50 protein-coding genes and 1 tRNA gene (1 of these 51 only partly in view) are annotated in these 47,300 nt (G+C 65.0%); 37 read left to right on the forward strand and 14 right to left on the reverse strand.

All coding sequences use genetic code 11. The features are described from left to right. Both trpD and JJ918_RS08405 read right to left on the reverse strand, forming a co-directional pair. Positions 1 to 906, reverse strand: the 5' portion of a protein-coding gene (gene trpD, locus JJ918_RS08400; protein WP_291885768.1) for an anthranilate phosphoribosyltransferase. It extends 114 nt beyond the left edge of the window; only the first 906 of its 1,020 coding nucleotides appear in the window; its start codon is at positions 904 to 906; its stop codon lies off the left edge, out of view. A 270-nt stretch (positions 907 to 1,176) separates the two neighbouring features. Further along, on the reverse strand, positions 1,177 to 1,767 hold the full coding sequence (locus JJ918_RS08405) for an aminodeoxychorismate/anthranilate synthase component II (protein WP_291885771.1): 591 nt from the start codon (positions 1,765 to 1,767) through the stop codon (positions 1,177 to 1,179). Between the two features lie 100 nt (positions 1,768 to 1,867). On the opposite strand from JJ918_RS08405, the gene JJ918_RS08410 reads away from it, so the two are divergent. Beyond that, positions 1,868 to 2,881, forward strand: coding sequence for a divergent polysaccharide deacetylase family protein (locus JJ918_RS08410; RefSeq protein ID WP_291885774.1), 1,014 nt, complete (start codon positions 1,868 to 1,870; stop codon positions 2,879 to 2,881). Here JJ918_RS08410 and trpE read toward each other — a convergent pair. Both trpE and JJ918_RS08420 read right to left on the reverse strand, forming a co-directional pair. Further along, the gene (gene trpE / locus JJ918_RS08415) at positions 2,867 to 4,363 is read right to left on the reverse strand and encodes an anthranilate synthase component I (protein WP_291885775.1); all 1,497 of its coding nucleotides are present in this window, start codon (positions 4,361 to 4,363) and stop codon (positions 2,867 to 2,869) included. The two genes, JJ918_RS08410 and trpE, sit on opposite strands and share 15 nt — an antisense overlap. Next, complete coding sequence (locus tag JJ918_RS08420; protein ID WP_291885777.1) at positions 4,360 to 6,297, reverse strand: peptidylprolyl isomerase; 1,938 nt, start codon at positions 6,295 to 6,297, stop codon at positions 4,360 to 4,362. Before JJ918_RS08420 ends, trpE begins: the two co-directional genes overlap by 4 nt. Before the next feature lie 189 nt (positions 6,298 to 6,486). Between JJ918_RS08420 and tpiA the strand changes: the two genes are divergently transcribed. The 5 genes from tpiA to JJ918_RS08445 all read left to right on the forward strand — a co-directional run bounded on the left by tpiA (position 6,487) and on the right by JJ918_RS08445 (position 11,245). Beyond that, entirely contained in the window at positions 6,487 to 7,236 is a 750-nt protein-coding gene (gene tpiA, locus JJ918_RS08425; RefSeq protein ID WP_291885780.1) for a triose-phosphate isomerase, read from the forward strand. A 75-nt stretch (positions 7,237 to 7,311) separates the two neighbouring features. Continuing rightward, positions 7,312 to 8,379 (forward strand): response regulator receiver protein, encoded by a 1,068-nt coding sequence (locus tag JJ918_RS08430; RefSeq protein WP_291885784.1) that lies wholly within the window; start codon positions 7,312 to 7,314, stop codon positions 8,377 to 8,379. 116 nt (positions 8,380 to 8,495) lie between these two features. Further along, positions 8,496 to 8,822: a preprotein translocase subunit SecG gene (gene secG / locus JJ918_RS08435; protein ID WP_291885786.1), complete on the forward strand. Its 327-nt coding sequence runs from the start codon at positions 8,496 to 8,498 to the stop codon at positions 8,820 to 8,822. An 81-nt stretch (positions 8,823 to 8,903) separates the two neighbouring features. Next, entirely contained in the window at positions 8,904 to 10,532 is a 1,629-nt protein-coding gene (locus JJ918_RS08440; protein ID WP_291885788.1) for a CTP synthase, read from the forward strand. Between the two features lie 71 nt (positions 10,533 to 10,603). After that, positions 10,604 to 11,245 (forward strand): glutathione S-transferase family protein, encoded by a 642-nt coding sequence (locus JJ918_RS08445; RefSeq protein WP_291885791.1) that lies wholly within the window; start codon positions 10,604 to 10,606, stop codon positions 11,243 to 11,245. A gap of 173 nt (positions 11,246 to 11,418) precedes the next feature. Here JJ918_RS08445 and JJ918_RS08450 read toward each other — a convergent pair whose 3' ends face one another. Continuing rightward, positions 11,419 to 12,822, reverse strand: coding sequence for an aspartate aminotransferase family protein (locus JJ918_RS08450; protein ID WP_367277680.1), 1,404 nt, complete (start codon positions 12,820 to 12,822; stop codon positions 11,419 to 11,421). A 142-nt stretch (positions 12,823 to 12,964) separates the two neighbouring features. On the opposite strand from JJ918_RS08450, the gene JJ918_RS08455 reads away from it, so the two are divergent. The 8 genes from JJ918_RS08455 to JJ918_RS08490 all read left to right on the forward strand — a co-directional run bounded on the left by JJ918_RS08455 (position 12,965) and on the right by JJ918_RS08490 (position 20,556). Next, positions 12,965 to 13,600 carry a head GIN domain-containing protein gene (locus JJ918_RS08455; protein WP_291885796.1) on the forward strand — a complete coding sequence of 212 codons (636 nt, stop codon included), beginning with the start codon at positions 12,965 to 12,967 and terminating at the stop codon, positions 13,598 to 13,600. A gap of 141 nt (positions 13,601 to 13,741) precedes the next feature. Next, entirely contained in the window at positions 13,742 to 13,924 is a 183-nt protein-coding gene (rpmF, locus tag JJ918_RS08460) for a 50S ribosomal protein L32 (RefSeq protein ID WP_271186700.1), read from the forward strand. Positions 13,925 to 14,036: 112 nt separating this feature from the next. Then, complete coding sequence (locus tag JJ918_RS08465) at positions 14,037 to 15,707, forward strand: formate--tetrahydrofolate ligase (protein WP_291885801.1); 1,671 nt, start codon at positions 14,037 to 14,039, stop codon at positions 15,705 to 15,707. A gap of 125 nt (positions 15,708 to 15,832) precedes the next feature. Further along, on the forward strand, positions 15,833 to 17,104 hold the full coding sequence (eno, locus tag JJ918_RS08470; RefSeq protein WP_291885803.1) for a phosphopyruvate hydratase: 1,272 nt from the start codon (positions 15,833 to 15,835) through the stop codon (positions 17,102 to 17,104). Between the two features lie 199 nt (positions 17,105 to 17,303). Further along, complete coding sequence (locus JJ918_RS08475; RefSeq protein WP_291885806.1) at positions 17,304 to 17,759, forward strand: hypothetical protein; 456 nt, start codon at positions 17,304 to 17,306, stop codon at positions 17,757 to 17,759. Positions 17,760 to 17,862: 103 nt separating this feature from the next. Then, on the forward strand, positions 17,863 to 19,488 hold the full coding sequence (locus JJ918_RS08480) for a sensor histidine kinase KdpD (RefSeq protein ID WP_291885808.1): 1,626 nt from the start codon (positions 17,863 to 17,865) through the stop codon (positions 19,486 to 19,488). A 9-nt stretch (positions 19,489 to 19,497) separates the two neighbouring features. Continuing rightward, positions 19,498 to 20,103, forward strand: coding sequence for a response regulator transcription factor (locus JJ918_RS08485; protein WP_291885810.1), 606 nt, complete (start codon positions 19,498 to 19,500; stop codon positions 20,101 to 20,103). 102 nt (positions 20,104 to 20,205) lie between these two features. Then, positions 20,206 to 20,556, forward strand: coding sequence for a hypothetical protein (locus JJ918_RS08490; RefSeq protein ID WP_271186695.1), 351 nt, complete (start codon positions 20,206 to 20,208; stop codon positions 20,554 to 20,556). Positions 20,557 to 20,567: 11 nt separating this feature from the next. On the opposite strand, the gene nhaC is transcribed toward JJ918_RS08490, so the two are convergent. Both nhaC and JJ918_RS08500 read right to left on the reverse strand, forming a co-directional pair. Beyond that, positions 20,568 to 22,013 carry a Na+/H+ antiporter NhaC gene (nhaC, locus tag JJ918_RS08495; RefSeq protein ID WP_291885815.1) on the reverse strand — a complete coding sequence of 482 codons (1,446 nt, stop codon included), beginning with the start codon at positions 22,011 to 22,013 and terminating at the stop codon, positions 20,568 to 20,570. Then, positions 22,010 to 23,173, reverse strand: coding sequence for an aminotransferase class V-fold PLP-dependent enzyme (locus tag JJ918_RS08500; protein ID WP_291885818.1), 1,164 nt, complete (start codon positions 23,171 to 23,173; stop codon positions 22,010 to 22,012). The genes nhaC and JJ918_RS08500 overlap by 4 nt, the downstream gene beginning before the upstream one ends. A 196-nt stretch (positions 23,174 to 23,369) precedes the next feature. Between JJ918_RS08500 and JJ918_RS08505 the strand changes: the two genes are divergently transcribed. From JJ918_RS08505 to JJ918_RS08565, 13 genes are all read left to right on the forward strand, one after another. After that, positions 23,370 to 23,675: a septum formation initiator family protein gene (locus JJ918_RS08505; protein ID WP_291885821.1), complete on the forward strand. Its 306-nt coding sequence runs from the start codon at positions 23,370 to 23,372 to the stop codon at positions 23,673 to 23,675. Positions 23,676 to 24,010: 335 nt separating this feature from the next. Beyond that, positions 24,011 to 25,027 (forward strand): pyruvate dehydrogenase (acetyl-transferring) E1 component subunit alpha, encoded by a 1,017-nt coding sequence (gene pdhA / locus JJ918_RS08510; protein ID WP_291885823.1) that lies wholly within the window; start codon positions 24,011 to 24,013, stop codon positions 25,025 to 25,027. 5 nt (positions 25,028 to 25,032) lie between these two features. Next, entirely contained in the window at positions 25,033 to 25,350 is a 318-nt protein-coding gene (locus JJ918_RS08515) for a hypothetical protein (RefSeq protein ID WP_291885826.1), read from the forward strand. Between the two features lie 16 nt (positions 25,351 to 25,366). After that, positions 25,367 to 25,777 (forward strand): hypothetical protein, encoded by a 411-nt coding sequence (locus JJ918_RS08520; protein ID WP_271186690.1) that lies wholly within the window; start codon positions 25,367 to 25,369, stop codon positions 25,775 to 25,777. Next, on the forward strand, positions 25,770 to 26,891 hold the full coding sequence (locus JJ918_RS08525) for a serine hydrolase (RefSeq protein WP_291885829.1): 1,122 nt from the start codon (positions 25,770 to 25,772) through the stop codon (positions 26,889 to 26,891). The genes JJ918_RS08520 and JJ918_RS08525 overlap by 8 nt, the downstream gene beginning before the upstream one ends. 8 nt (positions 26,892 to 26,899) lie before the next feature. Then, positions 26,900 to 27,349, forward strand: a complete 450-nt coding sequence (locus JJ918_RS08530; protein WP_291885833.1) for a hypothetical protein — start codon at positions 26,900 to 26,902, stop codon at positions 27,347 to 27,349. Positions 27,350 to 27,361: 12 nt separating this feature from the next. Beyond that, positions 27,362 to 28,774 carry a pyruvate dehydrogenase complex E1 component subunit beta gene (locus JJ918_RS08535; protein ID WP_291885835.1) on the forward strand — a complete coding sequence of 471 codons (1,413 nt, stop codon included), beginning with the start codon at positions 27,362 to 27,364 and terminating at the stop codon, positions 28,772 to 28,774. A gap of 4 nt (positions 28,775 to 28,778) precedes the next feature. Next, on the forward strand, positions 28,779 to 29,186 hold the full coding sequence (locus tag JJ918_RS08540) for a hypothetical protein (RefSeq protein ID WP_291885838.1): 408 nt from the start codon (positions 28,779 to 28,781) through the stop codon (positions 29,184 to 29,186). Further along, the gene (locus JJ918_RS08545) at positions 29,186 to 29,590 is read left to right on the forward strand and encodes a GFA family protein (protein ID WP_291885841.1); all 405 of its coding nucleotides are present in this window, start codon (positions 29,186 to 29,188) and stop codon (positions 29,588 to 29,590) included. Before JJ918_RS08540 ends, JJ918_RS08545 begins: the two co-directional genes overlap by 1 nt. 22 nt (positions 29,591 to 29,612) lie before the next feature. Beyond that, complete coding sequence (locus JJ918_RS08550; RefSeq protein WP_291885844.1) at positions 29,613 to 30,971, forward strand: pyruvate dehydrogenase complex dihydrolipoamide acetyltransferase; 1,359 nt, start codon at positions 29,613 to 29,615, stop codon at positions 30,969 to 30,971. A gap of 196 nt (positions 30,972 to 31,167) precedes the next feature. After that, positions 31,168 to 31,650, forward strand: coding sequence for a hypothetical protein (locus tag JJ918_RS08555; RefSeq protein WP_291885848.1), 483 nt, complete (start codon positions 31,168 to 31,170; stop codon positions 31,648 to 31,650). A 141-nt stretch (positions 31,651 to 31,791) separates the two neighbouring features. Continuing rightward, entirely contained in the window at positions 31,792 to 33,237 is a 1,446-nt protein-coding gene (locus tag JJ918_RS08560; protein WP_291885850.1) for an alpha/beta hydrolase, read from the forward strand. A gap of 86 nt (positions 33,238 to 33,323) precedes the next feature. Further along, positions 33,324 to 34,112 (forward strand): hotdog domain-containing protein, encoded by a 789-nt coding sequence (locus JJ918_RS08565; protein ID WP_291885853.1) that lies wholly within the window; start codon positions 33,324 to 33,326, stop codon positions 34,110 to 34,112. A 109-nt stretch (positions 34,113 to 34,221) separates the two neighbouring features. On the opposite strand, the gene JJ918_RS08570 is transcribed toward JJ918_RS08565, so the two are convergent. Then, a complete protein-coding gene (locus JJ918_RS08570; protein WP_291885855.1) occupies positions 34,222 to 34,716 on the reverse strand; it encodes an outer membrane protein assembly factor BamE in 495 nt (164 codons plus the stop codon). A gap of 118 nt (positions 34,717 to 34,834) precedes the next feature. On the opposite strand from JJ918_RS08570, the gene JJ918_RS08575 reads away from it, so the two are divergent. The 6 genes from JJ918_RS08575 (at position 34,835) to JJ918_RS08600 (ending at position 38,568) form a co-directional block, all read left to right on the forward strand. Continuing rightward, positions 34,835 to 35,371, forward strand: a complete 537-nt coding sequence (locus tag JJ918_RS08575) for a ubiquinol-cytochrome C chaperone family protein (protein ID WP_291885858.1) — start codon at positions 34,835 to 34,837, stop codon at positions 35,369 to 35,371. Between the two features lie 96 nt (positions 35,372 to 35,467). Then, complete coding sequence (gene plsX / locus JJ918_RS08580) at positions 35,468 to 36,523, forward strand: phosphate acyltransferase PlsX (RefSeq protein WP_291885861.1); 1,056 nt, start codon at positions 35,468 to 35,470, stop codon at positions 36,521 to 36,523. Then, a complete protein-coding gene (locus JJ918_RS08585; RefSeq protein WP_291885864.1) occupies positions 36,520 to 37,497 on the forward strand; it encodes a beta-ketoacyl-ACP synthase III in 978 nt (325 codons plus the stop codon). Before plsX ends, JJ918_RS08585 begins: the two co-directional genes overlap by 4 nt. 97 nt (positions 37,498 to 37,594) lie before the next feature. Then, the gene (locus JJ918_RS08590; RefSeq protein ID WP_271186676.1) at positions 37,595 to 37,900 is read left to right on the forward strand and encodes an integration host factor subunit alpha; all 306 of its coding nucleotides are present in this window, start codon (positions 37,595 to 37,597) and stop codon (positions 37,898 to 37,900) included. 36 nt (positions 37,901 to 37,936) lie between these two features. Further along, the gene (locus tag JJ918_RS08595) at positions 37,937 to 38,383 is read left to right on the forward strand and encodes a MerR family transcriptional regulator (RefSeq protein WP_291885867.1); all 447 of its coding nucleotides are present in this window, start codon (positions 37,937 to 37,939) and stop codon (positions 38,381 to 38,383) included. A 107-nt stretch (positions 38,384 to 38,490) separates the two neighbouring features. Continuing rightward, positions 38,491 to 38,568, forward strand: a tRNA-Pro gene (locus JJ918_RS08600). A gap of 6 nt (positions 38,569 to 38,574) precedes the next feature. Here JJ918_RS08600 and JJ918_RS08605 read toward each other — a convergent pair. The 3 genes from JJ918_RS08605 to JJ918_RS08615 form a co-directional block, all read right to left on the reverse strand. After that, positions 38,575 to 38,976 carry a type II toxin-antitoxin system HicB family antitoxin gene (locus JJ918_RS08605; protein WP_291885869.1) on the reverse strand — a complete coding sequence of 134 codons (402 nt, stop codon included), beginning with the start codon at positions 38,974 to 38,976 and terminating at the stop codon, positions 38,575 to 38,577. A gap of 2 nt (positions 38,977 to 38,978) precedes the next feature. Further along, the gene (locus tag JJ918_RS08610; protein WP_291885872.1) at positions 38,979 to 39,191 is read right to left on the reverse strand and encodes a type II toxin-antitoxin system HicA family toxin; all 213 of its coding nucleotides are present in this window, start codon (positions 39,189 to 39,191) and stop codon (positions 38,979 to 38,981) included. Positions 39,192 to 39,260: 69 nt separating this feature from the next. After that, on the reverse strand, positions 39,261 to 40,505 hold the full coding sequence (locus JJ918_RS08615) for an FAD-dependent oxidoreductase (RefSeq protein WP_291885874.1): 1,245 nt from the start codon (positions 40,503 to 40,505) through the stop codon (positions 39,261 to 39,263). Between the two features lie 164 nt (positions 40,506 to 40,669). Here JJ918_RS08615 and JJ918_RS08620 point away from each other — a divergent pair, with 164 nt between their 5' ends. Continuing rightward, positions 40,670 to 41,695, forward strand: a complete 1,026-nt coding sequence (locus tag JJ918_RS08620; RefSeq protein ID WP_291885876.1) for a COX15/CtaA family protein — start codon at positions 40,670 to 40,672, stop codon at positions 41,693 to 41,695. Here the strand turns inward: JJ918_RS08620 and JJ918_RS08625 are convergent. Further along, positions 41,692 to 42,816, reverse strand: coding sequence for a hypothetical protein (locus JJ918_RS08625; RefSeq protein WP_291885878.1), 1,125 nt, complete (start codon positions 42,814 to 42,816; stop codon positions 41,692 to 41,694). The genes JJ918_RS08620 and JJ918_RS08625 overlap by 4 nt on opposite strands. Next, entirely contained in the window at positions 42,717 to 44,132 is a 1,416-nt protein-coding gene (locus tag JJ918_RS08630) for an alkaline phosphatase PhoX (protein WP_291885880.1), read from the reverse strand. The genes JJ918_RS08625 and JJ918_RS08630 overlap by 100 nt, the downstream gene beginning before the upstream one ends. Positions 44,133 to 44,356: 224 nt before the next feature. Between JJ918_RS08630 and rplM the strand changes: the two genes are divergently transcribed. Together rplM and rpsI are read left to right on the forward strand one after the other, a co-directional pair. Then, entirely contained in the window at positions 44,357 to 44,821 is a 465-nt protein-coding gene (gene rplM / locus JJ918_RS08635) for a 50S ribosomal protein L13 (protein ID WP_291885882.1), read from the forward strand. Position 44,822: 1 nt separating this feature from the next. Further along, positions 44,823 to 45,320: a 30S ribosomal protein S9 gene (rpsI, locus tag JJ918_RS08640; RefSeq protein ID WP_367277675.1), complete on the forward strand. Its 498-nt coding sequence runs from the start codon at positions 44,823 to 44,825 to the stop codon at positions 45,318 to 45,320. A gap of 71 nt (positions 45,321 to 45,391) precedes the next feature. On the opposite strand, the gene JJ918_RS08645 is transcribed toward rpsI, so the two are convergent. Next, positions 45,392 to 46,288 (reverse strand): LysR family transcriptional regulator, encoded by an 897-nt coding sequence (locus JJ918_RS08645; protein ID WP_291885884.1) that lies wholly within the window; start codon positions 46,286 to 46,288, stop codon positions 45,392 to 45,394. A 91-nt stretch (positions 46,289 to 46,379) separates the two neighbouring features. Here JJ918_RS08645 and JJ918_RS08650 point away from each other — a divergent pair, with 91 nt between their 5' ends. Beyond that, complete coding sequence (locus JJ918_RS08650; protein ID WP_291885886.1) at positions 46,380 to 47,003, forward strand: class I SAM-dependent methyltransferase; 624 nt, start codon at positions 46,380 to 46,382, stop codon at positions 47,001 to 47,003. Positions 47,004 to 47,300: the final 297 nt, after the last annotated feature.

The raw sequence follows: 47,300 nt of genomic DNA on the forward strand, positions 1-47,300 counted from the left end.
CGCCACCAGAAGGGCGGCGCCGGCATTGAGCATGACGATATCGCGGAACGGCCCGGTCTCGCCGTCGAGCAGGCGGTTGATGGCGGCCGCATTATAGGCCGGGTCGCCGCCGCGCAGGTCCTCCTCGGATGCCAGCGCAATGCCGGCTTCGCCCGGGTGGAAATCGAACGTGTCGATCCGGCCCTGGCGCAGTTCGGCGATATGGGTGGATGCGGTCGTGGTGATCTCGTCCATCCCGTCGGCGCCGCAGATGACCAGCGCGTGTTCGCAGCCCAGATCGCGCAGCGCCTCGGCCATGGGGACCAGCCAGCGCCGGTGATAGACGCCCAGCAATTGCCGCTTCACGCCGGCCGGGTTGGAGAGCGGTCCCAGCAGGTTGAACACCGTGCGCACGCCCAGGGCCTGCCGGGCCGGGCCGACATGGCGGACGGCGGAATGGTGCGCCGGAGCGAAGAGGAAGCCGGCGCCGGCCTCGTTCAGCGAGCGCTCGACGCGTTCCGTGCCGCAATCCAGATCGAACCCGAGGGCGGCCAGCACGTCGGAGGAGCCGGATTTGGAGGAGGCGGCACGGTTGCCATGCTTGGCGACAATGGCGCCGGCACCGGCGGCCACGATCGCGGCGGCGGTGGAGATATTATAGGCGCCCTTGCCATCGCCGCCCGTGCCGCAGGTATCGATGGCGCCCTCCGGCGCTGTGATACGGGTCATCCGGGCGCGCATGACCCGGGCCCCGGCCGCGATATCGGCGGGGGTTTCGCCCTGGGCCGCCAGGCCGATCAGGAAGCCGGCAATCGCCGGATCGGAGGCTTCGCCATCCATCAGCTCGGCAAAGGCGCCGGCAATGGCGTCATGGGACGGGCGTTCGGCCCGGCTGAAGGCCTGGAGGCAGGTCGACAGAAAACGCATGGTGAACAGGGTCCGGTTCGGAAGGTCTCGGGGCAGGGCGGGCAGTCGGTCAGGCCGATGTGCGCCAGCATCCCGTTGCGGCCGCCACGTATCGAACGCGCGCTCCGCACATCCACGCGCCGTTCACCGCGCGGGCGGCGGTGCAGACAGGGGCGGAGGATGTGGAACAGATCGGCATACGTGTCTGAAGACCGGTGATGAACTTCGCGAACCCGTTGCGAATAGCGTGCACAGGCGGGCGAGGCAATCGCCAGCCGCGCCGGAGCACACCTAGGCTGCAGCCGCGTGCGGTTTGCGCGTCATGGCCAGGAAGTTGGCCAGCAGGTCGTGACCGTGTTCCGAGGCGATGGATTCCGGGTGGAACTGCACGCCGTGAACCGGCCGCTCGCGGTGGGCCAGACCCATGATCTCGCCATCGCCGGTGCGCGCCGTTACGCGCAGCACGTCCGGCACGCTGTCGGGCTTCACGGCGAGGGAATGATAGCGTGTCGCGGTGAAGGGATTGGCGAGGCCGGCGAAGACGCCGGTTCCGTCATGCTCGATCGGGCTGGTCTTGCCATGCATGATTTCCATCGCCGAGACGACCTTGCCGCCGAACACCTGGCCGATGGATTGGTGGCCCAGGCAGACCCCCAGGATCGGCAGGTCGGCCGGTGCTTTCTCGATCAGCCCCAGGCAGATGCCGGCGCGGTCGGGGTCGCAGGGGCCGGGCGACAGCACGATCCCGTCCGGGGCCAGCGCGAGGGCTTCCTCCACGGACATTGCGTCATTGCGAATGACACGAGTCGTGGCACCCAGTTCCTGGAAGTAGTGCACCAGGTTGAAGGTGAAGCTGTCATAATTGTCGACGATCAGAAGCATGGCTCTCTCCGGTTGGCGGAAATCTAGGCGGTCCGGCCCGTTGCGCCAATCCCGCGGGCTGTTTAACGCCGGTTTAAGCCCTTTGGAGCGTGGTTAACGCATGAAACCCGATCAGCGCCCCCTGATTCGCAGCGCGAGCTCTGCCGTGCCGGCCTTTGCCGGTGCGCTGGTCGCGTCTGCCTATCTCGTTGGTGCTGTAGTGTTTTCCCTCGCCAGCCAGGCCGGTGAAGCGGATGCGGGCGTGGTGGAGCCGGCCGTTGCCGTTGCCGTTGCGGACGCGGCTGTCGTGATTCGCGAGCCCGCCCACGCGCAAGGCGGTGCCAAGTCGGTTCGCACGTCCGAAACCGCGCGGACCCGCATGGCCCCGGCGGCCAGCGATATCGATGCCGTCGACGCTTTCCTGCCGGCCGGGCCGCGCCTTGCCATCGTGATCGACGATGTGGGGCTGGACCTGGCGGCCGCGCGACGCGTCATCGCGCTGGATGCCGGCGTCAGTATCGCCGTTCTGCCCTATGCCGAGGCTGCCGCGACCGTGTCCTCAGAGGCTTCGGCTGCAGGCCATGATGTCCTGCTGCATATGCCGATGGAGCCCGTGGGACTGGCCGATCCGGGACCGAACGCCCTGCGTCTGGGCATGAGCGACAGCGATCTTGAGGCCCGGATCCGCTGGGCGATGAGCCGCGTGCCGGAGGCCGTGGGGCTGAACAATCACATGGGCAGCCGCTTTACCGCCGATCCGCGGGCGATGCGTGTGGCGCTGTCTGCGGTCGCCGACCGCCAGCCGCTGTTTCTCGATTCCCTGACGACGGGCGAGAGCCGCGGCCAGGCTGTGGCGGCGGGGCTGGGACTGGACGCGCTGCAGCGAGATATTTTCCTCGATCACGTCCAGACGCCGGCCGAGGTCACCGCCCGGCTCGACGAAGCCGAGGCGCTGGCCCGTTCGCGCGGCTGGGCGATTGCCATCGGCCATCCGCACGACACGACGCTGGATGTGCTGGAAGCCTGGATCGCGGATGCGCGCGAGCGCGGCGTGGAATTCGTCACCGTGACGACCCTGTCCGACCAGATCGCCCGCACCGCCACACCGACGGCCGACGCCTCAGCCCTGCAGTGAGTCCTCGGCGGCGCGGAACAGCGCGGCGGCCTTGTTGACCGTTTCCACCCGTTCCGATTCCGGATCGCTGTCGAGCACGACGCCGGCTCCGGCCTGGACGTGGATCCGTCCGTCCTTCACCACCGCCGTGCGCAGCGCGATACACGTATCCATGCCGCCATCGGCCGAGAAATAGCCCACCGCGCCGGAATAGATGCCGCGGCGATGCGGCTCCAGCTCGTCGATGATCTCCATCGCCCGCACTTTCGGCGCGCCGGACACGGTGCCCGCCGGGAAGCCGGCAAAGAGGGCCGAGACGGCGTCCTCGCCCTCGGCCAGATCGCCTTCGACATTCGAGACGATGTGCATGACGTGGCTGTAGCGCTCGACGATTTCGCGCGAAGTGATGCGCACCGAACCGGGCTTGGCGACACGGCCGACATCGTTGCGGCCCAGATCGAGCAGCATGAGGTGTTCGGCGCGTTCCTTCGGATCGGCCAGCAGATCGGCCTCAAAGGCGTCGTCCTCGGCCGGTGTCTTGCCGCGCGGACGCGTGCCGGCGATCGGGCGCACCGTCACCGTACCGTCGCGCAACCGGACCAGGATTTCCGGGCTGGAGCCGACAATCTCGAAACCGTCAAAGCGGAAGAAGAACAGGAAGGGCGAGGGGTTCAGGCGCCGCAGCGAGCGGTAGAGCCAGAAGGGGTCGGCCGGATAATCGGCCGAGAAACGCTGGCTTGGCACGACCTGGAAGGCGTCGCCGGCACGGATATAGCCGCGCGCACGGTCAACGGCCTCACGATAGGTCGCATCGTCCTGGTTCGAGCTGCGCGGGCCGAGCTCGCCGTCCGGCGTCGCCATGTCTGGCGTTCCGCCGGCGAGCGCATCGAGCGCCATCTGCATGCGTTCCACTGCGGCATCATAGGCTTCGCGGGCTGAATACTCGCCGGGACGAACCGGGCTATAGACCTGGATTTCCTGCTTCAGCGCATCGAACACGACCATGACACGCGGCCGCAGCAGACAGCTTTCGGGCACGTCCAGCGGGTCCGGTGCGGCATGTTCCGGCAGGCGTTCCAGATAGCGCACCATGTCGTAACCGACATAGCCGAACAGGCCGGAGGCCAGAGGCGGTGCGCCGTCGGGCAGGGGGCAGCGGGCATCCTCGATCACGCGCCGCAGCGCCTGCATGGGCGGTTCGTCGACGGGCGTGAATTCGCGGCGGGCCACGGCGAGCCCGCGGGCTTCGGACACTTGTCCGTTGCGGCACTGCCAGATCAGGTCGGGATCGAGACCGATTGCCGAATAGCGGCCGCGCCAGGCGCCACCTTCCACCGATTCCAGCAGGAAAGTGTCGGCCCGGTTGCGGGCAAGTTTGAGATAGGCGGCGACCGGCGTCAGCAGATCGTCCACACGCCGGGCCTGGAGTACCGCGGTTTCGCCGCGTTCGAACGCAGCGGCGACGGTTTCGAAGTCCGGCGAGACCGTCGCGCGTACGGTCATGGCTGGGTCGTCTGGTCTTGGCCGAGGGCGCGAGCAAAGAGCTGGCGATCGACGGCACCGTCATTCAGCCCGTATTCCTGCTGCAGGGCCTGTTGCAGCGCGATCAGCACGTCTTCGCCCATCTCGTTGGCGAGCTCTTCCTGCATCGTGGCCATCTCGCTTTCGGAGATCGCGCTCGTATCGGCCGGAATGATCTCGTCCACGCGGACCAGCGCATAGCTGCCCGTGCCCGTCTGGACACTGTCCCAGACGCCCGGATCCAGGCTGAAGGCGCGGCTGACGACATTGCGGCCGAAATTCGGAGCCGTGGCGCTGCGCGTCGTGGTCGTGCTTTCGGTGCGGCCACCGGTCGTCAGGGCGACCACGTCGAGCGGTTCGCCGGCCTGCAGCTGTTCCAGCGCCTCGTCGGCGCGGGCGGACAATTGCGTGTCGACCTGGATCTCGCGCCAGCGCGCCTCAGCGACATCGCGGACATCGTCCAGCGCACGCGGAGCCGACGGGATGATCTCGTCGACGCGAACGGTGAAATAGTCGGTCTCGTTGTATTGCTCGAGATCGATGGCAAAGCCCTGGGATTGCTGGAACGCCGTCGCCAGGATGTCGGGACCCAGCTCGGTATAGCGCTGCATGTCGATTTCCAGGCTCTCATCGCGGCCATACTGGTCGAGCGGGCCGTAGACCTCGATCGGGGTGCCGGACTGGGCGGCGGCCTGTTCCAGCGTCGAGCCGCTGGCGCGCGCTTCCTCGAAGGCGGCGATCTGGTCGTAGAGCGCGTCCAGCGCGTCGGCGCGGGCGGCATCCTCGCGCAGCTGCGGCAGCTGCTCCTCGAAGGTCGGCAATTGCTCGTCTTCCGACATCGTCACCAGAACGGCATTCCAGCCGAACCGGCCCTCGACAGCGGCCGTTGCGCCTTCGCTCATGGCGAACACGGCTTCGCCGACCTGGCTGTCGGGCACTTCATAAGCCTCGACTTCTTCCAGCTCGACCGGTTCACCCAGGCCCATATCGGCGGCGATGGCTGTGGCGGTCTCGCCGGCTTCGAGGCGCGATGCGACGGTTTGCGCGGTGGCTTCGTCGGCAGCCGTCAGCTGCACGAAGGAACGGCGGGCCGGCGTGCCCAGCTGTCCGGTCTCGACCTGGTAGTCATAGGTTTCGCGCAGCATCGTCTCGTCGATCTCGATATCGCGCAGGAAGTCGGCGAGGCGGAAGCGAACCAGGGTGATGGCGCGGAATTCCGGTGCCGTGAAGACCGGCAGGCCGTTGCGGTCGGTCATGTCCTGATTGTTGGCGATGAAGCTTTCCAGCTGTTCCTCGGTGGGATCCTCGATCTCGTCGGCGGTCGAGGCATCCAGCAGCAGCGCCGTGATCTGGCGGCGCTCGCGGCGGACGTCGTAACGCGTCTCGGCGAGGAATTCCGGAGCCGGGACGGATCCGGCCAAGGCAAAGATCAATTGCTGGCGCAGAAGATCGCCCTCCAGCTCGGAGCGGAATTGCGCTTCGGTCATGCCGTTGTTCTGCAGCACGCTGATCATGGTGTTGTAGTCGAACCGGTCGGTGACCGGATTGCGAAAGGCCGTCTGGCGCGCCGCTTCGTCGACCAGCGCATCCGGCGAGATGGCGAGACCCAGCTCGCTCGCTTTCGCTTCCAGCGCCGCGAAGGTCGTCAGGCGCTGCAGCACCTGCTCGCCCAGACCGAATTCCAGGGCCTGTTCGCGGGTGATGTCGGGATTTTCCGTCTGCACGCGCTGCAATTCGCGTTCAAAGGCCTGTGCGACCTGGCGCACCGAAACCTGCTGATTGCCTGCGACCACGACGGCGGTCCCGCTGCCGGTGAAGATGCCGCCCACGCCTGTAAATGCAAAGGCGAGCACGATGAGAAGGATGATCACCAGGGCAAACGGCGATTTGGCGAAGGACCGGAATAGGGTCAGCATGGTCAGCAGGGCCTCAGATCAATGTCGCGCGGAAGGTAACGGGGCGGATTCAGGGTCGCAAGCGCCAGTCGCGGTTGCAGGGCTTGCAGCGCAGCCATCGGGCGCAGGCGCGGTTATTGCCCCGGACGCCGGAGCCGACTAATCCTCGGCAGGCTCGGGGCGGAGCTAGAGACAGGCATGGGAGGGGTTATGCCGAGACGGAAACTGATCGCCGGCAACTGGAAAATGAACGGTCTGGCGGCCGATCTGGAATTTCTCGACGCAATCGGACCGGCCGCAGCGGCAGCGGATGCCGAGGTTCTGATCTGCCCGCCGGCGACACTTTTGGCAGAGGCCGCGCGCCGGGCCGGTGTGCACGGCATCAAGGTGGGCGGGCAGGATTGCCATGCCGCCGTGTCGGGTGCCCATACCGGCGACATTTCCGCCGCCATGCTGCGCGATGCCGGTGCCAGTCATGCGATTGTCGGTCATTCGGAGCGCCGTAGCGATCACGGCGAAAGCGACAGCACCGTGCGCGACAAGGCCGTCGCGGCGCTCGAGGCCGGCCTGGTGCCCGTGATCTGCGTCGGTGAAACCCAGGCCGAGCGTGAAGCCGGCCGCGAAGAGACCGTGATCGCGGCACAGCTCGCCGGATCCCTGCCGGAAAACCCGGATCAGCGGGAATTGGTCATAGCTTATGAGCCGGTCTGGGCGATCGGCACCGGGCTGACGGCGGAGCCGGAGGACGTCCAGGCCATGCACGCCTTCATCCGCAGCCGGCTGCCCGACCCTGTCAACACACGGATTTTGTACGGGGGATCGGTGAAGCCGGACAATGTATCGACGCTGCTCGAATTGCCGGATGTCGATGGGGCCCTGGTGGGCGGTGCATCCCTGAAAGCTGATGATTTTATACCGATTATCCAGGCCGCCTGTCGCGAATCACAACTATTCCGGTAAGCGGATCGAAACTTCTTTCTGCGCAGTGTTCCGGTTCGACGATACCTGTCCGCCGAACCGGGAGCTTCTCAGCGCATGGCCGAAACCGACTACGCCCGAGCGTCCGTCCTGCTTTTCGACCCGGTTCACGTGAACCAGCGGACGACGCGCTATGCCCTGTTCGAAATCGGCTTCCGGCAGATCGAGTGCGTCTCGTCTCTGCGGGAGTTCAAGTCGACGCTGGCGGAGACGGCGCCCGCGCTCGTGGTGGCCGAAACCAGCGCGACCGATACGGACATCTTCAACCTTGTGCGCTCGGTGCGCCGCGGCGATCTGGGCAATAACCCGTTCTCCGTCATGCTGCTGACCACCTGGAGCCGCGACACCTCGCATATCCGCAAGGCCATCGAGTGCGGCGCCGACGACGTGATCGTGCGGCCATTCTCCACCATGTTTGCGGAAGAGCGGGTCAAGACGCTGATCAAGAACCGCAAGGAATTCATCGTCACCAGCGACTATATCGGCCCTGACCGCCGCAAGGACAGCGAGCGTTCGTCGGACGCGCCGCCGCTGAAAGTGCCTAACTTCCTGCAGGCAACGGTCGAGAATGACTATGAGGCGCTGAACAACGCCAATCAGTGGATCCGCGAAGCGCGCGAGACCGTGACGGCCGAGCGCCTGCGCCGTCTGGCGATGCGGATCGTGATCACGGTCGAGCTGCAGATGTCCAAGGCGAGTGGTGGCGACAATCCGCCGGTCCGGCTGGATGTGGCGGATCTCGGCCGCTCGGCCCGCGAGCTGAAAGCCCAGCTGATCAAGGCCAATCGCCGCGAGGCCGCCGAGGTTGCCGAGGCCCTGATCGACCAGATCCGCGCCATGGGTGACGGTTCCAGCGTGCCGGCGAGCTCGCTCCGGCTGATCAAGGAATTGTCGATGGGCGCCTATGCCGCCTTTGCCAATGGCGAGACGCTGGAACGTTCGAAGGACGAAATCGGCCGGACCGTTACCAATCTGCGCAAACGGCTGCAGGCCAAGGCCGATCTGGCCCAGCGCCGGGCCGAACTGGCCGCCGAGCAGGCGGCGGCATCCGGCGAGGGTGGAGACGTAACCGCAGACGATGCTGGCCAAGACCAGAACGCTGGTATAAAACGCGCCGCGATGTAGCCGGGCTTGGGTTCGCCGATGTGCGGACCCATATGCATTCCGGGCGATATGCATGTGTGTGTCGAGCACATGTGTGTGGAGCCAGACCGGCAGGTTCCGAAACGACGGCGGTATTCATGACGACAGTCCTCCTGATCATCCAGCTCCTGGTTGCGGCCGGTCTTGTGGGCGTGATCCTGATGCAGCGTTCCGAAGGCGGAGCCCTCGGGATCGGTGGCGGCGGTGGTGGCATGATGTCCAGCCGCGGTGCCGCCAATGTGCTGACGCGCACGACGATGCTGCTCGGCGCGGTGTTCATCGCCAATTCCATCCTGCTGGCCGTCGTTGCCAGCGTCGATGCGGATGGCCGCAGCGTGTTCGACCGCACGGTCGACCAGAACCCGGCGATCGGTGTTCTCGACGAGGAAGAAGAGCCGGGCACGGGTGTTCCCACCGACGGCTAGACCCCGGCTTCCACGCTTTTCACATCAAATCTTGCAGTCGCGTCTTTCGGGGCGTCCGAATCTCGGATAATCAGACGGCCCATGCCGCGATATATTTTCATCACCGGCGGCGTGGTCTCCTCCCTTGGAAAAGGCCTCGCTTCAGCCGCTATCGGAGCTTTGCTCCAGGCGCGTGGATACAAGGTCCGCCTGCGCAAGCTCGATCCCTATCTCAATGTCGACCCGGGCACGATGTCGCCCTACCAGCACGGCGAATGCTACGTCACCGATGACGGGGCAGAGACCGATCTGGATCTGGGCCATTACGAGCGCTTCACCGGCGTTCCGGCGAGCCAGGCCGACAATATCACCACGGGCCGGATCTATTCCCGCATCATCGAGCGCGAGCGCCGCGGCGATTATCTCGGCGCGACGGTGCAGGTGATTCCGCACGTCACCGACCAGATCAAGCAATTCGTCCTCTCCGACGCCGGCGATGTCGATTTCGTGCTGTGCGAGATCGGCGGCACGGTCGGCGATATTGAAGGCCTGCCCTTCTTCGAGGCGATCCGCCAGCTCGGCCAGGAGCTGGGCGAGGGCAATGCGGTCTTCCTGCACGTCACCCTGCTGCCTTTCATCAAGGTGGCCGGCGAGATGAAGACCAAGCCGACCCAGCACTCGGTGAAGGAGCTGCGCTCGATCGGTATCCAGCCGGATATCCTTCTGTGCCGCTGCGAGATTCCGATCCCGCCGGGCGACAAGCGCAAGATCGCGCTGTTCTGCAATGTCCGCGAAAGCGCCGTGATCGAGGGGCGCGACGCCGCCTCGCTGTACGACGTACCGATGGAATACCATCGCCAGGGCCTGGATACGGAAATCCTGCACTGCTTCGGCATCGACGATGCGCCGGAGCCCGACCTGTCGCGCTGGCAGCAAATCTCCGACACGATCCACAATCCCGATGGCGAGGTTACGATCGGTGTCGTGGGCAAGTATGTCGGCCTGCTGGACGCCTATAAATCTCTGATCGAGGCCCTCAATCATGGCGGGATCGCCAATGGTGTGAAGGTTCGCCTGAAATGGCTCGATAGCGAGCAGTTCGAGAAGGACGATCCGTTCGAACCGCTGGAAGACGTGCACGGTGTGCTCGTGCCGGGCGGCTTCGGCGAACGGGGCGTGGAAGGCAAGATCGCGGCGGCGAAATTTGCCCGGGAACGCAAGGTACCGTTCTTCGGCATCTGCTACGGCATGCAGATGGCGGTGCTGGAAGCGGCGCGCAATCTGGCGGGTGTGCCCGATGCGGTCTCCTCGGAATTCTCCAGCGACGGCGAGCCGGTTGTCGGTCTGCTCACCGAATGGACGCGCGGCAATGAGGTCGAGACCCGCTCGGCCGAGGGCGATATGGGCGGCACGATGCGTCTGGGCGCCTATCCGGCCGTCCTCAAGGAAGGCAGCCGCGTCCGCGAGATCTATGGCGCGGCCCATATCGAGGAACGCCACCGGCACCGCTACGAGGTGAATGTGGCCTGGAAGGAAAAGCTGGAAGCCTGCGGCCTGACCTTCTCCGGCCTGTCGCCGGACGGCATCCTGCCCGAGATCGTCGAGATCGAGGACCATCCCTGGTTCGTCGGCGTGCAATTCCACCCGGAACTGAAATCCCGCCCCTTCGAACCGCACCCGCTGTTCGCCAGCTTTATCGCGGCGGCGCTGCACCAGAGCCGCATGGTCTGAACTTACGTTCCATCCTTCCCCATGATGGGGAAGGATGAGACAACGTCTCCTCAGCCATTGCGGAGACATTCATGTCCGATCTCGTCCTGACGACCTATGACTGGGTGCCGGAAACGCCGCGCGGGCATGTGCGCGACTTGCGAATCCGCTGGGCGCTGGAGGAGGCGGGGTTGGCCTATCGGGTCGAGAGCACGCCGTTCCACGACAGGGGCGAGGGTCACTACGCCAACCAGCCTTTCGGCCAGGTGCCTTGGCTGACCGATGGCGGGGCTCCGATTTTCGAGAGCGGAGCGATTCTGCTCTATCTCGCCGAGCGCAGCGAGACGTTGATGCCCGCCGACCCCGACGGGCGGACCGAGACGATCGAATGGCTGATCGCAGGGCTCAACTCGATCGAGATGGCCAGCGTACCCTGGTCGATCTTCAAATTCATGGGCGATACCGAAGAGACGCCGGGCCGGCAGGCGCTGGATGCGTGGGTCGCATCCCGGATGGAACATCTCGAGCGCGTTCTGAAAGGCCGGGAATGGCTGGCTGCCGGGCGTTTCACTGTCGCCGACATCCTGATGGTGGACGCGCTGCGCCTGGTCGACCGGTTCGGCGCGCTGGCCGATCACCCGGCCTGCCGGGCCTATATCGCCCGTGCGACGACCCGTCCGGCCTTCATCAAGGCCCATGCCGACCAGATGGCCCATTTCGCCAGGGCGGATTGATTCTCACTAATCTCACTTTCCCCGGCCTTGTGCCGGGGCCTGGCATGAAGACCCAGGTTTTCGTGTGCCAATGAGAGCGTAATCGCGGATTTTCCTGGGCCCCGGCACAAGGCCGGGGAAATCACGAGAGAGACGGGAAACCAATAAGACGTTGGGCAATCAAGGGCGCAGTATCAGACCTCCTCAGCCAGCTCCCCGATCACCTTCACGGCGGTCATCACATCCTCCCGCGTGCAGTCGAATTGTCCGACCTGGAAACGGATGACGTACTGGCCCTCATGCCGCGTCTGGGTGAGATAGGTGCGGCCGTCGGCATTGATACGCTCCAGCAGCGCGGCTGTCGGAGCGTCCGCATCCTCGCCGGCTGGCTCGAAGCGGAAGGTGAACAGGCTGAACCGGCCTTCCGTCACGATGCGGAAACCGGGCAGGGCGGCAATGGCCGCCTCGGCCTCGCGCGACCAGGCGATGTGATTGCGGATGCGCTGGCGCAGACCGTCCAGCCCGTAGGCGCGGATCAGGAACCAGAGTTTCAGCGCCCGGAAACGCCGCCCCAGCGGAATGGTCCATTCTGAGTAGTTCACCACTTCATCAAAGCCTGGCGTCTCCAGATAATCGGGGCGCAGGGTGAGGGATTTGAGCTGGTCGGCCGGATTTTTCAGAAACTGGATCGAACAATCGAACTGGGCGCCGAGCCATTTGTGCGGATTGAAGACGATGGAGTCGGCATGCTCCGCGCCTGACCAGCTTTCTCTTAACTCCTTGCAAATCATGGCAGAACCGGCCCACGCTGCATCGATATGAGTATATAAACCCTCTTTTTCTGCCACGGCCACGATTTCCGCCACGGGGTCGCAGGCGCCGATTGAGGTGCCGCCAACACAGATCACGATGCCCGCAGGCCGGTGTCCGGCGGCCCGGTCGGCGGCGATGGCGGCGCGCAGGGCGTCCGGATCCATGCCGTGGTCCGCGCGGGTGGGGATTTTGACCAGATTGTCCTGACCGATGCCGGCAACCCAGCACGCCTTGTCGACCGAGGAATGCGTCTGCGCCGAGGCATAGATGCGCGGTGCGGCCTCGCCGGCCAGACCCGAACGGATGCCGCGCCATTCGAGCGCGCGTTCGCGCATGGTCATGACGGCCGACAGCGTTGCCGAGGAGGCGCTGTCCTGGATCACCCCGCGCCAGCCTTCAGGCAATCCGATGGCCTGGCGCATCCAGTCGATCATCCGCGTTTCCATCTCGGTCGCGGCCGGTGAGGTCTGCCAGAGCATGCATTGCGCTGCCATCGTGTTGGCGAGCTGCTCGGCGAGCATGGAGGCGGGCGCGGCATTGGCCGGGAAATAGGCGAAAAAGCGCGGATGCTGCCAGTGGGTCATGGCGTCGGGCACGATGGCCTCGAAGTCCGCGAAGATTCGCGCCATCGGCTCGGCATTTTCAGGCGGCGAGACGGGCAGGGCGGCGATCACCTCGCCCGGCGCCGTGCGCGGCCGGACCGGCCGGTCCCGCAAGGAGCGCAGATAGTCGGCCGACCAGTCGGCAATACGTTTCGACCAGGTCGTGAATTCCGCCAGATCCATTGTGACACCCTCCATGCGGCGCTGCCCGGTAATTTCAGGCAGCTGGGACGCATCCAATAGCCTTCCCGCGTGCATCTCGTACACATCCCGGTATCATGTCGATGCTTCATGACGCCGGGGGGCGAAACGGGAGTAACGGGATATGACGAAATACATTCTGGCAGCCCTGGGTGGTGCCGCAATACTGGCCGGCTCCGGCTGGGCACAGGACAGCCGCGATATCGAGGTGGGCGCGTTCGACCGGGTCGAGGCCCGCGGCGGCCTGCGGATCGAGATCGTGCGCGGAGACAATCCGGGCGTGCGGCTGGAAGGCAATGGCAGCGATTTCGACGATATCGAGGTCGCGGTGCAGGGCGACGAGCTGCGGATCCGCCAGGACACCGGCTGGTTCATGCGCAATCGCCAGCTCGACGTTGTCGTGCACGTTACCATGAGCGAATTCGAATCGCTCGATTTCAGCCGCGGCATTTCGGCCCGCGTGTCGGATATCCAGGCCGGGCATCTCGATGTCGACATCAATACCGGCGCCGCCGCGCGCCTGTCCGGTACGTGCGAGACGCTTGTCATCGGTCTGTCGACCGGCGTGTCGCTGAATGCGCGGGATCTGGTGTGCGAAGACGTGGAACTGGAAGCGTCGACGGGCGCCGATGCCAGTGTCCATGCGACATCGCGGATCGAGGCCCGGGCCTCCATGGGCGCGGATATCGATGTGTATGGCTCGCCGGGCCAGCGCGATGTCAGCGCGTCGATGGGCGGCGACATCTCCTTCCGGAACTGATCCGGCGCTTCGGCAGGCCGCGGGGCCTGCCGATAACGGAAGCCCGCGCTTGCGCCGTGTGCATGGAACCTGTATACGGCGCGGCTCGAACGGATGGCGTGGGCCGTCCGGAGCATGATTCAAAGAATTGCGGAGAGCCCGATGGCCGTCCCTAAGAGAAAAACCACGCCGAGCAAGCGCGGCATGCGCCGGGCCCACGACAAGCTGGCCAGCCCGGTCTACATCGAAGACAAGGACAGCGGTGAACTGCGCCGTCCGCACCATGTCGACCTGAAGTCGGGCATGTATCGCGGCCGCCAGATCCTGGAACCGAAGGACGACTGATCCGTCCTGACGGTATTGCCGTTTCCAAAGCGCGCCTGGTGAAAACCGGGCGCGTTTTCGTTGGGGATGCCGGTACTGCGCGCCTGCAGGTCCGGCGAGAAGGGGACCGTTCATGGCCAGTGATATCGAGATTGCCCGTGCCGCCACGCTCAAGCCGATGCCGGAGATCGCTGCGGCGCTGGATATCCCGGCCGATGCGCTGGAACCCTATGGCAAGACCAAGGCGAAATTGTCCGGCGATTACATCGCCACGCTGAAGGACCGTCCGCGCGGCAAGCTGATCCTCGTCACTGCGATCAGCCCGACACCGGCCGGCGAGGGCAAGACCACCACGACAGTGGGGCTGGGCGACGGTCTGGCGCGGATCGGCCGCAAGGTCGCGATCTGCCTGCGTGAACCCTCCCTGGGCCCCTGTTTCGGCATGAAGGGCGGCGCCGCCGGCGGCGGTCGCGCCCAGGCCGTGCCGATGGACGATATCAATCTCCACTTCACCGGCGATTTCCACGCCATCACGGCGGCGCACAACCTGCTTGCCGCCATGCTCGACAATCATATCCACTGGGGCAATGAGCTGCGCATCGATACGCGCCGCATTGCCCTGCGCCGGGTGCTGGACGTCAATGACCGCTCCCTGCGTGCGGTCGTGACCGGGCTGGGCGGGCCGGCCAACGGCACGCCGCGCGAGGCCGGGTTCGACATCACGGTCGCCTCCGAGGTGATGGCCATCCTGTGCCTGGCCAGCGATCTGGACGACCTGCAGCGGCGCCTGGGCAATATCGTGGTCGGTGAGCGGGTTGATCGCTCCCTGGTCACCGCGCGCGAACTGGGCGCCGACGGGGCGATGACCGTGCTGCTGAAGGATGCCTTCCAGCCCAATCTCGTGCAGACGCTGGAACACACGCCGGCCTTCATCCATGGCGGCCCCTTCGCGAATATCGCTCATGGCTGCAACTCGCTGGTCGCCACCGACACGGCCCTGCGCCTGGCCGACTATGTCGTAACGGAAGCCGGGTTCGGCGCCGATCTGGGCGCCGAGAAATTCTTCGACATCAAGTGCCGCAAGGGCGGTCTTTCCCCCTCGGCAGCCGTTCTGGTCGCGACCGTGCGGGCACTGAAGATGAATGGCGGTGTCGAGAAGGGCGATCTGGGCGCGGAGAATGTCGGGGCCGTCGAGCGGGGCTGCGCCAATCTCGGCCGCCATATCGACAATCTCAAACAATTCGGCGTGCCGCTGGTCGTCGCGATCAATCATTTCACCGCCGACACCGAGGCCGAGCTGGCCGCGGTGAAGGATTTCTGCGCCGAGCGCGGTGTCGAGGCGGTCCTGGCGACGCATTGGGCCGATGGCGGGGCCGGCACGGAAGCGCTGGCGCGCAGTGTGGCCGCGCTGGCCGACAGCGGTGAGGCCGCGTTCGCGCCGCTCTATGGCGACGATCTTTCCCTCGTGGAAAAGATCGAGACGGTCGCGCGCAAAATCTACCGCGCCGGCGAGGTCGATATCGACAAGACCGCGCGAGTGCAGCTGGAGCGCTGGCAGGAAGCCGGCCATGGCCGCCTGCCGGTGTGCATGGCCAAGACCCAGTATTCCTTCTCCTCGGACCCGGATCAGCTGGGCGCGCCGGAGGGTCATGTGCTCAAGGTGCGCGAGGTTCGCCTGTCGGCCGGGGCCGGCTTCGTCGTGGCGATCTGCGGCAGCATCATGACCATGCCGGGCCTGCCCCGGCATCCGGCGGCGCTGGACATCCGTCTCAATGAGGATGGCGAGATCGAAGGCCTGTTCTAGGCCGGATTTTCGCCTTCGCAGCGCTTGTTCGCGGTAACACGGGGCTTCCCGGCAGCCACAGGCTTGCGTCGCCGCGCGCCTTGGTTATGAAGCGCGCAACACGCCTTTTGCCGAAGAGAGTCGCCATGACCGCCATTATCGACATTGTCGCCCGTGAAATCCTCGACAGCCGCGGCAATCCGACCGTCGAGGTCGATGTGCTGCTGGAGGACGGCTCGCTGGGCCGCGCCGCCGTGCCGTCGGGGGCGTCCACCGGCGCTCACGAGGCGGTCGAGATGCGCGATGGCGACGAACGCTATGGCGGCAAGGGGGTCCACAAGGCCTGCGCGGCCGTCGAGGGTGAGATCTTCGAGGCGATCGCCGGCATGGATGCCGAGGATCAGCGCCGCATTGACGAAGCCATGATCGAGCTGGACGGCACCGCCAACAAATCGCGTCTGGGCGCCAATGCCATGCTGGGCGTGTCGCTCGCCGTGGCCAAGGCCGCAGCCGACGTTCAGGGCCAGCCGCTCTTCCGCTATGTCGGCGGCATGAATGCCCGCGTCCTGCCGGCCCCGATGATGAATATCATCAATGGCGGTGCCCATGCCGATAATCCGATCGACTTCCAGGAATTCATGATCATGCCGGTCGGCCTGCCGACGTTCTCCGAAGCCCTGCGCTGCGGCGCCGAGGTGTTCCATGCGCTCAAATCGCGCCTCAAGGCGGACGGGCTGAACACCAATGTCGGCGATGAGGGCGGTTTTGCCCCCGATCTGAATTCTGCCGAACAGGCGCTCGACGTGATCATGGCGGCCATCGAGGCGGCCGGTTACAAGCCGGGCGAGGACGTCGCCCTGGCGCTCGACGTGGCGTCGACCGAATTCTTCAAGGACGGCAAGTATGTGATGGCCGGTGCCGGCGTCACGCACGACTCCGCCGGTTTTGCGCAATATCTGGAAGAACTGGTCGGCAAGTATCCGATCGTCTCCATCGAAGACGGCATGGCCGAGGATGACTGGGATGGCTGGAAACAGCTGACCGAACGCGTCGGCGAGCGTTGTCAGCTGGTCGGCGACGATCTCTTCGTCACCAATCCGGAACGCCTGGTGCACGGTATCGAGACCGGTGCCGCCAACGCCATCCTGGTGAAGGTCAACCAGATCGGCACGCTGTCGGAAACGCTCGACGCCGTCGATATCGCCCTGCGCTCGGGCTATGGCGCGGTGATGTCGCACCGTTCCGGCGAGACCGAGGATGCGACGATTGCCGACCTGGCCGTCGCCACCAATTGCGGGCAGATCAAGACCGGCTCCCTGGCCCGCTCTGACCGGACCGCCAAGTACAACCAGCTGCTGCGCATCGAAAGCCTGCTGGGCGACACGGCGATCTATGCCGGCGACAGCGGCCTGGCTTGAGGGCCTTGCCGCTGCGCCCGCGCAGATCGACCGGCATAATATTCCCGGGCGGTGGTTTTTGCCGGTTCAGCCGGCAGTATTTTCCGGCAAAGGGCCGACGATTCGGTGCATCCGCCGCGAATCGTCAGGCTGGTCAAGTCATATCCAATTGGCATGCGTGTTGCGCAAGGTTCTAGGCCTGAACGCGTGGAGCCTTGCGATGACAATGATTGCTGCGACAACACAAACGCCGACCTTCCAGTACCAGCGGCTGGCGGACCGGTCCCCCTCGAACACCGAGTTCGCTCCCCAGACGGATGAGGCGTCTGCGTCCGGCGGCACGACGACCTCGGACCGGCTGAAGAACTTGCTGGCCCGGCTCGAGGAACTCAAGGCCCGCCAGGCGAACATGTCCAATCATGACTATGCGATGGAGAACTTCGCGCTGAAGGAGAAGATCTCGACGGAACGCCTGAACCTGGGCGAGACGCTGGACACGTTCGCGGTCGAGTTCCGCGGGAGGGTTTTCAACCTCGCGGGACATGTATCGGGGCCGGGTGCGCTGGAGTTCGCGAAACTCTCCGATGCGGACGGCTTCGAACTCGCACAGCTTCGCGGCGGATCGGATGCCGCGAGCCCCGAGCAACGGCTGGTCGGCGTCGATATAAAGGTCTGACGCAAAGACAGTGCGTGCATCCCGGCCTGCTACATTTGTAGGCGTGCCGCGCCGGCTGTTTCTCCGCTAAGCTTCCGGTGGAAGCGGGGGGCGCAACGGATACATGCCGACGCGGGACACATGGTCTGACGGGCTGTCGCCCGATGAAATCCTGGTGCGTGCGGGCCGTATCGGCTGGCTGGTCCATGCCGTCGTGGTCGGGCTCGCCGCGCTCGGCCTCAACGCCCTGGACATGCCGCGGGTCGCCCTCGGCCTGGCGGCAACCGGCATCCCGCTCAGCCTTGTCATCGCGGCGATCATGTTCCGTGGTTTCAATCTGCGCGCCTATTTCGTCCTGACCGGGCTGGCCGGTGTGATGTGGGGCGCGCTGGCGCTGTCCGTCGCGCCGTCGGGCCTGGGCGAGGCAACGCTCTTCGTCACTCTGGTGATCGGCGGCACGGCCGCTGCAGCGATCGCCATCCAGTTTCCGCGACCCTGGCTGGTGGCCACGTCACTGGCGCCGGCGCTGAGCGGTCTGACGATCGCCCATCTCCTGCCGGGCACGCCCCTGGGCCTCTCCATCGCGCCCATGGTGCTGATCTACGGTCTGCTTCTGGCGCTTCTGGCGCGCTATATGCGCGAGATCTTCAACGCCAATCTGCGGCTGACGGCGCAATTGTCCGAACAGGTCGACGCGCTGGGCCGGGCGGTCGAGGAGCGCGACCGTGCCATGGCGGTGAAGCAACGCCTCCTGCGCCACACCGGACATGATATGCGCCAGGCGCTGCACGCGGTGAAATTCGTGCTGCACTTCCTGCGCGACCAGCGCCTGTCGGATGAAACTCGCGAACTCGTCACACGAGGCCAGCGCTCGCTGGACGTGCTGGGCGGGCTGTTCCAGTCGATCCAGGACATCAGCCAGATCCAGTCCGAGCGTATCGAGGTGCGATCCGAACCGGTCGTCCTGGGCAGTCTGTTGCGCCGGGCGACATCGACCCTGGCCGGTGAGGCCCGCCAGCGCGAGATCGCGCTTCACGTCATTCCCAGCACGGCCCGGGTGGAGACCGATCCGCTGCTTCTTCAGCGCATCGTGCAGAATATCGCGGCCAATGCCGTGAAGTTTGCCACCAGCCGCGTCGTGATCGGGGTGCGCCGCTGCGCGGGGCGGCTTACCATCGAAATCCTCGATGACGGACCGGGCATACCCCGTGAGCGCCAGGACGAGATATTCGAGGAGTTTACCCAGCTGCAACCCGGCACCGGCGAAGCGCCGGGCCTCGGACTGGGCCTCGCCATCGTGCGCGAATTGTCCGGCAAGCTGGGGCTGGAGGTCTCGGTCGACAGCCGTCTGGGAGGGGGAACACGTTTCTCGATCGACGGCTGGCCCGTGCAGGGTGCGGACCTGCCGGCGAGCGGGCCGGCGACGATCTGTGCCTTGGTGTATCGCGGCGAACCCGATCCGGATCTGCGCCGCGCGGCAAGACTGACCGGCGAATGGGGCTATCGCGTTGTCGAGATCGACAGCGCGGCTCAGGCGCCAATGGCGTCGGAGCCGGATATCGTGCTCGTCGCGTCCGACGTCGATATCGCCCGGGCGCTGGCTCTGACCGGCGGACGGACCATGCGCACCATCGTGCTGGGCGGACCGGTGGTGGCAAACGGCTCCAGGCCGGCGCTGCACCTGGCCGACGGCTGGCGGCCAGCGCAATTGCGCTCGGCGATGATGTCCTGCCTGCGGGCATCGGGCTAGGATGGGGCGATGCAGGACCGGCTGAACATCCTCATTGTCGACGACCACCCGCTGTTCCGCGACGGCATGAAGCGTGTGGCGATCAAGGCGTTTCCGGCAGCCCGCCTTGCCGAAGCCGATCGGGCGGAGGCCTTGTGGGCGCAAACTGATACACCGCCGGATGTTCTGCTGCTCGATCTGGTTTTCCCGGGTTTCGAGGCCGAGCGTGATTTCGCGCGTCTGCGGCAGGCCATGCCGCTGACCACGATCATTGTCGTGTCGATGACGGACGATCTGCAGACGGTGAATGCGATGATGGAAGCCGGTGCCAACGGTTTCCTGTCCAAGGCCGTTTCGCCGGCGGATATGGGCCGCGTGCTGGCCGAGATCCAGGCAGGCGGGCAGTGCGTGCTGCTGGAATCGCGCGATGACGACATCCGTCCGACCGAATTGTCGCCGCGCCAGCTCGACGTCCTGCGCGGGCTGGCCCAGGGTGCGACCAACAAGGAGATCGCGCGGGATCTGGGCATCTCGCCCTTCACGGTGCGGGTGCATGTCTCCGCAATCCTGCGTGCCTTCGATGTCGCGACCCGCTCGGCGGCGATTTCGGCGGCGGCCGATGAGGGGCTGGTTTAGCAGGCATCCGCCGTGCAGGTTGTATCGGACATGTGTACGATTTATCTGCGCGGGCCGACGGGAGAGACTTCACACTCAATTCCAGTGCGAAGGTCTATCCAGATGAAAAACACGCAAATCCTTGTGGCTGCCATAGCAGCGGCCTGTCTTGCCGGCACTGCCCAGGCGGACACTCAAGTCTCGTCGGACCAGGGCAGCATGACCTGGGACCAGGCCATGTCACACTGTCGGGGAATGGGCATGCGCCTGCCGACCATCAACGAGCTGATGTGGGCCATGAACCACTTTGAAGGCAGCCGGTTTGCTGCCCAGCGCGGGTATTGGTCATCGGATACCGGCGGGAGTGTCAATTCGGCTCGCTGGGCTTCGACGGGAACATCGCCGCGCTGGAACGGCTATTCCAGCAACAGCCGCAATGCGCGCTATCATGTCGTGTGCATACGCACGAATTAGGGCCTGGAAGGCTATTGTGGCGCCGTGCCCGGCCGTGAACGTATCCCCCAGCCTGTTCGTCCGGCCAGCGCCGCGATGAGCAGCGAGAAGACCGGTCCGCCGAGGCAGAACAGGGCCCAGGGGGCATAGGCGAGCGTGGGCACGCCCAGCGTTGTCGCCATGAACAGCGCCGAGACGGTCCAGGGCAGGAGGGGTTCGACCAGCGTCACCGAATCCTCGATCGAGCGCGACAGGTTCTCGCCCGCCAGTCCGCGGTCGCGATAGGCCGGGCGGAAGAGCTCGCCGACGATCAGCGCCGTCACGCCGGCATGGGAGGTGATGGCGACGAAGGTCGCACCGGCCGCGAGCGTTGCGGCGACGAGGCTGAAGGTCGAGCGCACCGCACCCAGCAGCGCCTGCATCAGGCGGGCGAGGGCGCCGGAGGTTTCCATCGCACCGGCCAGCACAAAGGCCGTGATGATGAAGATCAGCGTCTGCCCCATCGAGGCCAGGCCGCCGCGATTGAGCAGGCCGGGCAGGGCGGCGGGGAGCGTATCCGGTGCGGTCCCGGTCATGGAGACGTCGAACCCGCCCATCACGACGCGGACAGCATCGCCGGCGGCCCAGCCCTGGGCGGCAACGCCGAGAACAAGCGCCAGCGCAGAACTGGCCAGGATCACCAGGGCGGGTGGCTGGCGGAGGGCAATGCCGCCGACGGCCAGCGCGACCGGCAGCAGGGCAAGTGCGTCGAGCCGGAACAGGCCTGCCAGGGCGGCGGAGGTTGCTTGTGCAGTCTGCGGCGTGGCGGCATCGCCACCGCTGCCGAACAGGCCGGCGAGCGCGTAGACCAGTCCGGCGAGGATGAAGGACGGAACGGCCGTCCACAGCATGTGCCGGATGTGGCTGAAGACCGGAACATGGGCGGCAATGGCGGCAACATTGGTCGTGTCCGAGAGCGGTGACAGCTTGTCGCCGAAATAGGCGCCGGAGACGACAGCACCCGCGACCGGGGCCAGCGGCAGGCCCATGGCTTCGGCGGTGGCGATAAAGGCGACGCCCAGCGTGCCGGCCGATCCCCAGGACGTGCCGGTCATGATCGACATCAGCGCCGTGCCGATAAAGGCCGTCAGGACGATATAGCCCGGATCGATGAGGGCGATGCCGGTTACCACCATCAGCGGAATCGTGCCGGAAAACATCCAGGCACCCAGCAGCACACCGATGGAGAGCAGGATCAGGATGGCGGGCAGGACATCGGCGATCTTGGCACCGGCCGCCGCCTGGATATCCGCCCAGCCAGCGCCGCGGCTGCGGGCGATGAGACCGGCGCACAATGCGGCCAGCGCCATGGCGACGATCAGGATCTCGCCGCCGAAGCCGGACAGCGCCACGCCGCCTGCGATCGTGGCCAGCAGGACAGCGAGCGGCAGAAGGGCGAGGAGCAGCGGCAGGTCTGTGCGTCTGGATGTATCGGTCATTGGCCGAGCGCCTGGTCGAGATCGTCGAGCAGCTTGTCCGGACCTTCGAGGCCGACGGACAGGCGGACGAGGTTGAAGGGGCGGCGCGGATCGTGGCCGTCTGCACGGCCCGCCGGGATGACAAGGCTTTCAACACCGCCCCAGCTGACCGCGCGCCCGAACAATTTGAGCCGGTCTAGGCAAGCGCAGACCCGGTCGAAATCCGGAGCGTCGATCTCGATGGAGAAAAGGCCGGAATGTCCGCGCAACTGGCGTTCGAACAGGTCAGCCGCCCGGTCGTCGAGTGCTGGATGGAAGACCCGGCGCACGCGCGGATGGTCGACCAGAGCACGCGCCAGCACCTCGCCATCGGCCTGGTGCTGCTTCAGCCGGGCCGGCAGAGTCATCAGGCCGCGCGTGAGCAGGAAGGCGTCCAGCGGTGCCTGGATGCCGCCCAGCAGCATATAACCGCGCTCGAAGATATTCTGGACCAGCGCCTCCGACGCCATGACGGCGCCGCCGATCACGTCGGAATGGCCGCCGATATATTTCGAGCAGGAGTGCAGCACGATGTCGAAACCGAGGGTGATCGGCTTCTGCAACAGCGGTGTGGCGACGGTATTGTCGATGGCTGTGAGGATGTTGCGGCTCTGCGCCAGCCTGGCGATGGCCTCGAGGGGCAGGAGGCCGAACAGCATGGTGCCCGGGCTTTCCACGAAGATCAGCCGGGTCGCCGGCGTCAGCGCGGCCTCGATCGTGTCCAGGGCGCTTTCGCCTTCGGGGAAGACCTGGCTGTGAGTGATTCCGAACCGTTCGAGCTGCGTGGCGAGCTGCAGGGTCGGCCCGTAGATATCACCGGCGAACAGGATGTGATCGCCACTGTCGAGCACGGCAAAGAACGTAGCCGCGATGGCCGCCATGCCCGATCCGAAACAGCGGCAGTCGCCGGCGCGTTCCAGGGCGGCCAGGCTGGTCTCCAGCGCGCGTATGCCGGGATTCGTGCCGCGGGAATAAACCGTGCGGCGGCTTTCATGGGCGAGCCCGTCCAGCAGGTCGGCGGTCCGCGCATGGCGGAAGAGCGAGGCCTGGACGATCGGCGGCAGTACCGGTTCGGCACCGCTCACCGGCTGTCCTCCGGCCCGCAGGCAGATCAGTTCATCGTGTGAATCCAGTCCCCTCATGGCCCGACCATGGCCGATTTCGGCAAGCCGCGCCAGCACTTGCGCGGCACTGGTGCGGGGCGGCCCGCCGCAATCCGACCCAATCTCTTACCCAGTCCTGAATCCGGGATTCACCGTTCCTAAAGCCTGCTCGTGTTGAATCACTGGCAGGATATGAAGCCGGTGCGGGACAACCGGCCAGACACAGGTGGTGGATTTGGACGCGATCAAGCGTTTCGGGACGAGTGCCTTTCTTGCGGTGGCGATTGCCTATTTCGGCTATCACGCGCTCACCGGCGAGCAGGGCGTTCTGAACTGGATTGTCGTCAAGAACGAGATTCGCGCCGCCGAGGCCGAACTCGCCATCGCCGTTGCCGAACGTGAGCAGCTTGAAGAGACCGCGGCGCGCCTGCGCTCGGACAGTCTCGACCTCGACTATGTCGAGGAACGCGCCCGCGACATCCTCAATGTCGCCCATCCCCGCGAATTCATCGTCGAAATCGAACCCGCGCCGCAGCGCTAGGGAATTTGCGATCCCATCCTCTCCCCGCCCGGGGAGAGGTCCGAGCGCAGCTCGGGGTGAGGGGCGGCCGCAAAGCGGCCTTCAGAAAGCATCCTGCTCCTCCGCGACAGCTAATTCAGACCCGCCAGAATTTTCGGTGGCACGGCTTCGCCGCACGCCCCTCATCCGGGCTTCGCCCACCTTCTCCCCGGTCGGGGAGAAGGGCCGTTCCCCGCCGCCAACGCGCCTGCAGCATGCCCTTTTTTCGCCATGGAGCTTGCCGTTGGCGTCATCCATCTGATATGCGGCAGTGACCGTCAGATGGGAGCGCGAAGCTTTATTTCGCGTGCGAAGAAATGGCTGCCAAGCGTACGACCAAGACCACCGCATCGAAATCTTCGGCCAAACCCGCCGGGAAAGACGAGCTTCTCCAGTATTATCGCGACATGTTGCTGATGCGGCGTTTCGAGGAGAAGGCCGGTCAGCTCTACGGCATGGGCCTGATCGCGGGCTTCTGTCACCTCTATATCGGCCAGGAAGCGGTCGTCACGGGGATCCAGGCGGCGCTGGAAGAGGGCGACCAGGTGATCACGGGCTATCGCGACCACGCCCACATGCTGGCCTGCGGCATGGACCCGAATGGCGTCATGGCCGAGCTGACCGGCCGCGAGGGCGGGTATTCGCGCGGCAAGGGCGGCTCGATGCACATGTTCTCGCGCGAGAAGCAATTCTATGGCGGCCACGGCATTGTCGGCGCCCAGGTCTCGCTCGGCACCGGCCTGGCCTTCGCCGACCGCTACAAGGAAAACAAGAAAGTCGCCGTGACCTATTTCGGCGATGGCGCGGCCAATCAGGGCCAGGTCTATGAGAGCTTCAACATGGCCAAGCTCTGGGACCTGCCGGTCATCTATGTGATCGAGAACAACCAGTACGCCATGGGCACCGCGGTCAAGCGCGCCTCGTCTGAAACCGCGCTTCACAAGCGCGGCCTCTCCTTCGGCATTCCCGGCGAGGAGGTCGACGGCATGGATGTCGAGGCGGTGAAGGCGGCGGCAGCCAAGGCGGTCAAACATGCCCGCGACGGCAATGGCCCCTATATTCTGGAAATGAAGACCTACCGCTATCGCGGTCACTCGATGTCCGACCCCGCGAAATACCGCACGCGCGAGGAAGTCGACGACATCCGCTCGCACCACGACCCGATCGATCTCGTGAAAAAGCGTCTCATCGAGGGCAAGCATGCCACCGAGGACGAACTGAAGGAGATCGACAAGGAGGTGAAGAAGGTCGTCAACGACGCCGCCCAGTTCGCCAAGGACAGCCCCGAGCCGGATCCGTCCGAGCTCTACACGGATGTGCTGGTGGAGGTGTAGCAGCATTGCCCTACTGGGTTGCGGCATATCTGGGCCTCGGGGCTCTGATCTGGCTGGCTACCGGCTTTTGCATGCTGAGGAGCTGGTTCGTTCAAAAACGCCTTTCTGAGAAGAGCGCGTTTGTTCCCGCGCCGGTCTGGACCTGGAGTGCCGCGCCTCGAGAAACATTGAAGGCCATGGCCGAAGCTGGTGATGCAGATGCCGTTTCGCTGCTTCATTCCCGATCCCAAGCGAAGCTCGCCTGGAGAACACTCGTGGGATGGCTGGTTTTGGGGTTCATTGCGCTGCCGTTTGGCTTTGTGCTCAATGCGCGTCTGACGTGACCAAGAAAGAAATCCAATGACACCGCAAGTGAAGCACTTTCTCGATACTTGGCACCGCGCCGTTGAAACCCGCGACGAGACGCTGCTCGCGTCGATCATCGCGGAGGGCTGCGAGTTGCATTCGCCGGTCGTCTGGAAACCGTCGGCCGACACGCACTATCTGCTGCACATCCTGATGGGCGTGATCACCACGATCGAGGGTTTTGCCTACCGCCAGCAATGGGTGGACGGCAACGAGATCATCCTGGAATTCACCGGCACGGTGGACGGCAAGGGTCTGGTGGGCATCGACAAGATCTCGCTCGACGATGCCGGTCACATGAACCGGATCGAGGTGCTGATCCGGCCGATGAACACGCTGCTGGAATTCGCCACGCGGATGCGAGAGCACGCGCTGCGCTACAAGCCGGAGGCGGCCAATGGCTAACCGGCTCGGCCTTCTCATCACAAGCGTCGCCATGCTGGCCGCGAGCGGTTGCTCGGACAATTCCGCACCGGCCGTCGAGACGATCGGGGAGGCCGTTCCGGGCTATCTGGAGCGTCTTGACGCCCCGGGCATGGCCGTGGCTGTGATCCGCAATGGCGAGCTTGTCTGGGCGGAGGGTTTCGGCCTGACGGGTATCGAGGCGGACAGCGCGCCTGTCACCCATCGCACCGTTTTCGAGTTCGCCTCCCTGTCCAAGCCGGTCTTTGCGGCGATTGCCGCCGAGTTGGCCCGGGAGGGCGTCTACGATCTGGATGAACCGCTCGGACCGGCGCGGGACTTTCCCCGGATCGCCGATCCCGAGGCTTTCACCGGCGTAACGCCGCGCATGATCCTGTCGCATGGCACGACACTGCCCAACTGGGCCGATGAGGCTGGCGGGCCGCTGGAATTCTCCGGTACCCCTGGCTCGCGCTTCCGCTATTCCGGCGAGGCCTACGGCCTGCTGCAATCGATGCTGGAACGGCGCACCCGGGCCAGCCTGGAAGCGCTGCTCGAGCCGCTCGCGGCCGAGGCGGGCATGGCGGACGCCCACTATGCGGCCGGTGAGGCCGGCGCGGCGGATCCGGTGATGGCGGCCAGTCGCGACGGTTCGGTGCGGGCGCGCCGCGATGCGGCCGAGGGACATGCCGCCGCCTCGCTGACCGCCAGCGTGTTCGACTATGGGCGGTTCGTGTCCTGGCTGCTCGATGATGAGCAGGCCGGGTTGCGCGCGACCCTGTTCACCCCGACCCAGCCGGTCGCGTGGGACGCGTTCGGCCGGGAGGGTGAGATGCCCGAAGGCGTCGAGATCGATTGGGGGCTCGGCTGGGGTCTTTATCGCGAGGACGGCCGCCGGATTGCCTTCCACTGGGGCGATAACGGCGCCTTCAAATCCTTTGTCGCCATCGATATCGACCGGCGCGACGCCATTATTTACGCCGCCAATGGCTGGGACGGTCTGTGCGTCGCCGTTCCGCTCGCCGCACCCGTCGTCGGCGATGTCGGCACGATCACCGACTGGCTGAACTACAGCCGTATCGACAGCGGTTCGCCCGTCTGTCCGGACCGGGAGTAGCGGCGATCATGCACTATTCCGGACACTGTCATTGCGGGGCGGTGAAGGCGCGTTTCCAGAGCGAGCGCACGCCGGTCGAGCTGGGTGTGCGCACCTGCCAGTGTGATTTCTGCCGCCGCCAGGGCGCCGTGAACATTTCCGACCCGGCCGGCGCGATCGAGATCGATTGCAGCCCGGACGATATCCATCGCTACCGCTTTGCCCTGCGCACGGCGGATTTTCTGATCTGCAGGACCTGCGGCACTTATGTGGCCGCCGTGATGGGCGAGGGCGAGCGTATCGTCTCGACCATCAATGTGGTGGGCCTGCGCATGGCGGACTTCCTCGATATCGAGGAGGCCCCCGCCGACTTTGCCGCCGAGACGACCGAGGCCCGCATCGCCCGGCGTTTCGACAAGTGGACGCCCACACGTTTCACGAACCCACAGCTTGCCGCATCCAATTTCGGCCCTCACTGAACGGAAGATACCATGCCTATCCCCATTCTCATGCCGGCCCTTTCGCCCACGATGGAAGAGGGCACGCTGGCCAAATGGCTGATCAAGGAAGGTGACAGCGTCGAGAGCGGCGATGTCATTGCCGAGATCGAGACCGACAAGGCGACGATGGAAGTCGAAGCTGTTGAGGAAGGCGTGGTCGCCAAGCTTCTGGTCGAGGAAGGCACCGAGGGCGTGAAGGTCAATTCGCCGATCGCCATGCTGGCCGAAGAGGGCGAGAATCCCGACGAGATCGAGGCGCCCGAAGCCGGCAGCGAAAGCGCCGCGGCCTCAAGTGCGTCCGATGAGGACGGTTCGGACGAGGCGCAGGACGAAACACCGGATGCGCCGGAAGGCGAGCCGGTCTTTGTCGATCATTCCGCGCCGGATGCGTCCGATCCGGAACTGCCGGAAGGCACGAAAATGGTCGAGACCACGGTGCGCGACGCGCTGCGTGACGCCATGGCCGAGGAAATGCGCCGCGACGAGACGGTCTTCGTGATGGGCGAGGAAGTCGCCGAATACGAAGGCGCCTACAAGGTGACGCGTGGCCTGCTGGCTGAATTCGGTCCCAAACGCGTGGTCGACACGCCGATCACCGAGCACGGCTTTGCCGGCCTGGGTGTCGGGGCGGCCTTCAACGGTCTCAAGCCGATCGTCGAGTTCATGACCTTCAACTTCGCCATGCAGGCGATCGATCAGATCATCAACTCGGCCGCCAAGACGCTCTACATGTCCGGCGGCCAGATGGGCTGTCCCATCGTCTTCCGCGGCCCCAACTCGGCCGCCAGCCGGGTCGGTGCCCAGCACTCCCAGGACTATTCCGCCTGGTATGCCAATGTGCCCGGCCTCAAGGTGATCGCGCCCTATGACGCGGCCGACGCCAAGGGCCTGCTGAAGGCCGCCATTCGCGACCCGAACCCGGTCGTCTTCCTGGAACACGAGCTGATCTACGGCGAGACCTTCGACGTGCCGGACACGGATGACTGGGTGCTGCCGATCGGCAAGGCCAAGATCCGCCGCTCCGGCAAGGACGTCACCATCACAGCCCATTCCCGCATGGTCGGCTTCGCCCTCGAGGCGGCCGAGAAGCTGGCGGACGAGGGGATCGACGCCGAGGTGATCGACCTTCGCACTCTGCGTCCGCTGGACACCGAGACCGTGGTCAATTCGGTGAAAAAGACCAACCGTATCGTCTGCGCCGAGGAAGGCTGGGGCCGCATGGGCGTCGGCGCGGAGATCGCCGCCGTCGTCACCGCCGAGGCCTTCGACTATCTCGACGCCCCGCCCGCCCGCGTCCACCAGGCCGACGTGCCGCTGCCCTATGCCGGCAATCTGGAGAAGCTCTCCCTGCCGGGCGTGGAAGATATCGTGAAGGCGGCGAAGGCTGTCTGCTACGCGGAGTAGGGTTTTGCTGGACGTCTCTCAGACAAAGCTCGAGATCTGGGAAACCGGTTTGCCTGAAGGTGAGCTGGAGCTCCTGGAGCACCGATATTTGCTCGGAGAGCTCTCCATGACCATTTTGGTGCATGATGGACCGAATGGTCGTGCAGCGTTTGAACTGCTCGTAGATCCCATGTGGTTTGGCGTTTTTCGGCAGGAGCGGATGCAGCACAATCTGGGTGGTCTCGCGCGGACGCTGACGCCTTCTCCGAGATTTTTCAAAGTTCCAGACTCTCCACTCGTCGAGCAGATGTGCGGCACAGAAGTCGTTTTCAACGTCGAGGAAGAAGTGCCCTCACACTGGCTTGTTTTAAGCAACGAGGCCTGCACTCATATCATTGGCCATGATGAGCCGAAGTTTCGGCAGGTGTATTGATGACCAACTCCCCCACGAAATCTTGGCGTCACGGTGAATGCCATTGCGGCGAGGTCGGCTTTGCGGCGAACCTGCCGGACAGTGTTGTTGCGCTGTCCTGCAATTGCTCGATCTGCGCCAAGTCCGGCTTTATCCATCTCATTGTCGAGAAGGATGATTTCCGGATCGAACGCGGCGCGGAGAGCCTGACGACCTATACGTTCGGCAGCCACACGGCGAAACACATGTTCTGCTCGCGCTGCGGTGTGAAGGCCTTTTATGTGCCGCGCTCGCATCCGGACGGCTGGACCGTCAATCTGCGCTGCCTGGATGCAGACGCCAATCTCCAGCTCCGCTTCGAGGAATTCGACGGCGCGAACTGGGAAGACAATGTTGTGAAGATCAATCCGGACATGGCTCACTAGAGCCTGAACGAGGAAAAGACCCATGGCGATCGAAATCCTGATGCCCGCCCTGTCGCCCACGATGGAAGAGGGCATACTGGCCAAATGGCATGTGAAAAAGGGCGATACCGTCGAGAGCGGTGACGTCATTGCCGAGATCGAGACCGACAAGGCGACCATGGAAGTGGAAGCCGTCGACGAGGGCGTCGTCGGCGAGATCCGGGTCTCCGAAGGCACGGAAGGCGTGAAGGTCAATGCCGTCATCGCCATCCTGCTGGAAGAGGGCGAAGACGAGAGCGCGCTTTCTGCCCCCGCCGAAGATGGGGGAAGTGGCTCCGCCAAGGGCGGAGACGCCAAAGAAAGCAATGGGGGCGCTGGCGAAGCCAGCGAAAAGGCCGAAGACAAGTCCGGAAAATCTTCTAGCAGCGCTAGCCCGCGCAAGCTTGAAGACGTTCCCGCCGTGAGCAAGGCACCGCCGCCGCCGTCCCGGGATGGCGACCGGATCAAGGCCAGCCCGCTGGCGCGCCGCATCGCGGCCGGCAAAGGTCTGGACCTGAAAACCATCGAGGGTTCCGGCCCTTACGGCCGGATCGTCAAGCGTGACGTCGAGAAAGCCCGGGCGTCGGCCGCGCCGTCCAAGGCTGCCGAGGCCCCGGCCTCGGCTCCGGTCGATATGGACGATCCGCTCAAGGCCTATGGCATCGCCCGCGACCGCTACGAGGTCGAGAAGGCCGACAATATCACCAAGATCTCCGCCAAGCGCCTGTCCGAGAGCTTCCGCGATATCCCGCACTTCCCGCTCAATGTGGATTGCCGGATCGACGCGCTGCTGGACTTCCGCAAGCGGGTCAATGCCGCCGCCGAGAAGGACGGCGACAAGGTCTCCGTCAACGACATCCTGATCAAGGCGTCCGGCCTGGCGCTGAAGAAGGTTCCGGCGGCGAATTCCTCCTGGATCGAGGGCGGCCATATCGCCCGGCACAAGCATGCCGATATCTCGGTTGCTGTCGCGATCGAGGGCGGTCTGATCACGCCGATAGTCAAGGATGCCGATCTCAAAGGCTTGGTCGAGATTTCCCGCGAGATGAAGGATCTGGCGTCCCGCGCCCGCGAGAAGAAGCTGAAGCCCGAGGAATTCCAGGGCGGCACGTTCTCGCTCTCCAATCTGGGCATGTTCGGCATCGACAGCTTCGCCTCCATCATCAACCCGCCCCAGGGCATGATCCTGTCGGTGGGGGCCGGCGAGCAGCGCCCGGTCGTCAAGGACGGTGCGCTGGCGATTGCCTCGGTGATGACGGTGACGCTGACCTGCGATCACCGCGTGGTCGACGGCGCCACCGGCGCGAAATGGCTGCAGGCCTTCAAAACCTTCGTCGAAGACCCGATGACGATGCTGATGTGATCCCTGCAAAAGCAGGGATATCGTCGCCGTAGAACTCTCCAGCTAGTTTCCCCGGACCTGTTCCGGGGCCTGCCATCGCTGAAAAGAGTTCCGGCTGCGGTCTCAACCAGACCCCGGAACGAGTCCGGGGAAAGCGGCGCTGAACTCCCCCGAATCGGGGAGGGCGGTGTGCGGCCGGAGCAGGCACACTGCCCGCATGTCCTGTGTTTCGATCCTCTTTCTGGGCCTCGCCACCCTGCAGACACCGGCCAACGTCCATCCGGACCTGGCGGTCCTGGCGCCCTATGAAGGCCTCTGGCAGAGCGAGGACGGTGTACGGGCGCTGCATGTCGAGATCGCCGGAGAGACCGCTGCCCGCCTGCGCTACGGCCGCTGGCAGGATAACGCCTGGCACTGGCAGCCGGCCTGGCGGATCGAGGTGAGCCCCCATGGTGGCTGGCCGAAAGGCTGGCAGCCTCACGAAACCCGCAACCACCCGCCGCTGGAACTGCATGACGACACCGATCCGGGGATTGAGTGGCACCGGGATTCAGGTGCCTACGGAATGGGCTATATCGTCGAGATCGATATCTGGGACGAACCGCGCGACGACCGCTTCACTTGGCAGCGCCTGCATTCACGCCGCAATGGCACGGACCGTGTCGGCGAAGGCGTGTGGATTGCGGTTCTGGCTTTTTGAGTGGTCGCATTTTCGAACCGCAAAACCGGTTCCCACTTTTGCTGAAAATGCTTTGACTGCACACAAACTGCATCTACTGGCATCGCCGCTTGCATCCCGGACTTGAAGCGCGATTTTGCGATTTGAGTCCGGGAGTTGAGTTTGAAACGTCTTGTTGCCGCCAGTGCCATCCTGTCCGCCATGCTGGGCGCGTGCGCATCCGTGCCGCCGCAAACCGGCGGGGTGGACGCCTTCGGTCCGTGTCCGCAGGAGGCCGGCCATCCTGAACTCGCCGGCAGTATCTGCACCGTCCAGAGTGTCGCACTGAACCCGGCCGCGCCCGAGGGCGAACAGATCGACCTCTTCGTACGCAAATTCCCGGCCACCGGGGATCGGATCGGCGAGTTCTGGATGCTGGCCGGCGGACCGGGCGAGGCCGGTACCTCCTTCTACACCCGTATCGCCGATCTTCAGGCGCGTTTTCCCGGCTATGACGTCCTGATCCCGGATCATCGCGGCACCGGCCGTTCGGCGCGCCTGTGCACGGGCGAGACCCTGGGCAGCGAAGCTGGGACGGCGCTGGCCGGCAGCGAGTTCGGGCCCTGTTTCGGCGATATCTGGGCGCAGTCCGAGCGCACCATGCAGTTTTCCATGACGCATGCTGCGCACGATCTCGACACGCTGATTGCCCGGCTGGGCGGTGAAGGTGAGCGCTGGGTCTATGCCGTGTCCTACGGGACGGGGCTGGCCCTGCGCTTCGGCCAATTGCACGAGGCCTCTGTAGACGGGTTGATCCTCGATTCCCTCGTACCCGCGCTCGACGATACGCAACACGACCTCTCGCACCGCTCTCATACCGTCGATCTCGTCGGCCGCCGCGTCCTGGCGGCCTGCGCTGCCGACCCGGCATGCGACGGGCGTTTCGAGGGCGGCATTGAAGCCGCCTATGCCGGCCTGCTGGCAGATATCGCGGCGGGCCATCGCGCCGACATCGCCGAGACCCTGCCCGGCGGCAATCTGCGCCACACGCTGGGCACCATGCTGGACGTCCCCGCGGCCCGCGCCCGGATCCCCGACATGATCGATATCGCGATCGACCGGCCGCAGGCGCTGGGTGCTTTCTATACCGGCGAGGTCGTGCCCGCCTTCGACGCGCTGTCTGCCGTATCGGACTACGAGGCGTCTGCCTTTTCCATCACGCTGGCAGGCCTGATCGGCGTCTCCGAAACCAATCGCCGGCCGGACATGACGGCCGAGGCCGTCGCGGCGGAAGAGGCGGAGCTGTGGTTCACCTCGCCGCTGACGCAATTGCAGACCCGCACCTCCATGCCCGCCTATGCCCGCGACGAATGGTTCGACGCCCCCTATGCGGACATGCCGCCGGTCCTGGTGGTGCACGGCACGCTCGACCCCAAGACAACGCTCGAAGGCGCACGCCACCATATCGCGGCGCTTGAGGCGGGCGGTACGGGTGTCACCCTGGTGACCGTCGAACGGGCACCTCATGCCAGCTGGTATTTCGCACCGGACTGTCTCTATGACGCGATGGAGGATTTCATCGACGGGGATGCGGTGGCGGAGCGCTGCACGCCTGCCTCCATGCCGTAAAACCGTCGAGGGCGGGCACAGGCGTTCCGCTTGCCCGTCCCGCCGCCGCGGGGTATCCGGCCGGGATGACAGGAGAGGAAGACCCCATGGCATCCCAGCCCGCCCATCTCGCCGAAATCCGCCATACCGATCTGGTGTTTCCGCACCAGACCAATCACCAGGGCAGCTATTTCGGCGGTGCGGCCATGGCCGAGATGGACAAGGTCGCCTTCCTCGTTGCGGCCCGCCATGCGCGGCGGCCCTTCGTGACGGCGTCCTGTGACAAGCTGGATTTCGTTGCGCCTGCTTATGTGGGCGATCTGGTCGAGTTGACCGGCCAGGTACGCATGGTGGGGCGGCATTCGATGATCGTCGATGTCGAACTGGCGGCGGAGAATCTCCTGACCGGCGTGCGTCATATCTGCACCCGCGGCGCTTTCACCATGGTCGCTGCTGATCCCAAGACGAATCCCGAGCGTCTGCCGCCGGCACCCGATTCGCGGCCCGATTTCGCGCCCAGCCCGGCGGGTTATGCGCGCACGCTGCAGCTCGTCTTTCCGGGCGACACCAATCATCTGGGGCAATTGTTCGGCGGCAATGCCATGTCGCTGATGGGCAAGGCGGCCTATATCGCCGCCTCGCGCCACACGCGCTGCAATGTCGGCATGGCTGCTTCCGACAAGATCGACTTCATCGCCCCCACGAAAGAGGGCGAGCTGCTGGACGTGATCGCAGATGTGGTGTCGGTCGGCCGCACCTCGATGCAGGTCGCGGTGCGCGCGGAAGCCGAAGACCTGATGAGCGGCGAGCGCCGTCTCGTCGGCGAGGCGAGCTATGTCATGGTAGCGCTGGACGGGGAGGGGCAGCCGACCCCGGCATCGCCCCTGAAAGCCTAGCGCAATTTCATCGTCATCGAGGCCGATGAACTTGCTTCGGATTTTTGAGTGGTCGCATTTTCGAACCGCAAAACCGGTTCCCACTTTTGCTGAAAATGCTCCGGCCGGGTTACTGGTCCCGGCGCGGACCGCCGGCACCGCCCGGCAGGTTCTGCTCGCCGCCGAACTGTTCGGACGGCAGGCGTCCGACATTGCCCAGCAGCTGTTCCAGGAAGCTCAGCTCGCGGCCGCGGGTCGGTGTTTCGCGATCGGCATAGGCGACGATCCGGCCGTCCTGCAGCGAGTATTCATTCACCGTGGCGACCGTACCCGCCTCGTCGAAGCTGACCGCGATGATGCGGCGGTCGCGCGTTGCCGGGCGCAGATAGGCCAGGCTCTCGCGGGTCGAGGAGATGTAGTACCAGGTGTCTTCCTCGAACGTGCCCGTGGTCGAGGGATTGCCCAGGCGCGCCAGAACCGTGTCGCGGGTGTCCTCGGCCGGAACGATGTTCGGCTCTTCGGTCACCGTGTAGCGATAGCCGTGGGAGCGAAGCACCGGGTTGCAGGCCGAAACGCCGGCAGCGCTGACGGCAACCAGAAGGGCGAGGCTGAGGTGACGCTTCATGGACTTCAAAACTCCCTGGCGAACGACGGGCAGGCACATCGCGGCCCTGTTGCCGTGTCTTGACCTAACCAAGGGTGAGCTTAGCTTCAAGCGCGAATTGATGGGAGCCCGCAATCGCATGCTGCGCCGCCTGTTTGCACCCAAGCCGGAAAAACAGACCGCTCAAACGCTCTATCGCGCCATTGTCGACGCCGCGCGCCAGCCCGCCCTGTATGGTGAGGCGGGCGTGGCCGACACGCTGGAAGGGCGTTTCGAACTGGTCGTGCTGCACACAGCCCTGGTTATCCTGGAACTGCGCACATCGCAGAACGAGAAGGCCAAGGCCGTCAGCCAGGCCCTGTTCGATGCCATGTTCGACGATTTCGATGCGGCCATGCGTGAGCTCGGCGTGGGGGATTCGGCGGTCGGCAAGAAGATCCGCTTCATGGCAGAGGGCTTTTACGGCCGTGCCCAGGCCCTCCAGACGGCACTGGAAGCAGAGGATGAAGGCCGGGAATTGCAGCAGGTTCTCGCCCGCAATCTGCTCGGGCTCGAAACCCCGGATGCACGCGCAGAACGCCTTGCCCTATACGTCAACTCGGCCGCCACCGCGCTGCGCGGGCAGGGGGCTGAACCGCTCGTGGCCGGTGAGCGCCCGGCCTTTCCCGCGGCGTGACAGCAGGCCTGCCGCCTTGCATCTCGACAATCATGGTCTAAGTTCCGCGGGCTCCGGCGCTACGCCACCCTTGCGAAGGATTGAATATCGCGGCTCATGACAGCTATCCCCACGATTTCCGTTGACGCCATGGGGGGCGATCTGGGTCCCCAGGCGGTCGTCGAGGGTATCGGCCATGCGCTCAAACGCTGGCCGGACCGCAAGGTGAAATACCTTCTTCACGGCGATGAAGCCTTGCTCAAACCTCTGCTGGACAAGAACCCCAAGGTCGCCGCCGTTTGCGAATTGCGGCACACCGACACGCTCGTCCAGATGACCGACAAGCCTTCCGAGGCCGTGCGCCGGGCGCGCGGCTCCTCGATGTGGAATGCCATCCAGTCGGTGAAGGCCGGGGAGGCCGGCGCCATCGTGTCCTCCGGCAATACCGGCGCGCTGATGGCGATCTCCAAGGTCATCCTGCGCATGAAGAAGGGCGTGCATCGCCCGGCGATCTCGGCCAACTGGCCGACGCCGAAAGGCCATACCGTGGTGCTCGACGTCGGTGCCAATGTGCAGTGCGGCGCGACCCAGCTCGTGGAATTCGCGATTCTCGGCGAGGCCTATCATCGCGCCGTGTTTGGCGGCGAAGCGCCCACAGTGGGCCTGCTGAATGTCGGCCAGGAAGAACTCAAGGGGAATGATATCGTGCGCGAGGCGGACCAGCTGATCCGCTCCTCCGGTCTCGATATCGCCTATCAGGGCTTCATCGAAGGCAATGATATCTCCGGCGGTAGCATTGACGTCGTGGTGACGGACGGCTTCACGGGCAATATTGCCCTCAAGACCGCCGAGGGCACGGCGCGCCTGGTCGCCGGCTGGGTGCGCGAGGCGCTGACCAGCTCGCTGATCAGCAAGATTGCCGCCGGTCTCCTCTCGCTCGGTGCGCTCGACCGGCTGCGCCAGCGCATGGATCCGCGCTATATCAATGGCGGTGTGCTGCTGGGCCTCAAGGGCATCGTGGTGAAGAGCCATGGCGGTGCCGATGGCGAGGGATTCGCCTCTGCACTGGGTCTCGCCTATGTCATGGCCCAGAGTGATTTCATGTCCGAGATCCGCAAGAATCTCGACAAGTTCGCCCAATCCGAAGAACAGGGTGTCGCTGCGGCCTCATGACCGACCGACTTGCGCGTATCGCCGGTATCGGGAGCTATCTGCCCGACCGGATTCTCTCCAATGACGACCTCGCCGCCATGGTGGACACCAGCGACAGCTGGATCCGCGAACGCACGGGCATCCGCCAGCGTCATATCGCACCGGACGGTGTGACGACGGCCGATCTGGCCGAGCAGGCCTGCCGCCGCGCGCTCGACGATGCCGGGCTGACCGCCGAGGATGTCGATCTGATCGTCGTGGCAACCACGACGCCCGATTTCACCTTTCCCTCGGTCGGCACCATGCTGCAGGCCCGGCTGGGCGCCACGAAGGGCGCGGCCTTCGACGTGCAGGCGGTGTGTACCGGCTTCGTCTATGCGCTCTCGGTCGCCGACAACATGATCGCACGCGGTCAGGCGGAAACGGCGCTGGTCGTCGGGGCCGAGACGATGTCCCGCATTCTCGACTGGACCGACCGTTCGACCTGCGTGCTGTTCGGCGACGGGGCGGGGGCGATGGTGCTCACGGCCGGCAAACCGGCGGGGGCCGAAGGCACCGACGGCGTGCTGGCGACCTATCTGCGCTCGGACGGCCGCTTCAAGGACCTGCTCCATGTCGATGGTGGCCCGTCCTCCACCGGCACGGTCGGCCATCTGCGCATGGTCGGCAACCAGGTCTTCCGCCATGCTGTCACCAATATCGCCGAGTCGATGACGACGATCGCCGGCCGGGCCGGCGTGTCGATCGAAGAGGTCGACTGGTTCGTGCCGCACCAGGCCAATCAACGGATCCTGGAAGGCGTCGCGCGGAAGTTGTCGATCCCGACCGAAAAAGTGATCTCCACCGTGGCCGATCACGGCAATACCTCGGCCGCCTCAGTTCCGCTCGCTTTCGACCGGGCCGTGCAGGACGGCCGGATCAAGCGCGGCGATCTCGTTTTGATGGAGGCTCTGGGCGGCGGTTTCACCTGGGGCGCGGTCCTGGCGCGCTTCTAGCGCGAAATCGTCGTGTTTATTCCGTCGAACCAAGGCCTTGGCGTTGACCTGACCGGGCAAGGAGGCGTAGCCTGTCTTCATCTATGTGGGGATGGTTATGTCGGATAAAACTTTAACGCGAGCCGATCTGGCGGAAGCCGTGTACCAGGAAGTCGGATTGTCGCGGCAGGAATCGGCCGATCTCGTTCAATCCGTACTCGGCATGATCTCGGATACGCTGGCCTCGGGCGAGAGCGTCAAACTCTCCTCGTTCGGGTCCTTCCTGTTGCGCGACAAGCGCGGCCGGGTCGGGCGCAATCCCAAGACCGGTGTGGAAGTCCCGATCGACGCCCGCCGCGTTCTGGTATTCAAACCGTCACAAGTCTTGAAGGAGCGCGTCGACTCCTCCCTGTCCAAGGACTGATCCCGAACGGGCAGGGCGGCGCTGGCGCGGTAGCACATGTCGGTCAGCAAGAAATCGCCGGAAGCCTTCCGGACCATCTCCGAAGCCGCCGAGGAGCTGGATGTGCCCGCGCACGTCCTGCGCTTCTGGGAGAGCAAGTTTCCCCAGATCAGTCCGCTCAAGCGGGCCGGCGGGCGCCGCTTCTACCGGCCGCAGGATCTGCAGCTCCTGCGTGGCATCAAGCGGCTGCTCTATGAAGACGGGTTCACCATCAAGGGCGCCCGCAAATTCCTCAAGGATAATGGTGTTGCGTCCGTGATGGATCTCGGGGCCGGTGTGGTGGAGACCGGCCCGATGGCCGTCGACGCCGCCGATATCGAAACACCTGTGCACAAGGCCCCCGCAGCGCCGCGCCCGGCCGACGGACCGCAGCGCCAGCTGGATGACATCATCGCCGATCTTGAAAACGCGCGTGCCAGGCTGAAATCGGCCATCGAGCCCTAGGTCGGGCCGATTGCATTTTCCGCTGACAGGCTGGTTGCAGCCGGTTTCGCCTCACCCTATAACCAGCCTCCCCATCGGACGGGTCCGCCTGTCCAAAAAGTGAGTGTCGGAGCGTGGCGCAGCCCGGTTAGCGCACCGGTCTGGGGGACCGGGGGTCGCGAGTTCGAATCTCGCCGCTCCGACCATTTTTCTCAAGATGCCGATCCAGAGATTTCCCGCCTTGCGGCATCGGCCAGGAAGGCCGAACGGGTCATGCCGCGGGCACGCGCCGTCGCGTCGATCGCCTGCAACAGACCGGCATCCATGGTGAGATTGGCTTTCACCGTACGCCCGGACAGCTGAATCAGCGGAATGGCGAGAAAGAACCCGTCATCGCGCATGGCCTCGCGAACTTCAGGGGCCTGACGGAGTTCTGCCAGGCTCCGCGGCGCCACGGGCGGCGCGTCTTCGAACCACAACGCCAAAGCTTCGCGAGCGAGGCGCGGCAGGTCGTCGAGATCGTCTGCAGCGGAGAAACAGCCCGGCACGTCCGGAAACTGGATGCCATAGGCGTTATCGCCGTCTTGGTGAATGATGCCGATGAAATGCTTCATGCTCACTCCTCGATCCAGCCGGCCTCGCGATAGATGGCGCGAACTGTACCCATGGGCAGGTCCTTCTTGGGGTGAGGGATGATCAACGTGACCGCACCCTTGCGGAATTTGTGATGGGATCCACGCGCACCGATGAGCTCAAACCCGTCCCGTTGCAGGCGCGCTATCAGCTTGCGGCTGTTTTTCTCGAATTCCGGCACATCAATGCGGCGCATTTATATGCGCCTTCCCGAGTTGCGTCAATACGCCATTATCGAGCAAAACAACTAAAGCGCAACCAATGGTTATTGGTTTAGTGCCGCCTTCATCACATCCTTCATCGGCACGTCCGGATTGATCAGATCGTCCGGATCCGGCTTTGCGCGCTGGGCGATCATCATCTTTGCCGCCATGAAGCCGTGAGCGTCATTGACGCAGTCCGCGGCCACAAGCACGCCGTCCCTGAGATGGAAGAGGGTGAAGTGACCGGCAGCCGGATCGGCCGGGCGGCGCTGCAGCGTCGTGTCCTGCTGGCCGATCACGCCGGCGGTCTGCAGTTTCAGCTCGAACTGGTCGGACCAGAACCAGGGCACTTCCGGCTTGGGTGCCGGTGTTCCGCAGATCGAAGCGGCCGCGTGCTTGGCCTGGTCGAGCGCATTGGGCACGGATTCCAGCCGGATCCGTGTACCGGTCAGCCAGTTCTCCTGTTCGGCACAATCGCCGATCGCGAAAATCGCCGGATCCGAGGTGCGGCATTCGCTGTCGACGCTGATCCCGTTACCGGTCGTCAGGCCCGCAGCAGAGGCGAGCTCCTGATTGGGCAGGACGCCGATGCCGACCAGCACGCTGTTGCACACGACCTCTCGCCCGTCGGCCAGCTTCACGGCGCCGGCGCGGCCCTGACTGCCCTCGATTGCCTCGACCTGGGCGGACAGTTCGACCGTCACACCGCGCGTACGGTGGGCATCCAGATAGAAGGCCGACAATTCCGGCACCGCGACGCGGGCCAGGAGCCGGTCCATCGCCTCGATGACAACCGGTTCCGCACCCAGCTTCTTCGCCACCGAGGCCGCTTCCAGACCGATATAGCCGCCGCCGACAATCGCGATCCGCTTGCCCGGCTGGAAATCGGCCTTCAGCACGTCGATATCGGCAATGGTGCGCAGATAGCGCACGCCATCCAGATCGGCGCCGGGGACGGGCAGGGGGCGTACGCGCGACCCCGTGGCGATGACGAGACGGGTATAGGTTTCCGTTGAGCCGTCGTCGAAGCTGACGGTTTTTGCGTCCCGGTCGATAGCCGTCGCAGCAACGCCCAGGCGCAGGTCGACCTTCTGGTCGGCCCAGACCTCCGGCGGTTGCAGCCAGAGCCGGTCCTCGCCGATCTCGCCGGCCAGGTAGGCCTTGGACAGGGGCGGGCGCTGATAGGGCGGATGCGGTTCGCTGCCAACGAGCAGGATACGTCCGTCGAAACCGGACCGCCGCAGGCTCGCGGCGCACTGTCCGCCGGCTTGGCCGGCCCCCAGGATTATGACCGTCGCGTCCGTCATGCTGTTCGTCCCCCGTCTTGCTTCGTCTTTTTGGTTCTGTCTGCGACACAATGGCGCGTCAGTGTTCGATGTGCGAGTGCATTCTCAGATGCGCAAGCGTGAAGCTGCGCCCCGGGCCTTGCCCCCTTCGCCGATTGCGGTAGTTACCGCGCAGCGGAGGTTCCATGGCCTACCATACGAGTACCACCAGTCGCGCCGTTTCCAACTGGCTGCTCATCGTCGCCGTGATGGTTGTCGGCATGATCATTGTCGGCGGCACGACCCGCCTGACCGACAGCGGCCTGTCGATCACCGAATGGAAGCCGATCTCCGGCGCCATCCCGCCGCTCACCCAGTCCGACTGGGAAGAGGAATTCCGCCTCTATCAGCGCACCACCGAATTCCAGGAGCAGAACGCCTCCATGACGCTGGCGGAGTTCGAGTTCATTTTCTGGTGGGAGTGGGGGCATCGCCAGCTGGGCCGCCTGATCGGCCTCGTCTTTGCCGTGCCCTTTGTCTTCTTCTGGCTGCGCGGCCATCTCAGCGCCCGGCTCAAACCGCGCCTTTTCCTGCTTTTGTGCATGGGCGGCGCCCAGGGCGCGATCGGCTGGTGGATGGTCGCCAGCGGGCTGGTCGACCGGCTGGATGTCAGCCAGTACAGGCTCGCCACGCATCTGGGCATGGCCTTCATCATCCTGGGCTATTCGATCTGGCTGTCGCTGGAAGCGCGGTTCGGACCGCCGCCCCTGCGCCGCGGCACCCTGGCCGGCGTGTCCTTCGCCTTGCTGGGCCTGGTCTTCCTGCAGATCATACTGGGCGCCTTCGTGGCCGGGCTGGATGCGGGCCGCATCTACAACACCTGGCCGCTGATGAATGGCGATCTGATCCCGGACGGCTATCTGGGCGGAATGAGTTTCTTTCCGGCGATTTTCGAGAGCCATGCGGCCGTGCAGATGCATCACCGCTGGACAGGCTATCTCGTGGCACTAGCGGTCTTCGCCTATTCGGTGACGATCTGGCGTGAACCGCGCGTGTCGCTCAAGCCCTTCATGGTGATCCTGCCGGCCCTGGTTGTCGGCCAGGTCGCCCTGGGCATCGCTGCCCTGCTGGCCGTCGTGCCGCTGGGCCTGTCACTGGCGCACCAGCTGGGCGCCGTCCTGCTCTTCATTGCAACACTGTGCGCCGCCTGGACGGCGCGGCGGGCCGCTTAGCCCGCCTCGCTGTCAGTCTGGGTCCCGACCGGATTGCGGCCGGTGATCACGGCGCGCGAGAAGGCGTCGCGGGAGATGACTTTCACGCGCTGGTCGGCCTGGTCGAAGATCGACAGCATGCCGTTGGAATAGGCGGTGAAACCGTAATCGGCCGGCGACACGGCAATTGCGCCCGGCCGGCCGATGCCCGGTGTGGACAGGCCGTCGACCACATCGATCGCGTCGCGCTCTTCCAGCGTGCGGGCATCGAAGCTGCGCACAGTCTCGCCGGCCCCGTCGGTGGCCAGCAGCAGGCGCGTACCGGAAAATTCGCCCACAGCGATGCCGGAGGCGGGAATAGTGGCTTCGGCCAGAACCGCGCCCTCGGACGACAGGCGGGTTACGCCGGCAGCGGGGCTGGCGGTATAGATATCGCCGTCGAACACGGCACACTGGCGCGCCGGGGCGGGCAGCGGGAAGCTGCGCATCTCTTCCACCGACAGCGTGTCGCCGCCGGCATCGCGGACACGCCAAACATTCGCGGTCGCACCGGTTTCCAGCACGACGAGTTCGACAAATCCGGCGCCTTCGCGCAGCAGGCACAGACCGGCCACACCGCCATCCGTACCGGTCTCGGCCAGCGGCAGATCGAGCACCTGGGTGCCGTTGCGCACGATGGCATAGCCGAACACGGCGCCATTATCGGGCGAGGCACCGAAGACCAGCGGCAGGTCTTCCCCGCGCAGCTGGAAGTCCGGGGCGGTCGCCAGACCGGTCAGGCGCGCACCGGCATGACGCCGCTGCAGCTCACCGTCCAGATTGAAGATGTCCAGACCGCCTTCACGCGGCGCCGAGATCACCAGGCCGAGCGAGGGGGCGTCGCCGTCCGGCAGGAAGGCGAGGGCGCTGGCGCCGCCTTCCACACCGGTGAACGCCGCCGTGACCAGCACTTCCAGCGTTTCCGGACCGGTCGCCGCATCCGGCGTCTCGTCCGCATCCTCGCCCGTCTGGCCGCAGGCAGCCAGCGCCAGCAGGCTTGTGCCTAGAGCGAGCGCTCTGACCAGGGACCGCGCACCGCGAAGGTGCGGCCGGGATTGCGCTGAATGTTGAAAAACAGGGTCGAACCGTCGGGACTGAAGCATGGACCACAAATCTCGCTTTTCTCGCCGAGCGCGTCGGCATCGGCATTCCGGCCGATCGTATACACGCGGCCCTCGGGCGTCACGCCACGGATGTACTGATCCTCGTCGCCGTCTTCCACGACGATAAGATCACCCCAGGGCGCCACGCAGACGTTGTCGCATTTCTCCATCACGCGTGCATCGTCCGATTGCACGAAGAGCTGCAGGCGGCCGGGCTGTTCCGATTCGCGGTCCGTACCCTCGAACGGGCTCGGCTGGTAGCGGAAGATCTGGCCGATCCGTTCCGGTCCGCCATCGGTACAGGCGAAATAGCATTCATTCTCGCCCCACCACAGGCCTTCCCCGCGAGTGAACATGGCGGCGCCATCGGCATGGCCGCGCTCGGCAAGATCATTGTCCGGGTTCTCGACATCGGCGAGATCGACCCATTCCACCTCCAGCCAGTCACCGACCGGCAGGCTGTTGCCCGTCCAGTTGCGCGTATCCAGACCCGGCTGGCCGCGCACAGCCAGCGCCTGCAGCCGGCCGCCACGCGCCAGCTCGCCCGGCACATCCGGGATATAGCGGTAGAACAGGGCCAGGCCGCGGCGATCCTCGGTCTCGTAGACGCAGCCCGAGGCCGGATCGACGGCAATCGCCTCGTGACGGAAACGGCCCATGCCGGTGATCGGCACCGGGGTTACCAGACCCGTCGCATCCGCAGGCACTTCAAAACAATAGCCATGATCGACCTGGGCATCGCCGCCGGCCTGCCATTCGGTCTCCTCGCAGGTGATCCAGCTGCCCCAGGGCGTCGGCCCGCCTGCACAGTTATTAATGGTGCCGGCGAGCGACATGTATTGCTCGGTCACCTCCAGGGTTTCCGGATCGACGACCAGGTGGGTGGTTCCGCCCAGATGGGGTGCGCCGTCATCGGTCCAGTCATGCACCATGTCGCGATCGATCAGATCGAGGCCGGCCGCGTCGGGCCCGAAGGCCGACTTCTCGATCTCGTCCGGATTAAGCTCGTGATTGCGCACGAGGACCCATTTGCCGTCCGCACGGGCAAAACAGGCCATGCCGTCGAAATCGCCCGGTGCGACCAGACCGTCGGTCATCGCATCGCCGACGGTCGAGATGACCTCATAGGTAAAGCCTTCGGGCAGGTCGAACAGGCCGGCCGGATCGGCGACCAGCTCGCCATAGCCCTCGACCTGGTTCAGCCAGGGCTGGGTGATCCCGTCAGCCCGTGCACAACCGGCCAGAGCCGGCAGTCCGGCGAAGGCGACGGAGGTCGCTGTGGCGGATTTCAGGAAATAGCGGCGGGACAGGGACATCGAACAACTCCGGACGTTCAGGGGAGGGTGTGATTTAGTTAGGCAATACAACGGGTTCACGACGGAAAAATGACGCACTCGATATATGTGGTATTATTTGACCGTATATGCAGGTGTATAAAATTCAACGCGGAATTCCGCCGAGGCTTGACCGGTTCGTATTTCACCTCTAAACGGCGCGCTCGAATTCAAACCGGGGCCAACCGGCCAAAGGCGAGAGAGTTATGAAGACCTATTCCGTGAAACCGGCGGATGTCGAGAAGAAGTGGGTCGTGATCGATGCAGAAGGCGCCGTTGTCGGCCGTCTGGCTGCCTACATCGCGACGCGTCTTCGCGGCAAGCACCGTCCGGACTACACCCCGCATGTCGACATGGGCGACAATGTGATCGTCGTGAACGCCGAGAAGGTCGTGTTCACCGGCCGCAAGCGCGACGACAAGCGTTACTACTGGCACACCGGCCACCCGGGCGGCATCAAGGAAACCAGCCCGGCGAAGCTGCTGGACGGCCGTTTCCCGGAGCGCGTCGTCGAGAAGGCCGTGCTGCGCATGCTGCCGAAAGACAGCCCGCTGGCCCGCAAGCAGTTCTCGAACCTGCGCGTTTACGCCGGTGCCGACCACAAGCATGAGGCTCAACAGCCGGAAGTGGTCGACTTCAAGTCCATGAACACCAAGAATACGCGAGGCTGATATGAGTGACGAAGCCCGCTCGCTCGAAGACCTGAAAGACGTCATGAAGGACGCCGATACCGGCGCCGTCGCGACTGAAGAGTCTGTCCCGGCCGAGCCCAAGATCGACGAACACGGCCGCGCCTACGCGACCGGCAAGCGCAAGAACGCGGTCGCCCGCGTCTGGATCAAGCGCGGCAATGGCAAGATCACTGTGAACGGCAAGGACCAGGAACAGTATTTCGCCCGCCCGGTTCTGCGCATGCTGCTGCAACAGCCGCTGGAAACCGCCGAGCGCAAGGACGAGTTCGACATTGTCGCCACCGTCGTCGGCGGCGGTCTGTCCGGTCAGGCCGGTGCCGTGCGTCACGGTATCTCCAAGGCGCTGACGATGTTCGAACCGGGCCTGCGCCCGGTGCTCAAGGCCAACGGCTTCCTGACCCGCGACAGCCGCGTGGTCGAGCGCAAGAAGTACGGCCGCAAGAAGGCCCGCCGCAGCTTCCAGTTCTCGAAGCGCTAAGGGTTTTCGGAGCGATCCGATTTCAAAGAAACGGGCGGTGCCGCTGGCGCCGCCCGTTTTTTATTGCGGGTTCACCGCCACAGCTTGCCCAGCTCCTCGGCCAGCGTGTCGTAGACCAGCCGGATCTTGCGGCTGGTATTGAGCTCGCGATGGGTGACCAGCCAGACCGGTACCGGGATAGGGGGCAGGCCGGGAAAGACCGGCTCCAGATCGGGATAGAAACCGATCATGTCGCGCGTCACCACGCCGATGCCGAAACCCTGGCGGATCAGGGCGAGATAGGCCGGTCCGCTTTCCGAGGTGACACGGAAACTCTCCGGTGTGAGGTCGAGCCCCAGCTCCCGGAGATATTCCAGCATGCGCGGATCGCGCTCGAAGCCGACAAAGTCGAGCCGGCTGCCCTCCTCCGCCGTCTGCGGCCGGCCCACCCGGTCGAGAAAAGCCGGCGCGGCATAAAGATGCGCACTGGTCTCGCCCAGCAGGCGGGCGATCAGGTCCGGCTGGTCCGGGCGGGCGTGCCGGATGGCGATGTCCGCTTCGCGCTTGGTCAGGTCGCGGACCGTGTTCGAGGCGATGATCTCGATCTGCAGTTTCGGCGCGATCGTGCGCAGGCGTTCCAGGGCAGTTGGCAGAAAATAGGTCGCCACCAGGTCGGTCGATGTGATCGAGACATAACCGTCCACGGAGTTGGCCTGGCCGGATGCCGTCAGCGAGATGCGCTGGGCGGCTTCGCCCATGGCGCGGACATGTTCGACCAGTTCCAACGCCGCCCCGGTCGGCCGCATGCCGCGCGGGCCGCGCTCGAACAGGGTGACGCCCAACGCCTCTTCCAGCGCCGTGATCTGGCGTGACAGGGTTGGCTGGGTCTGGCCCAGCGCGCGGGCCGCGGCGGAAAACGAGCCTTCCTCCACCGTCGCCAGAAAGGCACGGACCTGGTTCCAGTCAAAGGCGATACTCGTCCAGTTCATCGTTTTTCGTATATCAGCTGCAGGGATTTGCAGATTTATATCCGATTTGCGTATGGGTACATGGGTATCTGACAGACAGGGGATTGAACCGATGGACCGCAACCGGCGCTTCTGGGACCGCACGGCGAAAAAATACTTCAAGGCGCCGATCGGCGACGAGGCAGCCTATAGCCACAAGCTGGAAAAGACGCGGGAGTATCTCACCCCCGACAGCGAGGTGCTGGAATTCGGTTGCGGCACGGGTGGCACCGCCGTGCTGCACGCGCCGTACGTCAAGCACTACCTGGCCACCGATATTTCAGATGAAATGCTCAATTTCGGCCGCGAACGTGCGCGCGAGGCCGGTGTGGAGAACCTCTCCTTCCAGCGCGCGAATTTCGACGAGCTGGACGCCGCACTGGAAAGTTTCGACGCCGTCCTCGGCCTGTCCATCATCCATCTGATGCAGGATCCCGACGCCGCAATCGCCCGTGCCTTCCGCCTTCTCAAGCCCGGCGGCGTCTTCGTCACCAGCACGGTGTGTATTGCCGACGGGCTGTGGTTCCTGGTGCCCGTCATCCCGCTCATGCAGCTCTTCGGCCTGGCGCCGCAGGTAAAATTCCTGTCAGCCCGCCGTCTTCGCAAAGCCATGGAAGCCGCCGGTTTCACAATTGAGTACGAATGGTGGCCCAAACGCTCCAAGGCCCTCTTCCTGATCTGCCGCAAGCCGGGGTAGGGGGCGTCACGTCCTTATCCCCGTCTGGGGAGAAGGTGCCCGCAGGGCGGATGAGGGGCGCTCCTTACCTTGAACACCACACCCATTTTTCCCGGTCGAATGCCCGGCGAAGGCCGGGCGGAGCGCCGGGACCTGCGGGAAACTCATCGTTTGAAATGATCTTCGGTCGATCCCGGATCTGCGGCCTGCCTGCGCAGGCCTTCGTCCGGGAAAAATGGAGAGAGTTGGAAGAGAGAGAGAGAGTTGGAAGAGAGAGTGAGAGCGCCGCAACCATCACCGTCACCCTGACACCCGCTT

The organism is Maricaulis sp. (genome assembly GCF_017642925.1).
Taxonomy (GTDB): Bacteria; Pseudomonadota; Alphaproteobacteria; order Caulobacterales; family Maricaulaceae; genus Maricaulis.

What these genes read in the sequence shown, in the direction of transcription:
- JJ918_RS08525 (WP_291885829.1), top strand. Translation starts at nt 25,770, where the DNA reads ATGGCTAACCGGCTCGGCCTTCTCATCACAAGCGTCGCCATGCTGGCC.
- secG (WP_291885786.1), top strand. Translation starts at nt 8,496, where the DNA reads ATGACGACAGTCCTCCTGATCATCCAGCTCCTGGTTGCGGCCGGTCTT.
- rplM (WP_291885882.1), top strand. Translation starts at nt 44,357, where the DNA reads ATGAAGACCTATTCCGTGAAACCGGCGGATGTCGAGAAGAAGTGGGTC.
- pdhA (WP_291885823.1), top strand. Translation starts at nt 24,011, where the DNA reads ATGGCTGCCAAGCGTACGACCAAGACCACCGCATCGAAATCTTCGGCC.
- JJ918_RS08480 (WP_291885808.1), top strand. Translation starts at nt 17,863, where the DNA reads ATGCCGACGCGGGACACATGGTCTGACGGGCTGTCGCCCGATGAAATC.
- JJ918_RS08585 (WP_291885864.1), top strand. Translation starts at nt 36,520, where the DNA reads ATGACCGACCGACTTGCGCGTATCGCCGGTATCGGGAGCTATCTGCCC.
- JJ918_RS08590 (WP_271186676.1), top strand. Translation starts at nt 37,595, where the DNA reads ATGTCGGATAAAACTTTAACGCGAGCCGATCTGGCGGAAGCCGTGTAC.
- JJ918_RS08410 (WP_291885774.1), top strand. Translation starts at nt 1,868, where the DNA reads ATGAAACCCGATCAGCGCCCCCTGATTCGCAGCGCGAGCTCTGCCGTG.
- JJ918_RS08610 (WP_291885872.1), bottom strand. Translation starts at nt 39,191, where the DNA reads ATGCGCCGCATTGATGTGCCGGAATTCGAGAAAAACAGCCGCAAGCTG.
- nhaC (WP_291885815.1), bottom strand. Translation starts at nt 22,013, where the DNA reads ATGACCGATACATCCAGACGCACAGACCTGCCGCTGCTCCTCGCCCTT.
- JJ918_RS08440 (WP_291885788.1), top strand. Translation starts at nt 8,904, where the DNA reads ATGCCGCGATATATTTTCATCACCGGCGGCGTGGTCTCCTCCCTTGGA.
- JJ918_RS08650 (WP_291885886.1), top strand. Translation starts at nt 46,380, where the DNA reads ATGGACCGCAACCGGCGCTTCTGGGACCGCACGGCGAAAAAATACTTC.
- JJ918_RS08430 (WP_291885784.1), top strand. Translation starts at nt 7,312, where the DNA reads ATGGCCGAAACCGACTACGCCCGAGCGTCCGTCCTGCTTTTCGACCCG.
- JJ918_RS08575 (WP_291885858.1), top strand. Translation starts at nt 34,835, where the DNA reads ATGCTGCGCCGCCTGTTTGCACCCAAGCCGGAAAAACAGACCGCTCAA.
- JJ918_RS08420 (WP_291885777.1), bottom strand. Translation starts at nt 6,297, where the DNA reads ATGCTGACCCTATTCCGGTCCTTCGCCAAATCGCCGTTTGCCCTGGTG.
- JJ918_RS08630 (WP_291885880.1), bottom strand. Translation starts at nt 44,132, where the DNA reads ATGTCCCTGTCCCGCCGCTATTTCCTGAAATCCGCCACAGCGACCTCC.
- trpE (WP_291885775.1), bottom strand. Translation starts at nt 4,363, where the DNA reads ATGACCGTACGCGCGACGGTCTCGCCGGACTTCGAAACCGTCGCCGCT.
- JJ918_RS08565 (WP_291885853.1), top strand. Translation starts at nt 33,324, where the DNA reads ATGGCATCCCAGCCCGCCCATCTCGCCGAAATCCGCCATACCGATCTG.
- JJ918_RS08530 (WP_291885833.1), top strand. Translation starts at nt 26,900, where the DNA reads ATGCACTATTCCGGACACTGTCATTGCGGGGCGGTGAAGGCGCGTTTC.
- JJ918_RS08500 (WP_291885818.1), bottom strand. Translation starts at nt 23,173, where the DNA reads ATGAGGGGACTGGATTCACACGATGAACTGATCTGCCTGCGGGCCGGA.
- JJ918_RS08570 (WP_291885855.1), bottom strand. Translation starts at nt 34,716, where the DNA reads ATGAAGCGTCACCTCAGCCTCGCCCTTCTGGTTGCCGTCAGCGCTGCC.
- rpmF (WP_271186700.1), top strand. Translation starts at nt 13,742, where the DNA reads ATGGCCGTCCCTAAGAGAAAAACCACGCCGAGCAAGCGCGGCATGCGC.
- eno (WP_291885803.1), top strand. Translation starts at nt 15,833, where the DNA reads ATGACCGCCATTATCGACATTGTCGCCCGTGAAATCCTCGACAGCCGC.
- JJ918_RS08645 (WP_291885884.1), bottom strand. Translation starts at nt 46,288, where the DNA reads ATGAACTGGACGAGTATCGCCTTTGACTGGAACCAGGTCCGTGCCTTT.
- JJ918_RS08455 (WP_291885796.1), top strand. Translation starts at nt 12,965, where the DNA reads ATGACGAAATACATTCTGGCAGCCCTGGGTGGTGCCGCAATACTGGCC.
- JJ918_RS08535 (WP_291885835.1), top strand. Translation starts at nt 27,362, where the DNA reads ATGCCTATCCCCATTCTCATGCCGGCCCTTTCGCCCACGATGGAAGAG.
- JJ918_RS08550 (WP_291885844.1), top strand. Translation starts at nt 29,613, where the DNA reads ATGGCGATCGAAATCCTGATGCCCGCCCTGTCGCCCACGATGGAAGAG.
- JJ918_RS08450 (WP_367277680.1), bottom strand. Translation starts at nt 12,822, where the DNA reads ATGGATCTGGCGGAATTCACGACCTGGTCGAAACGTATTGCCGACTGG.
- JJ918_RS08485 (WP_291885810.1), top strand. Translation starts at nt 19,498, where the DNA reads ATGCAGGACCGGCTGAACATCCTCATTGTCGACGACCACCCGCTGTTC.
- rpsI (WP_367277675.1), top strand. Translation starts at nt 44,823, where the DNA reads ATGAGTGACGAAGCCCGCTCGCTCGAAGACCTGAAAGACGTCATGAAG.
- JJ918_RS08520 (WP_271186690.1), top strand. Translation starts at nt 25,367, where the DNA reads ATGACACCGCAAGTGAAGCACTTTCTCGATACTTGGCACCGCGCCGTT.
- tpiA (WP_291885780.1), top strand. Translation starts at nt 6,487, where the DNA reads ATGCCGAGACGGAAACTGATCGCCGGCAACTGGAAAATGAACGGTCTG.
- JJ918_RS08405 (WP_291885771.1), bottom strand. Translation starts at nt 1,767, where the DNA reads ATGCTTCTGATCGTCGACAATTATGACAGCTTCACCTTCAACCTGGTG.
- JJ918_RS08615 (WP_291885874.1), bottom strand. Translation starts at nt 40,505, where the DNA reads ATGACGGACGCGACGGTCATAATCCTGGGGGCCGGCCAAGCCGGCGGA.
- plsX (WP_291885861.1), top strand. Translation starts at nt 35,468, where the DNA reads ATGACAGCTATCCCCACGATTTCCGTTGACGCCATGGGGGGCGATCTG.
- JJ918_RS08625 (WP_291885878.1), bottom strand. Translation starts at nt 42,816, where the DNA reads ATGCTTCAGTCCCGACGGTTCGACCCTGTTTTTCAACATTCAGCGCAA.
- JJ918_RS08620 (WP_291885876.1), top strand. Translation starts at nt 40,670, where the DNA reads ATGGCCTACCATACGAGTACCACCAGTCGCGCCGTTTCCAACTGGCTG.
- JJ918_RS08475 (WP_291885806.1), top strand. Translation starts at nt 17,304, where the DNA reads ATGACAATGATTGCTGCGACAACACAAACGCCGACCTTCCAGTACCAG.
- JJ918_RS08555 (WP_291885848.1), top strand. Translation starts at nt 31,168, where the DNA reads ATGTCCTGTGTTTCGATCCTCTTTCTGGGCCTCGCCACCCTGCAGACA.
- JJ918_RS08490 (WP_271186695.1), top strand. Translation starts at nt 20,206, where the DNA reads ATGAAAAACACGCAAATCCTTGTGGCTGCCATAGCAGCGGCCTGTCTT.
- JJ918_RS08545 (WP_291885841.1), top strand. Translation starts at nt 29,186, where the DNA reads ATGACCAACTCCCCCACGAAATCTTGGCGTCACGGTGAATGCCATTGC.
- JJ918_RS08445 (WP_291885791.1), top strand. Translation starts at nt 10,604, where the DNA reads ATGTCCGATCTCGTCCTGACGACCTATGACTGGGTGCCGGAAACGCCG.
- JJ918_RS08595 (WP_291885867.1), top strand. Translation starts at nt 37,937, where the DNA reads ATGTCGGTCAGCAAGAAATCGCCGGAAGCCTTCCGGACCATCTCCGAA.
- JJ918_RS08465 (WP_291885801.1), top strand. Translation starts at nt 14,037, where the DNA reads ATGGCCAGTGATATCGAGATTGCCCGTGCCGCCACGCTCAAGCCGATG.
- JJ918_RS08605 (WP_291885869.1), bottom strand. Translation starts at nt 38,976, where the DNA reads ATGAAGCATTTCATCGGCATCATTCACCAAGACGGCGATAACGCCTAT.